The organism is Neobacillus pocheonensis (assembly GCF_050477905.1).
Classification (GTDB): domain Bacteria; phylum Bacillota; class Bacilli; order Bacillales; family Cytobacillaceae; genus Neobacillus; species Neobacillus pocheonensis_A.
On the sequence record NZ_JBCNAD010000047.1, the window covers coordinates 1 to 57,671 of the forward strand.

The 57,671-nt window shown below is 39.7% G+C and carries 61 protein-coding genes and 1 riboswitch (1 of these 62 running past the window's edge); of the genes, 18 read left to right on the forward strand and 43 right to left on the reverse strand.

Annotated elements, in window-relative coordinates; genetic code table 11:
* Both ABES02_RS23955 and ABES02_RS23960 read right to left on the reverse strand, forming a co-directional pair.
* Nucleotides 1-380 (reverse strand): hypothetical protein (locus ABES02_RS23955; RefSeq protein WP_430140251.1); only part of this gene is annotated, 380 nt, incomplete at its 3' end.
* Between the two features lie 408 nt (nt 381-788).
* The gene (locus tag ABES02_RS23960; RefSeq protein ID WP_430140404.1) at nt 789-2,699 is read right to left on the reverse strand and encodes a YhgE/Pip family protein; all 1,911 of its coding nucleotides are present in this window, start codon (nt 2,697-2,699) and stop codon (nt 789-791) included.
* 188 nt (nt 2,700-2,887) lie between these two features.
* Here ABES02_RS23960 and yyaC point away from each other — a divergent pair, with 188 nt between their 5' ends.
* The 3 genes from yyaC (at nt 2,888) to ABES02_RS23975 (ending at nt 6,038) form a co-directional block, all read left to right on the forward strand.
* Nucleotides 2,888-3,481: a spore protease YyaC gene (gene yyaC / locus ABES02_RS23965; RefSeq protein ID WP_430140253.1), complete on the forward strand. Its 594-nt coding sequence runs from the start codon at nt 2,888-2,890 to the stop codon at nt 3,479-3,481.
* A 153-nt stretch (nt 3,482-3,634) separates the two neighbouring features.
* Complete coding sequence (locus ABES02_RS23970; RefSeq protein ID WP_430140255.1) at nt 3,635-4,903, forward strand: MFS transporter; 1,269 nt, start codon at nt 3,635-3,637, stop codon at nt 4,901-4,903.
* Between the two features lie 34 nt (nt 4,904-4,937).
* On the forward strand, nt 4,938-6,038 hold the full coding sequence (locus ABES02_RS23975) for an AbrB family transcriptional regulator (protein WP_430140257.1): 1,101 nt from the start codon (nt 4,938-4,940) through the stop codon (nt 6,036-6,038).
* A gap of 41 nt (nt 6,039-6,079) precedes the next feature.
* Here the strand turns inward: ABES02_RS23975 and ABES02_RS23980 are convergent, their stop codons facing one another.
* The gene (locus ABES02_RS23980) at nt 6,080-6,586 is read right to left on the reverse strand and encodes an N-acetyltransferase family protein (protein WP_430140259.1); all 507 of its coding nucleotides are present in this window, start codon (nt 6,584-6,586) and stop codon (nt 6,080-6,082) included.
* A gap of 152 nt (nt 6,587-6,738) precedes the next feature.
* Between ABES02_RS23980 and ABES02_RS23985 the strand changes: the two genes are divergently transcribed.
* Nucleotides 6,739-7,449 (forward strand): DUF421 domain-containing protein, encoded by a 711-nt coding sequence (locus tag ABES02_RS23985; protein ID WP_430140261.1) that lies wholly within the window; start codon nt 6,739-6,741, stop codon nt 7,447-7,449.
* A gap of 44 nt (nt 7,450-7,493) precedes the next feature.
* On the opposite strand, the gene ABES02_RS23990 is transcribed toward ABES02_RS23985, so the two are convergent.
* Both ABES02_RS23990 and ABES02_RS23995 read right to left on the reverse strand, forming a co-directional pair.
* Complete coding sequence (locus ABES02_RS23990) at nt 7,494-7,715, reverse strand: hypothetical protein (RefSeq protein ID WP_430140263.1); 222 nt, start codon at nt 7,713-7,715, stop codon at nt 7,494-7,496.
* A gap of 84 nt (nt 7,716-7,799) precedes the next feature.
* Nucleotides 7,800-8,762, reverse strand: a complete 963-nt coding sequence (locus ABES02_RS23995; protein ID WP_430140265.1) for a S8 family peptidase — start codon at nt 8,760-8,762, stop codon at nt 7,800-7,802.
* Nucleotides 8,763-9,035: 273 nt separating this feature from the next.
* Here ABES02_RS23995 and ABES02_RS24000 point away from each other — a divergent pair, with 273 nt between their 5' ends.
* The 4 genes from ABES02_RS24000 (at nt 9,036) to ABES02_RS24015 (ending at nt 10,372) form a co-directional block, all read left to right on the forward strand.
* Nucleotides 9,036-9,563: a J domain-containing protein gene (locus ABES02_RS24000; protein WP_430140267.1), complete on the forward strand. Its 528-nt coding sequence runs from the start codon at nt 9,036-9,038 to the stop codon at nt 9,561-9,563.
* 208 nt (nt 9,564-9,771) lie between these two features.
* Complete coding sequence (locus tag ABES02_RS24005) at nt 9,772-9,957, forward strand: hypothetical protein (protein WP_430140269.1); 186 nt, start codon at nt 9,772-9,774, stop codon at nt 9,955-9,957.
* Between the two features lie 130 nt (nt 9,958-10,087).
* The gene (locus tag ABES02_RS24010; RefSeq protein ID WP_430140270.1) at nt 10,088-10,231 is read left to right on the forward strand and encodes a hypothetical protein; all 144 of its coding nucleotides are present in this window, start codon (nt 10,088-10,090) and stop codon (nt 10,229-10,231) included.
* A gap of 6 nt (nt 10,232-10,237) precedes the next feature.
* Nucleotides 10,238-10,372 (forward strand): hypothetical protein, encoded by a 135-nt coding sequence (locus tag ABES02_RS24015; protein ID WP_430140272.1) that lies wholly within the window; start codon nt 10,238-10,240, stop codon nt 10,370-10,372.
* Between the two features lie 68 nt (nt 10,373-10,440).
* Here ABES02_RS24015 and clpP read toward each other — a convergent pair whose 3' ends face one another.
* A complete protein-coding gene (clpP, locus tag ABES02_RS24020) occupies nt 10,441-11,022 on the reverse strand; it encodes an ATP-dependent Clp endopeptidase proteolytic subunit ClpP (protein ID WP_430140273.1) in 582 nt (193 codons plus the stop codon).
* 30 nt (nt 11,023-11,052) lie between these two features.
* Nucleotides 11,053-11,748, reverse strand: coding sequence for a sigma-70 family RNA polymerase sigma factor (locus ABES02_RS24025; protein WP_430140274.1), 696 nt, complete (start codon nt 11,746-11,748; stop codon nt 11,053-11,055).
* A gap of 258 nt (nt 11,749-12,006) precedes the next feature.
* On the opposite strand from ABES02_RS24025, the gene ABES02_RS24030 reads away from it, so the two are divergent.
* A complete protein-coding gene (locus ABES02_RS24030; RefSeq protein WP_430140276.1) occupies nt 12,007-12,750 on the forward strand; it encodes an HAD family hydrolase in 744 nt (247 codons plus the stop codon).
* A 41-nt stretch (nt 12,751-12,791) separates the two neighbouring features.
* On the opposite strand, the gene ABES02_RS24035 is transcribed toward ABES02_RS24030, so the two are convergent.
* From ABES02_RS24035 to argH, 4 genes are all read right to left on the reverse strand, one after another.
* On the reverse strand, nt 12,792-12,932 hold the full coding sequence (locus tag ABES02_RS24035; RefSeq protein WP_430140277.1) for a YrzI family small protein: 141 nt from the start codon (nt 12,930-12,932) through the stop codon (nt 12,792-12,794).
* Between the two features lie 807 nt (nt 12,933-13,739).
* Entirely contained in the window at nt 13,740-14,456 is a 717-nt protein-coding gene (locus ABES02_RS24040; protein WP_430140279.1) for a response regulator, read from the reverse strand.
* The gene (locus ABES02_RS24045; RefSeq protein WP_430140281.1) at nt 14,419-16,050 is read right to left on the reverse strand and encodes an ATP-binding protein; all 1,632 of its coding nucleotides are present in this window, start codon (nt 16,048-16,050) and stop codon (nt 14,419-14,421) included. The genes ABES02_RS24040 and ABES02_RS24045 overlap by 38 nt, the downstream gene beginning before the upstream one ends.
* Before the next feature lie 103 nt (nt 16,051-16,153).
* A complete protein-coding gene (gene argH, locus ABES02_RS24050; RefSeq protein WP_430140282.1) occupies nt 16,154-17,647 on the reverse strand; it encodes an argininosuccinate lyase in 1,494 nt (497 codons plus the stop codon).
* A 155-nt stretch (nt 17,648-17,802) separates the two neighbouring features.
* On the opposite strand from argH, the gene ABES02_RS24055 reads away from it, so the two are divergent.
* Nucleotides 17,803-18,717, forward strand: coding sequence for a DMT family transporter (locus ABES02_RS24055; RefSeq protein WP_430140283.1), 915 nt, complete (start codon nt 17,803-17,805; stop codon nt 18,715-18,717).
* 237 nt (nt 18,718-18,954) lie between these two features.
* Here the strand turns inward: ABES02_RS24055 and ABES02_RS24060 are convergent, their stop codons facing one another.
* The 5 genes from ABES02_RS24060 to ABES02_RS24080 form a co-directional block, all read right to left on the reverse strand.
* Nucleotides 18,955-20,316 (reverse strand): arsenic transporter, encoded by a 1,362-nt coding sequence (locus ABES02_RS24060; RefSeq protein ID WP_430140284.1) that lies wholly within the window; start codon nt 20,314-20,316, stop codon nt 18,955-18,957.
* A 279-nt stretch (nt 20,317-20,595) separates the two neighbouring features.
* Nucleotides 20,596-22,122, reverse strand: coding sequence for a tripartite tricarboxylate transporter permease (locus ABES02_RS24065; RefSeq protein WP_430140285.1), 1,527 nt, complete (start codon nt 22,120-22,122; stop codon nt 20,596-20,598).
* Between the two features lie 16 nt (nt 22,123-22,138).
* The gene (locus ABES02_RS24070; RefSeq protein ID WP_430140287.1) at nt 22,139-22,591 is read right to left on the reverse strand and encodes a tripartite tricarboxylate transporter TctB family protein; all 453 of its coding nucleotides are present in this window, start codon (nt 22,589-22,591) and stop codon (nt 22,139-22,141) included.
* 57 nt (nt 22,592-22,648) lie between these two features.
* The gene (locus tag ABES02_RS24075) at nt 22,649-23,683 is read right to left on the reverse strand and encodes a Bug family tripartite tricarboxylate transporter substrate binding protein (RefSeq protein ID WP_430140289.1); all 1,035 of its coding nucleotides are present in this window, start codon (nt 23,681-23,683) and stop codon (nt 22,649-22,651) included.
* A gap of 175 nt (nt 23,684-23,858) precedes the next feature.
* Nucleotides 23,859-24,119 (reverse strand): hypothetical protein, encoded by a 261-nt coding sequence (locus ABES02_RS24080; protein WP_430140290.1) that lies wholly within the window; start codon nt 24,117-24,119, stop codon nt 23,859-23,861.
* A 200-nt stretch (nt 24,120-24,319) separates the two neighbouring features.
* Here ABES02_RS24080 and ABES02_RS24085 point away from each other — a divergent pair, with 200 nt between their 5' ends.
* The gene (locus tag ABES02_RS24085) at nt 24,320-24,490 is read left to right on the forward strand and encodes a hypothetical protein (RefSeq protein WP_430140292.1); all 171 of its coding nucleotides are present in this window, start codon (nt 24,320-24,322) and stop codon (nt 24,488-24,490) included.
* Nucleotides 24,491-24,534: 44 nt separating this feature from the next.
* On the opposite strand, the gene ABES02_RS24090 is transcribed toward ABES02_RS24085, so the two are convergent.
* Nucleotides 24,535-25,905 (reverse strand): MATE family efflux transporter, encoded by a 1,371-nt coding sequence (locus ABES02_RS24090; RefSeq protein ID WP_430140294.1) that lies wholly within the window; start codon nt 25,903-25,905, stop codon nt 24,535-24,537.
* Nucleotides 25,906-26,038: 133 nt separating this feature from the next.
* Nucleotides 26,039-26,842: a hypothetical protein gene (locus ABES02_RS24095; protein ID WP_430140296.1), complete on the reverse strand. Its 804-nt coding sequence runs from the start codon at nt 26,840-26,842 to the stop codon at nt 26,039-26,041.
* Between the two features lie 183 nt (nt 26,843-27,025).
* Between ABES02_RS24095 and ABES02_RS24100 the strand changes: the two genes are divergently transcribed.
* Complete coding sequence (locus ABES02_RS24100) at nt 27,026-28,240, forward strand: MFS transporter (RefSeq protein ID WP_430140298.1); 1,215 nt, start codon at nt 27,026-27,028, stop codon at nt 28,238-28,240.
* Nucleotides 28,241-28,281: 41 nt separating this feature from the next.
* Here ABES02_RS24100 and ABES02_RS24105 read toward each other — a convergent pair whose 3' ends face one another.
* The 14 genes from ABES02_RS24105 to ABES02_RS24170 form a co-directional block, all read right to left on the reverse strand.
* Nucleotides 28,282-29,130: an alpha/beta fold hydrolase gene (locus tag ABES02_RS24105; RefSeq protein ID WP_430140300.1), complete on the reverse strand. Its 849-nt coding sequence runs from the start codon at nt 29,128-29,130 to the stop codon at nt 28,282-28,284.
* Entirely contained in the window at nt 29,114-29,986 is an 873-nt protein-coding gene (locus ABES02_RS24110) for an alpha/beta fold hydrolase (RefSeq protein ID WP_430140301.1), read from the reverse strand. Before ABES02_RS24110 ends, ABES02_RS24105 begins: the two co-directional genes overlap by 17 nt.
* Nucleotides 29,987-30,000: 14 nt before the next feature.
* Nucleotides 30,001-30,906, reverse strand: coding sequence for an ABC transporter permease (locus tag ABES02_RS24115; protein ID WP_430140303.1), 906 nt, complete (start codon nt 30,904-30,906; stop codon nt 30,001-30,003).
* A 17-nt stretch (nt 30,907-30,923) separates the two neighbouring features.
* A complete protein-coding gene (locus tag ABES02_RS24120; protein WP_430140305.1) occupies nt 30,924-31,859 on the reverse strand; it encodes an ABC transporter permease in 936 nt (311 codons plus the stop codon).
* 106 nt (nt 31,860-31,965) lie between these two features.
* Nucleotides 31,966-33,591 (reverse strand): ABC transporter substrate-binding protein, encoded by a 1,626-nt coding sequence (locus ABES02_RS24125; protein WP_430140307.1) that lies wholly within the window; start codon nt 33,589-33,591, stop codon nt 31,966-31,968.
* Nucleotides 33,592-33,624: 33 nt separating this feature from the next.
* On the reverse strand, nt 33,625-34,854 hold the full coding sequence (locus tag ABES02_RS24130) for a dipeptidase (RefSeq protein ID WP_430140309.1): 1,230 nt from the start codon (nt 34,852-34,854) through the stop codon (nt 33,625-33,627).
* An 87-nt stretch (nt 34,855-34,941) separates the two neighbouring features.
* Nucleotides 34,942-35,952, reverse strand: coding sequence for an ABC transporter ATP-binding protein (locus tag ABES02_RS24135; protein WP_430140405.1), 1,011 nt, complete (start codon nt 35,950-35,952; stop codon nt 34,942-34,944).
* A 22-nt stretch (nt 35,953-35,974) separates the two neighbouring features.
* Entirely contained in the window at nt 35,975-36,976 is a 1,002-nt protein-coding gene (locus tag ABES02_RS24140) for an ABC transporter ATP-binding protein (RefSeq protein WP_430140311.1), read from the reverse strand.
* A gap of 26 nt (nt 36,977-37,002) precedes the next feature.
* Nucleotides 37,003-37,545: a helix-turn-helix domain-containing protein gene (locus ABES02_RS24145; RefSeq protein ID WP_430140313.1), complete on the reverse strand. Its 543-nt coding sequence runs from the start codon at nt 37,543-37,545 to the stop codon at nt 37,003-37,005.
* Between the two features lie 386 nt (nt 37,546-37,931).
* Nucleotides 37,932-39,956: a sigma-54 interaction domain-containing protein gene (locus ABES02_RS24150; protein WP_430140314.1), complete on the reverse strand. Its 2,025-nt coding sequence runs from the start codon at nt 39,954-39,956 to the stop codon at nt 37,932-37,934.
* A 128-nt stretch (nt 39,957-40,084) separates the two neighbouring features.
* Entirely contained in the window at nt 40,085-41,194 is a 1,110-nt protein-coding gene (locus tag ABES02_RS24155) for a zinc-binding dehydrogenase (protein WP_430140316.1), read from the reverse strand.
* Between the two features lie 24 nt (nt 41,195-41,218).
* Complete coding sequence (locus ABES02_RS24160; protein WP_430140318.1) at nt 41,219-42,343, reverse strand: CapA family protein; 1,125 nt, start codon at nt 42,341-42,343, stop codon at nt 41,219-41,221.
* A gap of 84 nt (nt 42,344-42,427) precedes the next feature.
* Complete coding sequence (locus ABES02_RS24165) at nt 42,428-44,050, reverse strand: ABC transporter substrate-binding protein (RefSeq protein WP_430140320.1); 1,623 nt, start codon at nt 44,048-44,050, stop codon at nt 42,428-42,430.
* A gap of 22 nt (nt 44,051-44,072) precedes the next feature.
* On the reverse strand, nt 44,073-45,167 hold the full coding sequence (locus ABES02_RS24170; RefSeq protein ID WP_430140322.1) for a dipeptidase: 1,095 nt from the start codon (nt 45,165-45,167) through the stop codon (nt 44,073-44,075).
* A gap of 363 nt (nt 45,168-45,530) precedes the next feature.
* On the opposite strand from ABES02_RS24170, the gene ABES02_RS24175 reads away from it, so the two are divergent.
* Complete coding sequence (locus tag ABES02_RS24175) at nt 45,531-46,259, forward strand: protein-glutamine gamma-glutamyltransferase (RefSeq protein ID WP_430140324.1); 729 nt, start codon at nt 45,531-45,533, stop codon at nt 46,257-46,259.
* A gap of 85 nt (nt 46,260-46,344) precedes the next feature.
* Nucleotides 46,345-46,770, forward strand: coding sequence for a VOC family protein (locus tag ABES02_RS24180; protein WP_430140325.1), 426 nt, complete (start codon nt 46,345-46,347; stop codon nt 46,768-46,770).
* A 147-nt stretch (nt 46,771-46,917) separates the two neighbouring features.
* Here the strand turns inward: ABES02_RS24180 and ABES02_RS24185 are convergent, their stop codons facing one another.
* The 11 genes from ABES02_RS24185 to ABES02_RS24235 all read right to left on the reverse strand — a co-directional run bounded on the left by ABES02_RS24185 (nt 46,918) and on the right by ABES02_RS24235 (nt 55,581).
* Nucleotides 46,918-47,913 carry an ABC transporter substrate-binding protein gene (locus ABES02_RS24185; protein ID WP_430140326.1) on the reverse strand — a complete coding sequence of 332 codons (996 nt, stop codon included), beginning with the start codon at nt 47,911-47,913 and terminating at the stop codon, nt 46,918-46,920.
* A 25-nt stretch (nt 47,914-47,938) separates the two neighbouring features.
* The gene (locus ABES02_RS24190) at nt 47,939-48,706 is read right to left on the reverse strand and encodes an ABC transporter permease (protein WP_430140327.1); all 768 of its coding nucleotides are present in this window, start codon (nt 48,704-48,706) and stop codon (nt 47,939-47,941) included.
* Nucleotides 48,696-49,463, reverse strand: a complete 768-nt coding sequence (locus tag ABES02_RS24195; RefSeq protein ID WP_430140328.1) for an ABC transporter ATP-binding protein — start codon at nt 49,461-49,463, stop codon at nt 48,696-48,698. Before ABES02_RS24195 ends, ABES02_RS24190 begins: the two co-directional genes overlap by 11 nt.
* Entirely contained in the window at nt 49,438-50,109 is a 672-nt protein-coding gene (tenA, locus tag ABES02_RS24200) for a thiaminase II (RefSeq protein ID WP_430140329.1), read from the reverse strand. The genes ABES02_RS24195 and tenA overlap by 26 nt, the downstream gene beginning before the upstream one ends.
* 2 nt (nt 50,110-50,111) lie before the next feature.
* Nucleotides 50,112-51,389 carry an acetylornithine deacetylase gene (locus ABES02_RS24205; RefSeq protein WP_430140330.1) on the reverse strand — a complete coding sequence of 426 codons (1,278 nt, stop codon included), beginning with the start codon at nt 51,387-51,389 and terminating at the stop codon, nt 50,112-50,114.
* Complete coding sequence (thiW, locus tag ABES02_RS24210) at nt 51,386-51,895, reverse strand: energy coupling factor transporter S component ThiW (protein WP_430140331.1); 510 nt, start codon at nt 51,893-51,895, stop codon at nt 51,386-51,388. The genes ABES02_RS24205 and thiW overlap by 4 nt, the downstream gene beginning before the upstream one ends.
* Nucleotides 51,892-52,530 (reverse strand): thiamine phosphate synthase, encoded by a 639-nt coding sequence (thiE, locus tag ABES02_RS24215; RefSeq protein ID WP_430140332.1) that lies wholly within the window; start codon nt 52,528-52,530, stop codon nt 51,892-51,894. The genes thiW and thiE overlap by 4 nt, the downstream gene beginning before the upstream one ends.
* The gene (gene thiD, locus ABES02_RS24220; protein ID WP_430140333.1) at nt 52,527-53,336 is read right to left on the reverse strand and encodes a bifunctional hydroxymethylpyrimidine kinase/phosphomethylpyrimidine kinase; all 810 of its coding nucleotides are present in this window, start codon (nt 53,334-53,336) and stop codon (nt 52,527-52,529) included. The genes thiE and thiD overlap by 4 nt, the downstream gene beginning before the upstream one ends.
* 14 nt (nt 53,337-53,350) lie before the next feature.
* Nucleotides 53,351-54,157, reverse strand: a complete 807-nt coding sequence (gene thiM / locus ABES02_RS24225; protein WP_430140334.1) for a hydroxyethylthiazole kinase — start codon at nt 54,155-54,157, stop codon at nt 53,351-53,353.
* Nucleotides 54,158-54,427: 270 nt separating this feature from the next.
* Nucleotides 54,428-54,537: riboswitch (TPP riboswitch) on the reverse strand.
* Nucleotides 54,538-54,909: 372 nt separating this feature from the next.
* Nucleotides 54,910-55,149 carry a glutaredoxin family protein gene (locus ABES02_RS24230; protein WP_430140335.1) on the reverse strand — a complete coding sequence of 80 codons (240 nt, stop codon included), beginning with the start codon at nt 55,147-55,149 and terminating at the stop codon, nt 54,910-54,912.
* Between the two features lie 210 nt (nt 55,150-55,359).
* Nucleotides 55,360-55,581, reverse strand: a complete 222-nt coding sequence (locus ABES02_RS24235) for a hypothetical protein (protein WP_430140336.1) — start codon at nt 55,579-55,581, stop codon at nt 55,360-55,362.
* A gap of 198 nt (nt 55,582-55,779) precedes the next feature.
* Between ABES02_RS24235 and ABES02_RS24240 the strand changes: the two genes are divergently transcribed.
* From ABES02_RS24240 to ABES02_RS24255, 4 genes are all read left to right on the forward strand, one after another.
* Nucleotides 55,780-55,974, forward strand: a complete 195-nt coding sequence (locus tag ABES02_RS24240) for a hypothetical protein (RefSeq protein ID WP_430140337.1) — start codon at nt 55,780-55,782, stop codon at nt 55,972-55,974.
* Nucleotides 55,975-56,106: 132 nt separating this feature from the next.
* Entirely contained in the window at nt 56,107-56,874 is a 768-nt protein-coding gene (locus ABES02_RS24245) for a spermidine synthase (protein ID WP_430140338.1), read from the forward strand.
* A gap of 143 nt (nt 56,875-57,017) precedes the next feature.
* Nucleotides 57,018-57,173, forward strand: a complete 156-nt coding sequence (locus tag ABES02_RS24250; protein ID WP_430140339.1) for a hypothetical protein — start codon at nt 57,018-57,020, stop codon at nt 57,171-57,173.
* Between the two features lie 211 nt (nt 57,174-57,384).
* A protein-coding gene (locus tag ABES02_RS24255; RefSeq protein ID WP_430140340.1) for a hypothetical protein crosses the window boundary here: on the forward strand, nt 57,385-57,671 show its 5' portion. 118 nt of this gene lie beyond the right edge of the window; the window shows 287 of its 405 coding nt (coding positions 1-287); its start codon is at nt 57,385-57,387; its stop codon lies off the right edge, out of view.

Genomic DNA, 57,671 nt, shown 5'->3' on the forward strand with positions numbered 1-57,671 from the left:
ATTCCCATTCCTGGAAAGCCGCTCATTCCCATTCCTGGTGAACCGCTCATTCCCATGCCTGGAAAGCCGCCCATTCCCATTCCTGGTGAACCGCTCATTCCCATGCCTGGTGAACCGCTCATTCCCATGCCTGGAAAGCCGCCCATTCCCATGCCTGGCGAACCGCTCATTCCCATTCCTGGCATACCGCTCATTCCCATTCCTGGTGAACCGCTCATTCCCATTCCTGGAAAGCCGCCCATTCCCATTCCTGGTGAACCGCCCATTCCCATTCCTGGAAAGCCGCCCATTCCCATTCCTGGTGAACCGCCCATTCCCATTCCTGGAAAGCCGCCCATTCCCATTCCTGGAAAGCCACTCATACCCATTCCTAATGTCATGTTTTCACCTACTTTCACTATACATACTATGTTTTTTCTAAAATTGGGAGCTTATTTTCCTGTAAAATTAGGCGGTTTTACTATTTGCTGATATATTACTTCTTCTACGTGACCGAAATGGCCTTCCAAGAATAATTACGGTCACGTAGCACCAGTCTACGTGACCCAAATCGCTTCCCAAGAGTAAATTCGGGCACGTAAAACCAGTCTACGTGACCCAAATCGCTTCCCAAGAGTAAACTCGGGCACTTAAAACCCGTCTACGTGCCCCAAATCGCTTCCCAAGAGTAAACTCGGGCACTTAAAACCAGTCTAAGAGACCAAACAGTTTTCTAAATGTAAATTCGGGCACGTAGCGTACCCTTCTAATCTATCGGTCACTTTCGCGTGTTTGTCCGTTAAATCTCCCTATGCCTCCTCAGCCCTAGTACCTTTTTTTAAAAGAACCCTTATTACTAATAAGGTCAAGATGACTGCTGCAACCAAATAAATCACTAGCGCAGTCACATCTGAGCGGAGAATTTGATCATCCCCTGTTGAAATAATCGCCCTGAAGCCTTGGACAGTATAGGACATTGGCAAAAGCGAATGCATCGTTTGTAAAAATTTTGGTGTCAACTCAATCGGAAATGTCCCAGCACTCGAGGTTAACTGCAAGACTAACAAAACAATCGCTAAAAATCTGCCGGCATTATCCAAAGCGATAACCAGTAATAAAATAATTGACATAAACATCAAACTTGAAAGAAAGGTAAATAGATATAAATAACCCTGGTTCACTGGCTCCAAGCCAATTAAGTTTATTAAAAAGAGATTAGTAATAACGCTGTGAAAAATGGAAACAAAAGCCAGCAACACCCATTTGGATAAAAACCAGGCAAGTGCTGATGGAGGCCTGCTACTTGTTGCCCGCAAAGGAAGTATCGTAGATAGCAGCAATGCCCCAACAAACAAACTTAGCGAAAGAAAATAAGGTGCCAGCCCGGTTCCATAGTTTGGCACACTATGCACTAATTCCTCTTTTAATCTAACAGGATTGGACATCATCTCATAAATCGGTTGCCCTGAACGAATATCTTGAATTTGTTTGGCACCCGCTGCCAATTTGTCCGTTAATTCCTTGCTGCCGGAAGCCAGGTCCACTTCCCCGTTTTTTAATGTTTGCAAATGACCTATCACACTATTCCAGCCGTTATAGACATCAGTTGCGCCAGAAGAAATCTTTGCTTGTGAGGTAGCTAGTTGCTGTGCTCCATTTGAAAGGTCCTGCATTTTTGTGGTAATTGCTGCTGAGCCAGCACTTAACGTTCCTGAACTTTGACTGGCTTTATTTAACCCTTGATTAAAGGAGGAAAAATTCGAATTTAATTTTTCTTGGCCTCCGTTTAAGCTGTGGCTGATTTGTATCATTTGCTGATAGGCAGAATCATTCGCAACTCCAGGATGACTATTTTCATATCCTTCCATTACTTGTCTCAATTGCTTAGAACCATTCGTAAGCGTCGCTATAGCGGAAGCGAATTGATCAGCATTGCTATTTAGTTGTCTTAATCCACCTTCCAAGCTACTCAAACCATTATTTACCTGGGTCATTCCTGACTGTATTTTTGCGGCGCCATTTGATAATTGTGCCGCTGCCGCGCTCAATTTTTGAGCACCAGACGATAACTGCCTTAAAGGTTCCACCTGTTTTTGCATTCCAGAGATGATTTCTCCAGTCCCTGTCGTTAATTTGTTCAATCCTTCAGTAATCTTACTTGACCCCTTACTTGCTTTGGCCATTCCCTCTCCAACCAATTTAATATTGTCAAAAATAACCTCGGCATAATTTTTACTGAGTTGCTGGGATAATTTTGCTCTTATTTTATCGACAGAGGTTCTGCCAATCTGGGATGCAATAAAATTGCTGCCCACATTCACCTTATAATATAGATTTAGCGGTGTTGGTTTTTGGGCTGTTAATGTCGTAGCCCGTTTAGAAAAATCACGCGGAATATAAATTTCAAAATAAAATTGATTATTTTTCAAGCCTCTATCAGCGTCTTTTTTCCTTACAAATTGCCATTTAAAACTCTTATCCGTCTTCAATTCTTTTACAAGGTCATCCCCAATCTTATATGTAGTGCCGTTATACTCAACCTTTTCATCTTCATTCACGACAGCGACTGGAAGTCTCTCTAAATGAGCGTATGGATCCCAGTTCGCCCATAAATACGTACCGCTATATAGGATGGGGACAAATAAAATCACGATCAATGCTACCATGAGCTTTGGATTCTTAAAAATATGGACCCATTCATGTTGTATCCAGGAAAACATATTCAACGAAAATACACCCTCTAAACTCATCTATTTCTTTCATTATTTGTATGAAATGGGAGATTTATGTGATTTGATAATTTGAAAAAGTGTGGGCGTAGAGAAGGAGTTATTGTCCTAAATCCAGAATATTAAAAACATCTATATTTTTCGAGAAGCGAAATAGGAATTAACAAGGGGTGTAATGAATGGATTGGCTAAACTCTCATAAAAGCAAGGATAATAGAATGATTCCCTATAATCATAAACTAGCGCCGCTAATGATTCGCAATCAATTACATTCTCTTATTCCAGAAGGCACACAGCATATCTACGTCATTGGAATTGGTTCAAATTTGATTAGCGGTGACAGCCTCGGGCCTTTTGTCGGAACCTTACTTTCTAATTTGTTTCCAGACCACTTAACAGTAATAGGAAACTTACAATCTCCAATGGATGCAAAATCCCTCGTACCAAATTATGCACGGCTCAGTCTGCCGGACAATAGCTTTGTCGTGGCTATTGATAGTGTACTTGGTTCGACTGGGTACGTGAATTCTATTGTGATTCGGGAGAGCTCTTTATTGCCTGGAATTGGGCTTGGTAATCAACTGCCTCCAATTGGTGATTGCAGCGTGATGGGAGTCGTTCTAGAAAATGATCCAACCCTACAGACTTCTCTTTTTTACACAAACCTTCATCTTATCTATACGATGGCAACTAATATTGCAAAAGGAATATCCCTAGCCATTCGGCAATATTTTAACTATCCTTCCAATCATCCCATCCTGCTCAACGGTTAAAAGGTCATCATTATGATGACCTTTTTATATCTTCAAAATGAATTACCAAAAAAATTTTTTCTTGAAAACGCAACCAATTTCCTTTCAAAATCCATTTATGAAAAAATTAGAGTATAATTGGAAAGTAATTAAAGCAAACAGGGGTAGTGTAAATTGGAAAAACAAAATAGCAGGTATCGTTGGGTGGTTTTTGGCACCGTATTATTTACTTATTTTTTAATTGTCAGTCAGAGGACTGCGCCGGGATTAATTTCCGATCAATTGATGAAAGATTTTAATATAACTGCAGCAACCATCGGATTGCTGGCCAGTGTTCAATTTTTGGCCTATGCTGGGTTGCAAATTCCGATTGGGATTCTCTCTGATCGTTTCGGTCCAAATATCTTTCTAATCGTTGGCGCGATTCTAAATGGGTTAGGAACCATCCTTTATAGCGTGGCTTCAAATGAGTATATCCTCTTCCTTGCCAGATTAATGGCAGGGATGGGCGATGCGACGATTTGGGTCAATCTCGTTTTAATCATGAGCCAATGGTTTAAAGTAAGAGAATTTGTCGGCTTACTGGGATTCGCCGGGATGGCAGGCAGCTTTGGTTTCTTAATGGCGACTATGCCATTTTCCGCTTGGATTACGTTATCAGGCTGGAGAACTCCATTTTTTATTACTGGAATTATTTTATGCTTATGTGGGTTACTCCTTTATGTTGTCCTCGTAAATAAACCTAAGAAAATGTTTAAGAACGCTGCTGTTAAGGCGAAAAAAGAGAAAAAACGAGAAAATACATTCGTTTTATTAAGAAGGATTTTTTCTGAACGTCAAGCCTGGGCCACCTTTTTATGCCACTTTGGTCTTGTCGGAACATACGTAGGGTTTATTGGATCATGGGCGGTACCTTATGGAATGCATGTTTATGGGATGAGCCGCTCCGATGCGAGCCAGCTCATCATGTTTGGTCTGATTGGAGCTATCATTGGTGCTCCGCTGACCGGTTGGATTTCAAGTAGGTTTGATATGATTAAAAAACCTTATATCATAGTGCATACCATTGTTTTTATCTGTTGGGTTGCCTTTCTTATATTTAACGGAAAACCATCCTATTATATGCTTGTGATTCTTTTCTTTATCATTGGTTATGGAAATGGTGCGAGTTCGTTGACTTTTGCAGTAGTACGTAAATCTTTTCCGATGAAAGATGTTGGCGTGATATCGGGGTTTGCTAACACAGGCGGATTTTTAAGTGCGGTGCTTTTGCCAAGTATTTTTGGCAAAGTGTTAGACCATTTTCATGCTGCCGACAGTACTGTAGGCTACCATTATGGGTTCATCATTCCTGTCCTATTCTCCATGGTTGGTTTGATTGGTGGTTTTCTCATAAAAGAACAGCGGCAGGAAGCAAAGCAGCCGAGTGAATTAATGGCATAGCGACCGAAAAAAATTTGAGACAGAAGGGTTTATATTGACGAATTTGGCAATAAACACAGATGACAAAAGAATACGTTTTTTGGTGACGTTAGTCACGGCATTGATAGGCGGACTAATTTTCACGGCTATTCACACCCCGATTCCATGGCTGCTAGGCCCGATGGCAGCCGTCCTGATTGGTTCTAGGTTTGGAAAAGTTCAATTTTACTGGCCAAGTTACATTCGGGACACTGGATTAATTATCGTTGGATATTCGATTGGTTTATCGTTCACAAAGGCTGCACTTTTGCAAATTCTAGCAAAACTTCCATCGATGCTGATATTAACGGTTCTGCTTGTGGCTTTTTGTGCAGGGATTGCCTTTGTTGTTTCCAAGCTTACTGGTGTAGATTATCCAACAATTCTAACTGGTAGTATTCCTGGAGGGCTTTCACAAATGATTACGTTTGCCGAGGAAGTCAAAGGAATTGATATCACAACGGTTACCTTTCTTCAGGTAGCTAGATTGTTGATGATTATCTTTTTTGTTCCCTTTCTTATATTGGGACCCTTTTATAAAGATGGAACGGCAGCTTCCGCTACAAATTTAGTCGATAAGACTATGACTTTCTCAGGCCCATTTTTTCCAACAATCCTATTGTTTGCCGGGATTTGTGTTCTTTGTGCTTTTCTTGGAAAAAAGCTTAAGTTCCCTACCCCATTTTTGTTGGGTCCTATCATTGGAACAGCGGTAATTAATATTTCTGGTCTTCATGGTCCATCCTTATCCCCAACGATTTTGGACATTTCCCAATTCATGATTGGCGGATACATTGGCTTGTTATTAAAGCCCGAAAAATTAGAGCATAAAACGAAAATGATTACGCTCGCCCTTATAAGCGGAATGGTGATGATTTTCGGCTCAATTGGATTAAGCCTGCTTCTGGTCAATTTCTATCACATTACTCCGTCAACGAGTTTTTTAAGCCTAGCACCAGGCGGCATGGATCAAATGGGAATCCTCGCACATGAAGTCCACGCAGACCTATCTATGGTAACGGGATATCAATTATTTAGGCTCTTATTTATCTATTTTGCAGTGCCTCCGATATTGAGGCTGTTTTTTAAAATTAGAAGAAAAGCGAAGGCGATTTAAAGCGGTGTTCCCTCTGGACACCGCTTTATTTCTTTATAGCTTTATAATGATTTATAATACAAAACTGTGGTGTGCAATTCCCCATTTGCAGACTTCGCAAAGTAAGGGATTCTCCCCGCTTCGATAAAACCCAATGATTGATAGAGTAAGTTGGACGGGTCTCCCTCTCTTGTATCTAAAACTAACAACGACCGCCCTTCTTGTATAGCCCGTTCCTCGGCTTTTTGCATTAAAGCTCGGCCTAACCCTCGCCGCCTAAAATTTGGATCCGTAATAAGTTTGGCGATATCTGCTCTATGTAATCCATTTTCTTTGGCGCATAAATGTAACTGGACACTACCGACGATATGCTTGTTTATTTTTGCAACAAATAAAATTACGCCAGGAGCTAGGACAGAGTTCCAATATTCTCGAGCAAATGATTGTTTCATTGGCGGAAGAAAGCCTACGGCTGCACCATCATCGACTACCTTCACCAATAGCTTTGAAAGCTCTTCAATTGATGCTTCAATGTCCTCCAAGACCTCAATATTCAATTCATAATTCATCATAAACACCTCCACTAAAATAATATCCTACTGTTCTCATTCGAACTACAACTATGTTAGATTTTCTTTCATTCAACTCCTAATCATATTCATATTAATTACCAGTTTAGACCATACTGAAAAAGACTATTTAAGATGAAGGATGAAGTCGATTGCATGTTGTTTTAGAGGCGGTATTACGTACGTGTGTGGCCTATTTTGTTTTAATGGTAGTGGCATTATGGATCGGAAAACAGGTTAACTCTCATACGAATTATTATAATTTTGCTTTAGCAATCACAATAGGATCTTTTATAGCTAACATGGGCTTTGATACCAACCTCCACTTCATGCCGATGATAGCTTCCTTTATTGCGCTCGTTTTAATCTATTTTTTCCTATCGCTTATATCTGCGAACAGCCGGCCATTTAGAAAATGGCTGTCTGGACAGCCGACGGTCATCATCGATAATGGAAAAATCCTAGATGGCAATATGAAAAAAGTAAGATATACGTTAGATGATTTAAACCAGCAGCTTCGGGAGCAAGGTATTTTTGATATTTTTGAGGTTGAATATGCACTATTAGAGGTGAGTGGAAAATTATCTGTGTTAAAGAAAACACAATATCAAAATGTAAGCAAAAAGGATATCTATCCTACTAATTTAAATGAAAACGTCATATTACCAAAAGAACTCATCATGGATGGCAAAGTGGTTGAAAAGAATTTTAACCACAATTTTTCCAAACAGTGGCTTGAACATGAATTGAAATTAAGAAACCTGCAGCCAGAGGCTATTCAATATGCCGTAATCTCCTCTAACGGCAGTTTATTTCTTGATCTTTACGATGATCATCTTAAATCACCATTAGACACAGAATAAAAAATGGCCGTCAATATTTGACAGCCATTTTTTTAACCTATTTTTTAAAAAGTAAACCTGCGGCCAGTTAACAATCTGAAGAGAGCAATAATTAATGCGATGCGAATCGCCAGTCTAACGACACGGCCTCTGATTCTAGTACGCAGAATAATGGTATCGCCACCGACATACTCTAGTGTTCCTGTATATGTTCCTTGATTAGTGACAACTTCTACTTCTTCCCCAACTAGCCTTTCCGCAAAGTTTCTAAAATTTTCCGAGCTCATCCTATCATCAACTCCTTTCATTTCTATTAAATGAACTTTTCATAGAAATGATTGGGTATTTATAGGACAACCTCTGATATATTTTTAAACATTAACCACATTGGTAGCTTCTTTAGACTGTAATACCTCTACTAGGTAGTCCACAGCCGTCAAATAGACAATCCCGTTCCCCTCTTGCTTTGGCGAATAGCCTAATGGCACGGTTCTCCTAATTAATTGGGCGTATAATTCGGGTTCTGATAGATTTCTTTCAAACATTTGGTTCGACAATGCTTTTACTAGAGCCAGCGCTCCTGAAACATGTGGAGTGGCCATTGACGTGCCGCTCAGTTTAGCATATTTACCCCTCAAATATGTCGACAGTATATTTTCACCAGGTGCCACAACATCCACTTCCTTATTGGAATTGCTGAAATTTGAGATATGGCGCTCAAGGTCAATGGCGCCTACACTAATGACTTCATTGTAAGATCCGGGATAATCGAATTCGTCTGTGGTGCCTTGTCCATCGCCTTCATTACCTGCCGCACAAACGACCAAAATATTATTCGCAACCGCTTTTTGAATCGCTTCGTGTAACTCGGGGACGTCCTCTGGTCCACCTAAGCTCATGGAGATAATGTCAGCCTTTTGTTCAATCGCGTAGTAGATTCCATTGATAATCCAGTCATATTGTCCAGAGCCATTTTTATCCAGGACCTTTACGATTAATAGACTCGCTTCAGGAGCAACACCCACTACTCCCTTCTGGTTAGCCGTTGCTGCGATCGTCCCGGCAACATGTGTCCCGTGACCATTGTAATCCATATACTTGTCCTTATTGCCTTTGTCATCATTTGTAAAATTGCGTCCACCCTTAATCCGTTCCTTCAAGTCGGGATGAGTTAAATCGCACCCAGTGTCTAGAATGGCAATGGTAATGCCCTTCCCTTTTGTTTTTTCCCAAATTTTCGGGGCTTGAATCATTTCGACCCCTTTTGGCACCTCGGCTACTTCTTCAACCTCTGCCAATACTTGGTACGGAATCAAGCGTACTTCTCGCTCCATCCTTTTCCCTCCTTAGAGATTTATTGAAGCCAACCCATGATGATAGTAATAGTTTAACAATTCTGAATCTACTAAAAAAAGATTCCTTCGAACTGTTTTTTTAATTTCCTCCTTCCAACTTTTATATAGGCTCAAAAAATAAATATGGATAGGGCCGTAAAGAATACGAAAAGAATTTTTAATCTAATTTAAATAATTTAGTAATCTACTAAATTTTTTTGTATGTTACATTGAATTTAGCATTTTATTAAGTTGAGGATATGAGTTGAGGACATGTTAAATGTGAAAGAAGTAACAGAATTACTTGGGGACGAAGGTATCACGAATAGTGAGCAGATGGTTATCCGCTGGATCCTCGAGGGAAAATTGAAAGCGAAAAGAACGGCACAATTAAACATTGACTACACGGTTAAACCCAATGATCTTGCTGTCTTTATTTTAGAAAAAAAGATGGATCAAAAGCGTAAAAAATTTGGTGTGGATTATCAGGATTGGGAGAAAACTTTTCAGGAAAACCAAAAATTGAAGGATGAGATTGATCAGTTAAAAAGCAGCATTCGCATCGAGCAGGCAAAAGTGCGCTCCTTGAAAAAAATGTTACAAGCTGAATATGCCATTTCTTTTTCTGAACCTGCGCCCATCAATTTTCACACGCTATTAGGATTAGAGGGGGCGGCTGAAAAAGAATTGGTCAAGAAAGAGTTTAAAAAATTACTTAAAGCCCTTCATCCAGATCGAGGCGGTGATGATCGACTATTCAAAGTGTTTTATGAACACTATGAAAATGTGAAAAAAAATTAATTTATACATAATATTTTTCTACAAATGTTCACGATATCTTATAGAATTCCGTCGATTTATGCAAAATTAGTACTATCTTTATAAAAATCTAGGGGTATATGTAGATAAGTTTTCTAAGGTGCATGCAGGAAAAACTAGGCTCTTTCCAAAAATAATAAAGTAGACATATCAGATGTCTTACAAATAAGTTGAAAGGTGGTCATTTGTCTTGGCTATGGAATTAACCCTACAACAAATTGTCGAAGGAATACCGAAGTCCGTATTAAATGCATCTGATAGAGATTTGGAAGGATTCCAAAATATCATCGACGAGACGATTAAATTAAGAGAAGCGCATAGAAACTTGCAGAAGTTGGTGAAAAACTTCTCTACGTCTACCATTCAGCGCACTTAATAACCAATATGTACGTTCGGAAGGTGAAGATCACCTTCCGTTTATTTTTTAAAAGAAAAAATTACCTAATAAATATTTTCTCTGCATTTGTATTAATTTTTCAACCATCCTATAAATGGAGGTGAAAAATTTGCCAAAAAATAATCCTATTGAGTATTCGGGGAAAGTTCTCGATCAAAGAAATAATTTGACCGGTCCTGATGATTCCGGAAAGACTGGCTATCCAAAAGCACCAAAGCACGTCGTAATTCAGGAGTCCAATCGAAAGGAGTGAAAAATCATGGATGGAAGGTATAATACAAACGATGATGCTACCGTAGAATTGAAAAAAGCATTAAGTAAAACATCACCGAGAAAAAACCCCAATATGAGCGATGCTGAGTATAAGATGAAGTTTCAAGGGAAGAAAAGCTAAGCTGAAACTATACTGAATGTACAAAGGGCAAGAATTCTCCTGCCCTTTTTTTGTGTAAAAGTATTTAGTTATTTGGGATAAAGAATCTCATCAATAATCCCGTATTCTTTAGCCTCTTCCGCACTCATGAAGTAATCCCGGTCGGTGTCCTTTGCTACTTTTTCAATTGACTGTCCTGTCCGATCTGAAATGATTTGATTAATATGCTCCCGTAGTTTGATGATTCGGCGGGCGGAGATTTCGATTTCGGTTGCTTGCCCTCTCGCGCCGCCCAATGGCTGATGAATCATAATTTCACTATTTGGAAGTGCGTAGCGTTTCCCCTTCGTCCCCGCGAGCAGAAGCATGGCACCGAATGAGGCGGCCATGCCTGTGCAAATTGTCCTTACATCCGCCTTAATATATTGCATCGTATCAAAGATCGCAAATCCCGCAGAAGTGGATCCGCCTGGGCTGTTGATATAAAGGGAAATTTCTTTTTCCGGAGCATCAGCCGCTAAAAATAATAACTGGGCAACCACACTATTGGCCACATGATCATTTATTTCATCACCAATGATGATGATTCTGTCCTTCAATAATCGTGAATAAATATCGTAGGAACGTTCGCCGCGGTTCGACTGTTCAATTACATATGGAATGGTACTCATTATTTTTTCCTCCTAAAAGCGTTTAATAGGCTATGCAGCCATGTAGAGAGTGCTTGAAGGAGTATTTGCTTGAAATGGTATTGGTGGGACATTTCTCATTTCGAGCTTCGGTTCGACATTGATGCCTTGTAACGTTGGAATAGCTTTAATTAGGACGGACGGATCTTCATTTTGTAATGAGTCTTTAAAAAGATTTGTAAGGAGTTCCTTTTCCTCCTCATTCCAAAATGTGTCGACCGAAAAGGATTGTTCTTCTCCTTTGTCTTTTTCTAAGCGCTTCTTCGCCCGGTGAAGATTGGATTTAACCGCCATTTCTGTAGTACCTAAAATGTCCGCTATTTCCTTAAGTTGATATTGAAACGCCTCTTTTAACAAAAAGATAACTGCTTGTTTTGGAGTAAATTGCTTTAGAAGCAGTTCCACGGTCTCATCGGTTCGACTAATTGATGTTTGACCATCAATTTCGGAATCAATTGTTTCATGCTTTCTTTTTCGAAGCATATCAATCCAATGATGATAAGCGATCTTATTTAATAAAGCTGAGGACATTTTTTGTTGATATTTTAATGCCTTTAGATAGGTTTCTTGTGCGATATCATCGCCATCCCAAGTATTTTGCGTCAGGAAGTGACAATAACGCTGCAGTTTTGGATAGTGTTCTTTCCAGAAGGGGTCATCGCCTTGTCTTGTATCTTCCAAGGGATTTGTTCTAAGCTTGTGTGACATGATTTTCACTCCTTTTGCACTCTCTACCCTATAAACGTTTTAAGTTGGTGAAAAGATACGGGGGGAGTTATTTTTTTATTTTTAATATATGTTGGTGAAAATTTATTATATAGGTTATTAACCTTTTGGATTATTTTCCATATTTTGTCTCATAATACCTACGGAGTATTTTTCCAAGAGGACATTCTTTTTTTAGCATTTGAATGGTGTGAACCCATATATTTATTCTACACCACTATTAAAGGGGGAATTGATTTTATGAATCAACAAACCTTAATAATGGATTTAGATGATACCCTCATCCACTGCAGCAAGTACTTTAAAGAGTCCAAAAGTTTATTTGCTGATCTGATGTTGGAATGGTTTCAGTTTACAACAACAAAAGAAGATATCCTCCAAAAACAGTTGGAGATTGATTTAAAGAATGTCGAAGAATTCGGCTTACATTCTTCCTTATATCCAGAATCACTTGTTTTAACCTATAAATATTTTTGTGTGAGATACGGTAGAAGAATTAATGAATCGGAAATGGAACAGGTTTTGAATATCGGTCAACGTGTATTTCAAATTGATGTCCAGCCATACCCTTATTTATATGAAGTATTAGAAAAATTAAAGGTGGATGGCCATAAATTGTGTTTATTTACGGGCGGCGATGAAAAGAACCAAAGAAGGAAAATTGACCAATTAGGGCTTGAACATTACTTTGAAGAACGTGTGTTTATTTATGAACACAAAAATTCTACTGCATTGCAATTTGTCTTGGATGAGATTGAAACCGATAAGAAATCAACTTGGATGATCGGTAATTCCCTTAAAACAGATATTAAACCTGCCATCGAACTAGGGATTAACGCGATTCATATCCCTTCTGAGATAGAATGGAGCTATAACATTGTGGATATTGAAATGGATCCTAACGGGACATTGGCAGAATTACAATCTTTGCTGCAACTTCCGGAATATTTACGGGATTATGCTTTTTATCAAGTTGCTAAATAAGAACCAAAACCTTGATTCAGTGATGAATCAAGGTTTTTCTTTCACATAAATTCCCGCATTGAAATTTGCCGGTCTTTAATTTTTTCATACAGCTTTTCAACCATTTCTCGACGTATTGCATCATCAAGGGTCATTTTCCGTTTAATGATAGTAATGGTTAAGAAAAAAATATTTAACGTCATTAAAGATTCCTCCTTTATTGAGCTTTTTCCGTTATCTAATGATTTTATTATATTGCAATCTAATTTCTAACGAATCGAGAATGGGAAGTATTTCTCCTCCATTCATGGTCTTAAATTGTCTCAAACTTTGGTCGTAGATTAATATATGATGGTTTTATTTAAAATGACTAGTCAGTTTATATTAAGGTTAAAAAAATTTTTGGGCCAGGTTCAGTAGTACTTTCAAACCTTTAAGATTGAGATACATATCTTTTATGCTCATTTTGAAAAGTCTAATCCCCCCTTTTAGCAAATAGACTGAATAGTCTATTTTAATTTTACCTAATCTTGGTATTTATTTCAAATAATATTACTCTGTTAATTTATTATTTATTTATTTTTATATTGATTTTGGTCTAAATTGGGATTAATTCTGTTGAAAAGAGATAAGCGCTCAAAAAACTTAATATTTTTAATAAATGTCGCTTTTTTAACCAATTTTCTACTGACAAAATTTGTGCCTTGTGTAGATATCGGCGAATTTTTTGAGTTTATCGGCGGATCCGAGGTATTTATCGGCGATTTTTTCATTTTATCGGCGAATCCGAGGTATTTATCGGCGAATTGAAAATCTCCCCCCTAAAGATAGTCCATGATCCACTCATTAAAAGCAAAAAAAAGACATGCACCAATACATCAAATGTATCGACGCTTGTCCATTAAAAAGCACATTAAAACGTCCGCGTGGCGTGGACAAAATACTTAAAATGTCTTTTTGCGGTGCCTGTCACCACTAATGTGTCACCACTAATGTCACCCACTAAAACCCTACAAGTAAATATATACTCTTTCCGGCCTGCCCACTGTTCCGTATGCAAGGTCTGCATGGATTTTGTCTTCGGCTACGAGGTGTTCGAGGTAGCGTCTGGCGGTAGTTCGACTGACCCCGATTTCTTTGGCGACGAGCTCGGCGGTTAGCCCGTGGCCCACTTTTTCGAGGACCTCTAGAACCTTATCGAGTGTAAGCGGATCAATCCCCTTTGGTAAGTACACCTTCTCTCCTGTTCCCCCGCCTCCCACTCCTTCAATTTCCTTCCGAAGCAGCCTGTCCACCTGCTGTTGGGAAAGATGGGTGTTTTCCTGACCTAATTGGACTAGCCTTGTATGATAGTCTTGATATCTTACTAACGATTGCTTAAAGCGTTCAAACACAACCGGCTTTATGATGTAATCAAACACACCAATACTGATCGCTTCCTGGACCATTTGAATCTCTTTTGTTGCTGTAATCATAATAACGTCTATTTGTTTCGATTGTTGTTTGGTTTCCTTCAGTAAATCAAGGCCGTTCATATCTGGAAAGTAAACATCCAGCAAGAGCAAATCCGGCTGCAGAATTTCGATTAATGTTTTTGCCTCAACATAACTTGCCGCAATCCCCACCGTTTGAAAGCCATCTAACTGTTCAAGAAACCTTTTTTGGATTTCAGCAATCCTCAAATCATCTTCAACAATTAACACTTCGATCTTTTTGTTCCCCTTCATGTACATCCCCCCTACCCCTGCTCTTTGGTATTACTACCGTGAAAATCGCACCTTCGCCTACAGTTGATGAAAATGTAACATACCCACCTAAATCGGTAATCGCTTTTTGTACTAAACTTAGGCCCAGTCCGGCGTTACTGTTCGTGTTTTTTGTCGTAAAGCCTGCCGAGAATATCTCGTCTTGGTGATGAGAATCAACTCCCATTCCATTATCTTCCACCTCGATAATTAGGTCTTTTCCTAGATCCGTTAAGAACAACGATACACGTTTTTCTTCTAAACCATTTTCCCTCACCGCTTCAAATGCATTATTAACTAAGTTTCCAATGATCGTCACTAATGAATCCCGATTAATGTCTATAGGTATATCTTTAAAACTGCTCTCCCGGTCAATTGAAAGATTAATTTTCAACTCGCTCGCTAAACTAACCTTACCCAAGATAAATCCAGCAATAATTGGATCAGGAATCTCCTTCATTAAAAATTGAATGAAACCTTGAGCAACATCCACCTCTCTTGAGATAAAATCGATTGCTTCTTTATAAGAACCAAGCTGGATTAATCCAAGTAAGGTGTAAAGCCGGTTGGAATATTCATGCGTTTGAGCCCGCAGACCCTCCGCGTAAGCTTTTACATGCGATAATTCCTGAAGAAGTGCAGAAAGCTCAGACTTGTTCCTAAAGCTAGCTACTGCTCCAACCACCATCCCTTTTTTATTAAAAATAGGGATGCGATTGGCCAAAAAGACGTCTCCAAAAATTAAAATTTCCTGATCATATTCAGCCTTACCTGTTTTAACAACCTCATAAAGCTTGGTATTTTCCAATACCTCTTCGATTCTTTTTCCTCGCAGGAGTACTTCATTCGGAACATTCAGAATCTTATGTGCAGTCTCATTCACGACCGTGATTCGTCCATTGGTATCAATCGCGATGATTGCTTCATGTATAGACTCTAGTATTGCATGCTTCTCTTGATACATCCAGGCAATTTCCCTTGGTTCTAGTCCAAAAATTGCTCGTTTAATATTTAAAGAGATTAACAGTGCAGCAGTTAACCCTCCTACTAATATAATCAAGGTCGCTACAAAAATTTTCCGTTGGATTTTCGAAACTTCTTTTTGGATATCTGTCTGAAGGTATCCAACTGACACGACCCCAATAACCTGATTGTCACTAAAAATGGGAGCTTTTCCTCTTAAAGAAGGCCCCAGTGTCCCGGTCGATTCAGAAATGACCGATTTCCCTTTAAAGACTCTATCGTTATCTCCTCCAACCATTTTTTGGCCTAATCGGTTGGGATTGGGGTGAGAGTACCGGATTTCATCTCGGTTCCCAAGGACGATAAACTCAGCACCTACCTGTTGCCGAATTTTCTCAGCAATGGGCTGAATAATGGCGGATGGATTATCCGTTCGAAACGCTGCTTGAATCTCAGGCATATTGGCAATCGATTGAGCGACTGATAAGGCTTTTGACCCAATTTCATGCTTCAGATTGGTTTCCATAATATTTTTAAAAGTAAATTCAATAATCGTTCCCATCACAATAATAAGAATGGAGATTCCGAGCATTAACTTCGTATGTAACCGCATGCAAACACCTCTTACTCTATCATATTAAAAAAATCTCATATTAAAAAGAGGACAAATTAAATAAAACAGCCCGTTCATCATTTTTTTCGGGCTGTTTTCTCAATTATAAGGTAAATTCTATTAATTGTTGCCTAGTCCTAGCTATTTTTCCAACATTTTGCTGGTACTCTTTTAAGCACTTTTCTAAACTGAACTTACGATCTTCTGTCATTCTTTTTACCTCTAACGGATTGGGTCCTCCCTGGATCCGTCTTACCTCGACAAAGTGCTCAGATGAGATGATTTTTTTCCATTCTTCCTCACTAAGAGTTACATCAGCCATATCCTTGATCATTGAGTTAATATCTTCAACCTTCCAATCATATAATTCCTTTTGCGTTTGAATCGTTTTCTTAGAAATAGTACTTGCAATCGAATGAGCTTTTCTAAAGGGAATTTCGTAGTTTCTGGTCAAAGTGTCGGCGAGTTCTGTGATCGTGATACAGGATTTCTGAGACATAACCTTTAAATACTCCTCGTTTACTTTTAGTGTCTTCACTACAGCATACATGATTTTCATCACGCGGTTAGCTTTTGCAAATGCCCGATATAGATGTGGCTGTAGGTCATCCTCGGTATCCACAATATCACCGAACGGAGTATTATGAATCATTTGAATGGCTGCAAGAGCATCACCATAAGAACTGCTTGCAAGTGCACGTGAATGTTCCACCGAAACAGGATTCCGTTTCTGAGGCATAATGCTGCTAATTTGTACGTAGGCATCCGCTACGATAAATGATCCGAATTCTCTCGAGACATGGAGCAGAAAATCTTGAATCCATCTTCCAGTATTCACCATACATGTCATTAAAGTGGTTGCTGCCTCAATTAAATAATCGGCCCCTGCAATCGAGTCATACGAGTTTTCTATTATTTTATCAAATCCTAATAATTCACAGGTACGAGTGCGGCTGATTGGGAAACCTGTCGTCGATAAGGCTGCAGCCCCTAATGGCGATTGATTAACCGTTTCATATGCCGACCATACTCGTTGGATGTCCCGCATCAATACATCATATATTGCTAAAAAATAATGACCTAAAGTTGTTGGCTGTGCCGGTTGTGTATGGGTATAGGCAGTCATATAGGTTTCCTTATGCTGTTCAGCCTTCTCTAGTAAGCCCTCACCTAATTGATAGCAGTTGCCAAGCAGCTGTAAAAGATGCTCCCTCAGCACTATGCGGTACATGGCCACCCCCATATCGTTTCGACTTCGCCCCATATGAATTTTTCCGGCAAGTTCTTCACCGATTTCCACCGCTATTTTAGCTTCCATCATGAAAAATAAATCTTCAAATTGGGGGTCGTAGGTTAAGAAAGCAGTATCTGTTTTGGCCGCCTTGTTAATCCCTTCAAGCATTCTTTTAGCATCGTCTCTTTTAATGATTTTTTGTTCCTCGAGCATAATCACATGGGCGCGGTGGATATCGAACATGACGTGAAATAAATAATCCCTTTGATCATTAAAAACTGGTTTTAACAGCTCTTCCACATAAGTCTTTCCCGGAAAAATCTGTCCTTCCTTTTTGATAAATTCGTTGTCCATGCTTTCCACTCCGATTATGACTAAGATTTTTCTTTATATATTTATACGAATGAAATTTTTTAAAGTGAATGGATAAAAAATTCTTTCGACCCACGAAATAAGGTACTATAATAGTCAAATGAAATTTAACATAAATGGTATTTCAGAAGGGCGTGTCAATTTATATGTCGGGGAGTAATCAAAAAACTCTATTAAGCTTGTTTTTAGTTTCGGTTTTGTGGGGTTGTAACTATCCTGTCAGTGCTTATTTACTTCAAGGATTTTCCCCAGTCTTTTTGTCGACCGTAAGGATTTGTTCTACCTCAATTTTTCTCATTATCCTTGCCTTCGTCTTTAAAGGAATGAAGAGGCCAACCAGACAAGAATGGAAATATCTGATTGGTGTCGGAGTTTTTGGGACTCTCCCTAACCAAACTTTTTATTTTACAGGTCTGAAGCATACAACACCGGCTAATGCCTCGTTAATCCTTGCGCTCTCACCTATAGCTACCATTCTATTAGAGCGGTTTATTTTTAAAATAAAATTAACACTAAAAAAGGCCTCAGGTGCACTTATTAGTTTGTTAGGTGTGTTTTCGATTATTGGGGTTGGAAAAGGTTCTTTAGGAATTTCATGGGGCGATTTCAATATTGTCATCGCGATGCTCTGCCTTTGTATCAGTCTATTATTTATTCGCGGATTATCGAAAACGATGAATTCTTTAGTCATTACCATTTATGCAACTGTCCTAGGCAGCGTCCTAATGATTCCTGCAGCAGGCGTGGAAGGAATGGTTAGCGGCTCAGTCATAAGCCATTCTATATTTATGTGGCTCTTACTAATTTGCGCAGGGATTCTTGCACAGGGTGTGGCAGGTTTTTGGTGGAATAAAGGCGTTGCCAAGGCTGGGGCAGGAACTGCTTCTATGTTCATGAATATTCAGCCATTTGTCGCCATCATCGCTTCCCATTTTATTTTAGGGAACCCGATTTTAGTGAGCCAAATTATTGGAGGGATCCTTGTTTTATCAGGGGTGTATATTGCTAATTTACCTAGCGCTAAGCCAATTCTTAGAACTGAAACCAAATATTTGGCTTAACTTTTCATTATCTCAAATAAAAATGAAATTTTTTCTTCCCTTGAACAATCTTTATCCAAAGAGCATATCCTAACAATAGGTGATACACCAAAAAAAGACCGTGACGTGGACGGTCCGGTCTTAAAAAACGTTAGAAGTGTATGATTAATCCATCCGAGTCGCCAAACACAGGGTGGATTTTTCTTTTTGTTTCTCCAAAATCAATTAGCATCTTAACTCTCCTTTTCTCTTAAAGTATTATCGTTGAAGAACTCCTCCAAAAAGCGTTGAAACCCAATAATATAAAACGACTAATGTGAATATAACGGTAGGTGGAATCACAACTCCAGTGATTTTCACATACTCCCACCACGTAATCTTCACTTTCCCTTTTCTAACAATGTGCATCCACATCAGTGTTGCCAAAGTACCCATCGGAAGGAGTAATGATCCCATGTCGCTGCCAATGACGTTGGCCAGATAGGCAATTTTCAATTCGAGTAAACTTAGTTTCATATGGGTTAATGTGAGTGTTCCAACCATCAGGGCAGGGTGATTATTAAAAATATTGGAGAGAACGGATAGTAGGACCCCCATCATGACACTCGCATGCAGCAGACTTCCAGAAACAATCGGTTCCATAAAACCAATCAACCAGACTGTTAGTCCAATGTTATTCAGCCCGTAAATGATGACATACATACAAAAGGCGAAGACGATGATATACCACGGCGTTTTTTTCAGCATATCAATGGGCGGTATTTTTAAATAAGCCCATCTCCATCCTAATAGGACTAGTGAACCGATAACGGCCATCAAGGAAACGGGAATGTTCACAAACGATGCAACGAAGAGGCTGATACGGACGGCAAATACGAATAAAAGAACATTTCGCATAAATCTTGAACGTTCCTTTTCTGAAATATGCTGGATTCCGGATTTGAGTGGATGATAGGATTTAAACGATATCCCCGTTACCTTTGTAGGAATAGTCTTGGGTAAAACCTTGTAAAAGCGAAGGAACAGAAGACCAACCAGCAGGAGCAGACCAAGTGTTGCCGGTACAAACATCATGGCTGTATGCAAATACAGACTCATATGCACGATTTTTAGGGCAATTAAATTGACAATGTTACTAACCCCAATAGGAGCACTGGATGCAGTGGCAATCAAGCCCCCTGATAATAAATAAGGAATTTTTTGATGATTTTTTAAGCCCATGTTGTTTAATAACATGACAAGAATGGGGGTTGTGATTAAGATACTTCCATCGTTATTGAAAAAGAGAGTCATGAGAAAACAAAGTAGGTTGACATACCAGAATAATCGAATCCCTGAGCCCTTTGCCTTTGCAGCAAGTTTTTCTGCCACCCAATTAAAAAAGCCAAAGCTTTCTAACACAATCGCCATAACAATCGTCGCCATAATGGTAATTGCGGCGCCACTTATGGTGTCCGCAATGATACCCAGATCAGTTAATGAAACACTTCCACTTAGCACGACAATAATCGCACCAATTGCGGCAGGCACAGCTTCATTAACGCCTCTTGGTCTCCAAAGTATAAAGCCGAGGGTAACCAAAAAGGTGATAATGGTTATCCATACGGTTAAATGATCCATAAATTTCTCCTTTCATTTTGCTAGTAATTCAGGATGTTTACCTGAGACGACATTCCCTCCAAATGTCAAAATCTCCGCTAATGTCCCCCCCTTCCATCTGTCCCTCTGTTTTGTTGTACTGTATTTATATGTATCCCTTATAAGACAGGCTTTAGGTTTGTACCCTTTTTTTCTGTAAATCCACTAGAGTCTAAAAAATATCACTATTAATTTTAAAAAAAATAAAAAAAGCGAAGCTGCTTAGCTCCGCTAGGTTTTGATTGCACTTATTTTTTTATCTTATCCCTCAACATTAATAATGACTTCTTTCCCTCTTCTTTTCATCATAAATGGAACGATCAGCCAGAGTGCAGTGATAAGTAAAAATGCCAAAGATATTGGACGAGTGAAAAACACACTGTAATCCCCATTCGAAATGGTTAATGCTCTCCGTAGGTTATTTTCAACCATTGGCCCCAACACCAGTCCAAGAACGAGTGGTGCGATTGGGTAGTCGTTTTTGCTTAAGAAATAGCCAAACACTCCACAGCCAAGTAATAGCAATAAATCATACATTGATACTTGCACTGCGTAAACGCCAAATATGGAAATCGCAATAATCATCGGGATTAAAAATTGCTTTGGTGTTTGAATGATCTTTGCAAACACCTTTACTAGAGGCAAATTTAAGATTAATAGCATGATATTGCCGATAAACATACTAGCAATTAGTCCCCAAGCCACCTGCGGATGGTCTTCAAATAATAATGGACCCGGCTGCACATTGTACATCATTAAAGCTCCCATAAGGATTGCCGTCGTGCCTGATCCAGGGATTCCCAACGTTAATAATGGGATCATCGCCCCACCGGACGCCGCATTGTTCGCCGATTCTGGTGCCGCTACCCCAGCAATTGCGCCGGTTCCAAATTTAGATGGATTTTTTGATATCTTTTTTTCCAAAAGATAAGAGAAGAACGAGGCAAGCGTTGCTCCTGCGCCTGGTAAAATCCCCACAAAGAAACCTAAGATGGAGCCACGAGCAATAGGTCCTGCAGATTCTTTCAACTCCTCTTTTGACGGAATCAAATTATTGATCCTCGCCATTTCGCCTTCGTCTTCTTCTTTTTCCAAAATGGTTTTAAAAACTTCCCCAAGGGCAAACAATCCGACTGCAATTGTTAAAAACTCAATTCCTTGAAACAGCCATGGTACATCGAAGGTAAAGCGGGCGATTCCTGATACGGTGTCAATACCGATGGTTCCTAAAAGTAACCCGCAAACTGTCATGATCAAGGCTTTCGTAACCGATTTACCTGCTAGTCCACTTACAGCGCCTAAGCCCAACAGCATTAAAGAAAAATATTCCGCCGGGCCAAATTTTAATGCGACCTCTGATAATGGTTTGGCAAGTGCAATCAATGCAATCAGGGTGACAATTCCAGCCACGAAGGATCCGATTGCTGCAATTGACAACGCACTCCCTGCTCTCCCCTTCTTAGCCATTTGGTAGCCATCTAAGGTAGTGACCACGGAAGAAGATTCACCTGGCGTATTTAATAAAATAGAGGTGGTGGAACCTCCATACATCGCTCCATAATAAACCCCGGCGAGGAGAATAATCGCGCTTGTCGCCGCTTGTTCTGGGGGAAGTCCGCCCGTAATGGACGCAGTTACGGGTATGAGGAGCGCGACACCGCTCATTGGGCCAATCCCGGGGAGAACCCCAACGGCAGTTCCAATTAACACGCCAACAAAAGCAAAAATAAGATTATACCAAATTAGTGCGGTTCCAAATCCCTGAAATAAATAATCGAGTGTACTCATTTTTCAACCTCCAATCTTAAAACCAAATAGGCCAGCCTGGCAATGTCCCTTTTAACACATCTACAAATAAGAAATAGACGATTCCAGAAAAAGCTGCAGATATAATAATAGAAGTAATCAACTTCGAACGCTCCATTGCTTGAAAACAAACCAATAAAAATATAAAAGTGGTAATCACATAACCGATTGTTTCTAACGTTAGAATATAAAGTAAGGTAGCCACAAAGATAATTAAGAACGGTTTCCATTCTAATTTTTCTTTTGGACCAGATGAACCCGTAGACATGAACGTCTCATAAAACAAGCGAATGCTTAATAAAACCAACAGGATCCCCAAAACAAGTGGAAAGATATCAGGACCGACCACACTTCCATAAGAAGAGCTTGCTAGATGCCTGCTCCCAATAATAAATAGTACCCCAACGGCGAGAAATACAATTGATGCAACCCGATCGAATTTAATTGCCATTCGACATCCCCCTTTAGAAAAAATGGGAAGGAGAAAGTGAACTCCTTCCCGAACTCATTACTTCTGCATGCCTAATGCTTCTAATAATTGTTGGACTTGTTTATCCTGCTCACCTAAGAACTTTTTGAAATCAGAGCTATTTTTGTATTCTAGTTCCCAACCCTGAGACTCTACTTCCTGCTTCCATTCAGGAGTGTTCACAAGTTTATCAATTGTTTTTTCCCAGTAGGATTTTGCTTCCTTCGACATTTTTTCTGGGCCAAAAACTCCGCGCCAGATGGTAAACTCAGCATCAATTCCTTGTTCCTTCGCTGTTGGCACGTCTTTAAAATCGCCGCCTAGACGCTCAGTTGCCGTAATCGCCAATACTCGTACCTTACCCGCTTTTAAGAACTCTTTTACACTAGAGGCATCTGTACCAATAACGTCAGCATTACCGCCGAGCAGTGCCGTAATCGCTTCCCCGCCGCCATCGTAAGAAACATATTTAATTTTTGTTGGGTCTACCCCATATTTGAAGGCAGGAAGAATGGAAATCAAGTGATCCATGGAACCCGGTGCAGAACCGCCGGCAAATGTAAGTTTGCTAGGATCTTTTTTCACTTCTTCTAAAACTGATTTTAGGTCGGTAAATTTAGAATCTTTTTTAACCACAATCGCACCAAAATCTTTTGTCAATTGAGCAAGCGGTGTCGTATTTTTGTATCCGTAAGGACTGTTCCCCTCTTTTTTCAGGTTGTTGATAATGATAGGCGGTGAATTGACGAAAAGCATATCATTATTTGCTGCTTGCTGGGTTGCGTACTCGGCCATAAAAACCGCACCGCCGCCGCCAGGCTTATTCTCCACTGTTAAAGGCTGATTGACTAGCTTTGTTTCACTTAGTATTTTCGTGAAGGATCGAGCCGTTAAATCCCAACCGCCACCAGCACCTGATGGAGCCACAACGGATATCGCTTTTGTCGGATAGCCTGTACTTTCTTCTTTCTTGCCTGTGCTTGTGCTTGCTGTCTCCTTGCTGCTGCAGGCACCTAAACTGAGTGCGAGTGCTCCTGCACATAAAACTGTGGAAAATTTTTTTAAAGAAAACATTTAATATTCCCCCTTGTAAACGTTTTCTTAATTTTACAAAATTTTTAGAAGATTCATAGTTTTTGCCTATAAACAGCATTAAAAACTTATTCACCATTTTGTTCATTTTGTTCACAGCCATAATAAAAAGACTGCCACCATGGCAGCCTTATCAATTTACCTTATTAAATTATCATCATCTTCCAGGATGAAACCCGCCGTGACCATGATGATATCCATGTCCTGGGTAGTACCCACCGTGACCATGATGATATCCATGTCCTGGGTAGTGCCCACCGTGACCATGATGATATCCATGTCCTGGGTAGTATCCGCCATGGCCATGATGATACCCATGGCCCGGATAATAACCAACATGGCCATAATGATAGCCGTGACCTGGATAATAGACATGACTAGGATTCGCTACATAAACTCCAGTTAGTTGCCTTTGCATTATATCCCGCCTCATAAGCTTGCAAAATAGTTTATGTAACTATTTTAAAAAATGGGATAGACTCCTGCCTATTACCCGAAATTCAGGGCGAAAGCGTCCTTATTTATTTGATGTTCCTGTTGACATCTACTCTACTAATCAATAATCTAGATTAGGTACAAGCATCAAAGTGAAAGATTTGCAGAAGAGGTGGTTCACCCATGAATTGGATGATTATTTGGGCTCCTGTAGCTGAAATGATCGTTGGCTTTCTCCTTTATATGAAATTTGCAGAAAAGGTAAAAGAAGTTGGTTTTATGGTTCTCGTACAAATAGTTTTATATGTGGTCCTCATGAACAGTTTATTTTTGTATGGTTTATGGAGACATTAAAGGATTGACCATTTTCATTTGGTCAATCCTTTTTCAATCCTAAATTATCCTACTTCATTCATTGCTGGTCCGACAAATTTTCGCTTTTGAATGTAAATAAGTCTTATCGATAAAGCAATACCTGCCGCCAGTAAACCTATTGTCAAGCCAATCCAATAGCCTCTTGCTCCTAAGCTTGTATAGTGAGCCAGAAGATATCCTGCTGGTAAACAGATCAACCAGTAGGCGATTAGGGTCATTATAAAGGCAAGATTGACATCTTTATATCCTCTCAAAGCTGCCTGGGCAGTAGCTTGTATGGCATCTGCTATTTGAAAAAACAAGGCAAATATTAAAAAGTTAGCGGTTAGATTGATGACAGCCGATTCATTTGAATAAAGACCGGCAACCTGATAGCGAAATAATACGACTAGTAATCCTGTTATAATGGCGATTAAAATGGCAAGGAACACGCCAAGCCAGCTGTATTGTTTGGCATCCTTATAACGCTTCGCCCCTACTTCATAGCCGACAAGCACGGTCTGCGCTGTGGAAATGCTGATGGGAATCATGTATAGAAAGGAAACAATATTCAAGGCAGATTGGTACGCGGCAATCGTGGTTACATTAAATTTACTTAAAAGAATGGTTACCACAGCAAACATGCTGGTTTCAAAGAACGTTGACAGCCCCATCGGCACACCGATTTTTAAAATTTCCTTACATTTATCCCACGAGAATTCTTTCAAATTTTCGAATACCGGATAGGAAGAAAACGGCTCTTGTTTTTTCACTATGAATATTGTCATACCCATGAATGCCCAATCGGTAATGGCTGTTGCATAACCGGCCCCTGCTCCGCCAAGCTCAGGAAAGCCCCAATATCCAAAAATGAGCAAATAGTTCAATATGAAATTAAGTGGTAAAGAAATAATCATGATTATCATGACCACTCTTGTTTTACCCAAGGCATAAATAAAAGATCTTAATACGTTAAAAATAAACAACGGTAAGATCCCCCAGCTTAGTCCGACAAGATAATCGAATGCCGTATCTTGAACATTTGCAGGCAGCTTCATTTTTTCTAAAATTGGCTCTAGAAAGAAGAAACCAAAAACAATGACAATCAAGGTGATCAACACAGAAAGAAAAAGGCCATGCCTTACCACGGAGGAAACTTCATTGTTTTTCTTCTCACCAAACTTCTGTGCCGCAATTGGTGTAACAGCGAGTAAGATGCTGCTGATTCCTGTAAAAATCGGGCTCCAAATCGAAGAACCAATCGCCACTCCGGCCAAATCGGAAGAATTGTATTTCCCTGACATAATCGTATTAAAAAATACCATCGAAAACATGCCTAGCTGTGTAATTAAAATAGGGATTAACAAGACAAAAATCTCTTTTGTTTTTTCTTTTAAAGTAAAAGTCTGATTCATTATCACGATCTCCTTGGGGTAATTCAAAATCCGAAATTTAATTATATCCTAGATTGGTTGATAATTCCTCTCTTATTTATTTTGAGGGAAAAGCAAAAATAACAGGACCCCCATTTGGAAGTCCTGTCTGAAACTATTTCTTTTCAATTTTTGATGGATTATTGACTTTATATATTACTGGAGCATCGACGAGGAATTCTTCCTCCACGTCTTTTCCTTTCGCCAATTTCTTAGCGGCGACTTTTCCGTCAAATTCAAGCGAATCCCCGGGTGCAAGTTCAAATTTTTTGAGTGTCTTACTATGGCTGCACCACGCAAGACCTAGATCAAGTGGATTTTCATCGACAATCTGAACATTTTCTAACACAACCACTTCATCGTTTTCTTCGTTGAACGGATTATAGGTCAATGCAAACTGTTTCACCGTTGCGGTAAAATGCACCTTATCAACTGGAAGTTCCAGCTTAGGCGCTTTCTCTTTTTTTGGTTTCGGTTCCTTCGCTTTTGCTTGCTTAGGGGCCGCTGCTTTTCTCGGAGTTTCTTTGACCGTTTCTTTTTCCACAAGGGTCGAATCTGTTTCCGCTGTAATTTCTTTTTCCTCAATGGTCAGCATGCTTTCTTTTCCAAAGCTCCCCTGCTGCATTTCTTTTAAATAAGCGGGGTGTATGCAGCTGATGTTTCCATCTTGAAATTCAATGACAAGGGTATTAAATTCACCCGTATTCCCATATGATTCATATCCTTTTATGGTGACAATACGCTGAGACTGTCGATCCTTATACCAGAATTCCTTTTTGGCATCCTTTGCAGAGGATAGTCCCCATTCTTTTAGTTTTTCCTTATAATGATCGTCGTCACGGAAAGTATCATACTCCCCTTTTGGCGATAAATAGTGTGTCGAATCAGCCTGTTTTATTTGTGTTCCCTGGATTGGCAACCTAACCACTTCCTTCCATCTATCTGTGTGAGTTTATTATATCATTAACAATGACAATTCATAAAAAAAGAACATGCGGTCGCACTTTACACATTTCACTTATTTTTTAAAAAATATTTAGTGCAACGAAGATAATTCTATGTATAATAGCTTTAGATATTACTAGTGAAACTGGTGGGGCACATGCGTACTTATAACGAAAAAATCAGTATCTATCATGGAATGGTGTCGACCATTGCGGTAAATCTTGCAGGTAATTTTTTTCCGATATTCGCCATTTCAATCCTTGGAGCGAACAATTATCAGGTAGGGTTGATCAGTTCACTGCCTCCCTTAGTTGCCCTGATTATGACGATTCCGGCTGCCATTCTATTAAATAGATTAGAGCAGCAAAAGAAAACCGTCGCCTTAACCGTATTTTGGGCGAGAGCGATGTTTTTGCTTCTAGTGGGAGTATTGTTTATCCCTATTTCCTATCAGGCTTGGACTTTTTTAGTGATCATTGCTGTGATGAACATACCAGGAACGATTTCCAACATCGGCTGGCAAACACTGATTAGCGGGATGATTAGCGAAGAACGGCGCGGGATATTTTTTAGTGATCGAAATCGATTATTGACGGTTGTTGGAATGCTAACCACACTTTTGATCGGAATTATCATGAAGAATCAGACCAATAATGGGTCTGCTTATCAGCTGCTATTTTTTATTGCTTTTGTATTTGGGTTATTAGAAATGTTTTTCCTACTGAAGCATAAAGAAACCATGAAACCGAAAACAAGTAATCTACAAAAAAACTCCTATATGGAGTGGTCCATATTTCAAGATCAAGGATATAGATGGTTTTTAATTGCAGCGTTATGCTTCAACTTCACTTGGCAGATGGCATGGGGACTATTCAATATTTATTATGTTAAATATGCACATGCTACCATCCTTTGGATAAGTTTATTTTCCGTGGGGAATCAATTGGTTCAAATCTTTACCTTTCCTTTGTGGAAAAAATGGGCCGAACAAAAGTCCAATACCTTAATGCTTGTTTGGGTTTCTATTGGGATGGCAACTGCTCCATTTTTAAATGTCATGTCAATTAATCCATTCTATTTAACGATTGTCAGTATGACATCTGGATTTTTCATGTCCGGAACCACCTTACTTTTGTTCAACCTCTTGTTGGAGAAATCTCCTGAGGAAAAGAAAACATATTGCATTACCACCTATAATGTGCTCTTATCCTTTGTTGCCTTTATTGCACCCCAATTCGGGATTTGGCTGTTAGAAATGTCAAACATTCATTTTTCGTTGGAGATCAGTTCGGTTTTTAGATGTTTCAGTGCATTTGTTTTCATGCTTATGTATTCAAGATCGATTAAAAATAAAAAGCTAGGCACAGCCTAGCTTTTTAATCATCTATGAAGATATCAAAACTAACGATAAAATTAAGCAGAAACCACATCACTGCCGACTTTTATAAATTCACGGACAAGCTTTACGTATTTTTCGTTTTCTTCTAAATGAGGGGAATGTCCACTATTTTCAAAAATGACAAGTGTAGAATTTGGAACCTCTCTAGCGATGTCTTCGGAAGCAACTACTGGTGTAATCCAGTCATGCTTCCCAACTGTAACAAGCACGGGCACTGGAATGTTCTTTAACTTGTTTGTCAGGTTATAAGCCGGCTGATTAGCACTAAAGGCATAATTATGAGTTTCATAGTGAAAAAAGATTGAATTCAAACGCTGTTTTGCTTTTTCCTCGTCCCATTCCACCGTATATAGTGGTTGAATGGCACCAAACATTTCTTTAAATTCCTCATTTGAGCGAACCTGTCCGCCAAACAGACGATCAAGCATATCTACATTAATGCCAGGAAGATTGCTGTTAAGGGCTTTTTCAGTTGAAAGATCATTGTAATTACTGCTAGGGGCAGTATCTCTTAAAATAACATGGGTTAAATTTTCTGGATACCTTATGGCATATTCTAAGGTTAGAAAACCACCATAGGATCCACCTAACATTTTGATTTTATCTAATCCTAATTGTTTACGAAGTTCGTCGATATCAGCTGTCCACTGTTCATGGGTATAAGGAGGTTTATCCTCCGATCTTCCTGAACCTCTCATATCCAAGAACACTAGTTTATATTCATCAGCTAATGAAGAGAAGGCAGAAATATCGCCGCGGCAGTCCCCCATGCCTGGTCCGCCATGAATAAAAAAGATTGCCTCTCCATCCTCTTTTCCATGCACTTCATAATAGATTTCACAGCCATTAATTGTGGTAAGCATTATGTAACTCCTCCTTTTGTCCGCTATTCTCTTCGATAAATCCCTTAACTAAGCCAAGATATTGTCCACTTTCTTCCCTAACTAGCGAATGGCCATTTTTCTCAAAAATAACAAGCTTTGAACCTGGAATCCCGTTCGCAATTTCTTCGGAATAAACCGCAGGAGTTATCCAGTCCACTCTTCCTCCTGTAACCAAAACAGGAACCTTTATTTCCGCTAAACGATTTCTTATATCGTAATCTCTTAAATTGTCATGAAATGCGGCATTATGGGTCGCATTATGATAGTAAATGGACTCCAGTTTCGCTCTTGCCGCCTCTGGATCAAACTTGACCGCGGCATATAAAGGCAAAATTGCAGCGTACATTTCTTTAAATTCTTCATTTGAAGAAACTTCACCATTAAAAAGCCTTTCGAGCATATTTTTGTTAATCCCAGGCAGATTACTATTTAATGCATTTTCAATCGCTAAATAATGATGTTCATTACTTGCAGCGGTTACATTTAAAAGTACATGTGAAAGATGCTGTTCATACTTTAACGCATATTCCAATGAAATGAATCCGCCGTATGATGAGCCATGAATTGTTATTTTATCAAGTCTTAATAATTGCCTTAACTGATCAATATCATTTGCCCATTGTTCATGCGTATAAGGCGGTTTTTCCTCTGATCGTCCGGAACCTCTCATATCCATGAAAACTAGCTTAAAATCTTCGCCCAATGGAGCAAACGTATTGACATCTGCCCGGCAATCGCCAAGTCCGGGGCCACCGTGGATAAAAAAGATAGGATGCCCGTCTTCCCTTCCATGAACTTCATAATAAACCTGGCATCCATTTATTTCTGCAAACATTTTCATTCCTCCGATTATTTTGACTTCCTTACATGTTTGGGGTCAAGGGCATCGCGAAGTCCATCTCCTAAAAAATTATAGGCTAAAACTACTAGGGTAATAGCTAAACCAGGCAGGACACCTAAAACAGGAGATGTCCAAATATATTGCTGGGCATTTTGCAGCATATTTCCCCAAGTAGGTGTAGGAGGCTGGATACCTAAGCCTAAATAACTGATGGCACTTTCGGTTAAAATGGACCAGGCAATTCCAAGTGTGCTCGCTACTATGATGGTCGGAATCACCTGAGGGATTACATGTCCAAATAATGTTCTCAAAGAGGAGGCGCCTGAAGCAACCGATGCTTCTACAAATTCCTGAGCCTTCCATTTCATTGTTTCACCATAGACAACCCTTGCAATTTCCATCCAAGAAGTAAAAGCAATGACAAGAACAATCATAACTGGACTTTTACCCAAAACGGTTAGCGCGACTAATGCTAAAAAGAAATTAGGGATTGCCATCATCGCTTCCGTTAGTCGCATGAGAATCACTTCTACCCAACGTCCGAAATAACCCGCAAAAGCTCCAATCATTCCCCCTAGAAGGACAGTAACCACCATCGAGGAGAACCCGACAAGCAGTGTAATTCTTCCTCCATGGAGCATCCTGCTTAAAACATCACGTCCCAAATCGTCCGTCCCAAATGGATGCTCTGCAGACCATTTAGCTAAAGTTGTCGTAGGATTGATCTTTTCCGGGTTAATCGACCAGAAAACAGGACCGATAAATACGGCAATATGGACAATCACTAAAATGACAAGAGATACCATGGCAATTTTATTTTTTAAAAGCCTAGAAAAAACACTTCTCCGTTTTGGTTTAATGCTTGATTTACTGCCAACCACATCAACGTTTTTTTCTACTTGAATGACCGACATGATTCCACCTCCATTCCTTAAAAATTCTTTACACGAGGATCAATTCTGGAATAGATTATGTCAACCAGAAAATTAGTCGTAATGACAATGAATGTAACAATAACGGTAACACCCATTACTAAGTTATAATCACGTCCTTGGGCGGCTTCTACAATTAAACGCCCCATTCCCGGCCAGCCAAATACCGTTTCCGTTATAACGGCTCCGCCAAGAAGACGTGGAACTAAAACACCTATCACCGTAACAACAGGAATAAGAGCATTCCGGAGTGCATGATAATAAATAACGGACCATTCCTTTGCTCCTTTAGCACGTGCAGTCCGAACATAATTCTGCGAAATGACCTCTAGCATGGAGGACCTAGTAAAACGGACAATCGTTGGGAGTGTTGTTGTGGATAAAATAAGAACCGGCAAGATCATATATTTAAATTTTTCTATTCCGGTTCCGGTCCCCACCCCTGACGAAGGAAGCCAATGAAGGACAACAGAAAATAAATAAATTAACATGATTGCCAGCCAGAATGCAGGAACAGAAAGGCCTACTGCAGTAAAGAGATTAATAGAATAGTCACTGACACTATTTCTGCGGACAGCTGAAATAATTCCCAGGATTACACCTGCTCCAACAGAAAATATCAATGTATACAATGCAAGCTGGACGGTATTGGGAAATCGTTCTGCCACGCGTTTAATGACTGGTTGACCACTGCTTAGAGATTCACCTAAATCACCTGTCAGCGTGTTCCCTAGCCATTGTCCATATCTTACGATAACAGGCTTATCAAGCCCCATCCTCTCACTTAACGCTGCACGCTCTTCGGCCGTTGCATCCATCCGCATGAGTGATGCGGGTCCGCCTGGCGCAAGGTTAATTAAAAAGAATGTGATAACAGTGACGATTAATAATAAAACAATGCTTTGCCATAGGCGATTGATAAGAAAACTCAGCATTCCTTATGCCTCCTTTCATGAAAGCAACTCTATTTAAGACATACACAATCTTCTTCCATTAAAATGGTGTCGACCACCAAAAGTTGATGATCGACACATTTATGACTTATTGTTCTACGTACCACTCATTGACATAGTATAATGCTCCGCCAAAATACATATTCGGCACGCCTTTTAGTCTCTTGTTTCTTACCTGAATTTCCTGTGGATACCACAAGTACAGGTATGGAAGGTTATCGGACATATACTGCTGCATTTCTTTATAAACTTCGGCACGTGCTTTTGGATCGCTTGTTTGTTGACCTTTTACTAATAATTCATCTAGTTTTGGATCCTTGTAGTTTGGAATATTGTTTCCTTTTTCAGCATTTGAAGAGTGATATTGGGCAAATACGTCTGGATCACTTGGGTAAGCCCACCAATTCAGAATCATGTCATAATCACGTTTGATGATGTGCTTTTGAATCATCGCGTTCCACTCTAAGCTGCCAAACTTCACATCCAGCCCAACATCCTTTAAGTATTGTTGAACCATTTGTCCGATTGGTACTAAATCACCTTGAATTCCAACTTCAAATGAGAACTTAAATGGTTTTCCATCTTTATCAAGGATTCCATCTCCATCTGTATCCTTCCATCCAGCTTCGGCAAGTAACTCCTTCGCTTTTTTCGGATCATAATCATATCTGGTTACTTTATCTGTATAATACGTCTTCAAGTTAGGTGTAATGGCCGCATCCGCGATTTTTCCATAACCTTTTAAAACGGTATCAATAATCGCCTGGCGGTCAATTGCATGCATGAAGGCTTGACGAACCTTTACATCCTGGAACAATTTGTTATCCTGATTTAAGGAAATCCAGAAATACTTTGTCGCATCTGATGGCATGATTTCCAAATTTTGCGCTTGTTTAATACGATCAAGGGAGGCTTTATCCTCAAGTACAAAAATATCTAACTCGTTACTTAACGCTTGGGCCACATGGGTATTCTTTTCAGCTAGAATTTTGTAGACCAGTTTATCAAGGTTTGGCGCACCGCCATAAAAGTCATCATTTCGAACCAATTCGACGCTTTGCCCGGAAATATAGTTTCCAACCATAAAAGGTCCTGTTCCGACTGGCTTCTCTTTATTAAATGAGGTAAGTGTCCATGGATCTTTCCCTTCAAATTTATGCTTTGGAAGGATTTCTGAATTAAAGCTTAGGTAAGCAGGGAGTGCAGACCATGGATTTTTCAAATGGAATTCGACAGTTAAATCATCTTTTACCTCAACATGATCCAGTGCTTTGTAATTGGACGCACCGTTTGATCCCAATGCCTTATTTAATACGATTTCATTAAAAGTATAAGCTACATCCTCTGCTGTAAAAGGCTCACCATCATGCCATTTTACCCCTTTACGAAGCTTGAATGTCCATACAAGTCCATCATCAGAAGCCTTCCACTCCGTAGCAAGAGCCGGAGCTGGAGCCTGGTCCTTCCCAGGTTTTGTTAAACCGGAGAAGATGACACGATTTACAAGATTCGATTCCGCATAGGCATTTGGATGCCATGGGTTAAAGATTGGGTCACCAACGATTGGTGTGGTAACGGTTCCCCCTTTAACAGGTCCTTTTGAAGCTGTTTTCTCTTTATCACCTGAAGCTTGATCAGAAGAGCATGCTGACGAAAGAAGTAACATTGCGATAATAGTAAATACGCCAAAGAATTTAAGCAATTTCTGATGCATAACGGATTGCCCCCCCATTTTTTCTGTAAATTATTATTTAATCCAAGTTTCCTTTAAAACACGTAGGACATTTTCTCCCATCACTTTGCGAATGTCTTCGCGGCTGTAGCCCTTATTCACTAACCAGCGAACAACATTTGGATATGCTTCAGAAGGATTTTCTAATCCCTTTACATAATCTACCTCGTTGAATTCAACTCCGCTATGTGATTCACCAATTGACAACTGATTCGCAAACACATGGTGCAAGCCTACATGGTCACCATATAAAGTATCTAAACCAAAGGCTACATGATCAATTCCAACCAGTTTTACTACGTGTTCAAAATGTTCCATCACTGATTCAATAGAATGCTCTGGATGGTTATGTGTAAGGGTTGTATGTGGAGCTGCTTCGATTCCGATTACTCCGCCCTTCGCTGCACAAGCTTCAAAAACATAGTCTGGTTTCATGCGGTTTGTATTCCAAAGTGCTCTAGCTCCAACATGTGTAATGAAAATTGGCTTTTCACTTGCTTCAATTACATCCATAGCTGTTTTATCGCCACAATGAGAAACATCAATCGTCATGCCAAGCTTGTTCATTCTTTTAACAACCTTATGGCCAAAAGATGATAAACCGGAATCATTTTTTTCCTTTAGACCTGAACCCAGTGCATTTGCCTCTGAATAAGCGATACCCATGACACGTACGCCTAAACCGTATAGGACATCTACGCGATCAATTTCATTTTCAATTTGTGTTGCAGATTCAATTGAAGTGACAAAAGCAATTTTCCCTTCGCGCTTTGCTCGATATAAATCCTCAATTGTTTCTGCACGGATTACCAAGTCCTGATGAGCAAAGTCACTATAACGGATACCCAAATCATGGATGACATCATTCCACTTCCAGCCGGCATTAGATGTAATCATTGCCGTACCATCCATATAGTTTTCAAAGACGATATCCAACCCTGAAACGCTTAGCCCCTCATAACCTGTCCAATCGCGTCCCTGACGACGGAATTCAAAGATACCGGTTACATCTTCAGGACAAACAAAGGTGTGCTCATGTAAAGATACAATCATATCTTCCTCTAGAATCGTTTGAACTTCTTTTTCCTGCTCTTCAGTTACCGGATATGTAAAAGGCTCCACCCGGCCGATTTCTTTCGCCAGCTTATAAGGTTTATAATCAACACCCGGCTCTAGATATTCAAAGGACTTATAGCCGTTATACGCTTTCTTTTTTGAACCTTCTTTTTGAACTGTTTCAGACATGAGAATTCCTCCTAGAAATTTGTTTTATTATTTTAATATTCCGTCTATTTTGAGTAAGACAGAACCTAATGCCAATGAAATAGAAGCTTATAATGGAAAATGACAAGCTGCTTGATGCCCTGGTGCTACTTCTTTCAATGGTGGGATCTCCACCTTGCATCGTTCCGTAGCAAGCGGACATCTTGTATGAAATTTACACCCGGATGGCGGGTTAGCTGGCGAAGGTATTTCACCTTTTAATATAATTTGAGTATTCCTTTTATATGGGTTTGGAATTGGATTTGTTGAAATCAACGCTTGAGTGTATGGGTGGGCTGGATGATTGAATAACTCATCTGTTTCTGCCACCTCTACTAAACTCCCTAAATACATGACTCCAACCCGATTGGATATATAGCGCACCACATTTAAACCGTGGGCAATAAATAAATAAGTCAAATCAAGTTTCTCCTGCAGCTCCTTTAATAAATTAATAACTTGAGCCTGTACAGAAACATCAAGGGCTGAAACCGCTTCATCAGCCAAAATAAATTTTGGATTTAAGGCAATTGCTCGTGCAATTCCAACTCTCTGGCGCTGTCCACCTGAAAATTCATGGGGATAAAAGTGACGTCTGTTCGGGTCAATCCCCACCAACTCCAATAGTTGACAAACTTTTTCGTCTTTCTCTTTACCACTGGCTATGTTGTGAACTTTGAACATTTCCCCAATTACTTCGCCGATGGTGAAACGAGGATTCAGCGAACCAAACGGATCCTGGAAAATAATCTGCATTTCACGACGAATTTTTCTTAATTCTGGAGCAGACAAGGGAAGCAAATCTTGACCTTCAAAAATCACTTTTCCTGCAGTTGGTTCATGCAATCGCAGCATCGTCCTTCCGAGAGTGGACTTGCCTGAGCCCGATTCCCCTACCAATCCAAACGTTTCCCCCTTACGGATCGAAAACGTGACATCATCTACTGCTTTTACATTGCCTACTGTTTTTTTCAAAATTCCTTGTTTAATAGGGAAATATTTCTTCAGATTCTGAATCTCAATCAGAGCAGCTGACTGATTCTCAGTTTTAGTAAGAGTATTCTCTTGTATAGCACTAATACTCAACCCTCTCCCCCCTCTCTTACGTTTTATAGGTTAATGAAAATTCAGAATTCACTTTATCATGGTTCCAGCAGGCGATTTTCCGCTGGTTTTGCTCCTCTAACTGAGGCTCGGCATTACGGCATTTCTCCGTTGCGTAAAGGCATCGTGGATGGAACCTGCATCCTTCCGGCATTTCCGTTAAACTTGGAATGCTGCCGCTAATAGATTTTAGCCGCTCTCGCCGATCACCTTCAATCGATGGAATTGATGACAATAGCCCGATGGTATATGGGTGGCTCGGTTTATCGAAAATTTCATAGACTGTACCTTCCTCCATAACCTTACCAGCGTACATTACGACGATTTTGTCAGCCATTTGTGCGGCAACACCAATGTCATGAGTAATTAGGATAATGGCCATATCTAGCTTTTCTTTTAATTCCATTAATAGATTCAGAATCTGGGATTGAATTGTAACATCCAGTGCCGTTGTTGGCTCATCTGCAATGAGCAGCTTAGGTTCACAGGACAGTGCCATTGCAATCATGACCCGTTGTCTCATTCCACCTGATAATTCATGTGGATATTGTTTTAAGCGTATGGCAGGCTCTGAAATACCAACAAGTGTCAGTAATTCTAGGGCCCTCCGCATTGCTTCTTCTTTGGTGTACCTCTTATGGAGTCTAATTGCTTCGGAAATTTGTTTGCCAATTGTAAAAACAGGGTTTAGAGCTGTCATCGGTTCTTGGAAAATCATCGCGATTTCACCACCGCGAATCCTTCTCATATCTTCCCTGCTTTTCTTCAACAGATTTTCACCGTTGAAAAGAATTTCGCCATCCAGAACCTTACCATTATCGTAGTCTATTAATCTTAATGCTGAAAGAGACGTAACACTTTTACCACTGCCTGATTCACCAACAATACAAACTGTTTCTTTAGCATTCACTGTAAAGGAAATGTTCTCTACTGCTTTAACGACCCCGTTATCAGTATGGAACCCCGTTGTGATATTTTTTACTTCCAATAATGGCTGCATCTAGTTTTCCTCCCTTCTTTTCATACTTAAAAAATTACTGGGGTGATGACACATAACAGGAGAGTTTCTTCATCTAAAGGATTTTCTCCATAATGTGGTAATTCAGATGGAAAATGAATCGAATCACCTTCGCGAATAAAATAATCATCCTCACCTACCGTAAAGACAACGGCCCCTTTTAAGACATAATAAAATTCTTCGCCTGGAAAATTAAATGATTTATTCTTCTTTTGATTCGGAGCCAGTTTAATAACAAATGGTGCCAGCGACCGATTGGGAAATTCTCCATTCAGCCTTGTATAAACTGATTCCAGCCCCTTTACTTCGTATGGTCTTTGATCCTTTTTTCTTACCACATATTTCTCTTTTTTAGGGGTTTCAAAAAAGTAGGTAATATTTACATCAAAAGCATCGGCAATTTTTTTTAAAGAATTAATCGCTAGTGATGTAGTTCCTCTTTCAATCTGTGATAGAAAGCTTACCGATAGCTCTGTTTTATCGGAGAGGTCTTTTAGGGTCAGCCCCCTCCGAGTCCGGAGCTCTTTGATTTTTAAGCAGATCTCATCCATATCACATATCTTCCTTCCAAAACCTTGTAAAATCATTACAATATATTGAGTGGTTTTACTGTATTACTTTATTGATTACAATATTACCATAAAAATATCAAAAAAAAAGATTTTTTTCTGAATATTCCCTTGATTCTGAAAAGTAATTATTCCAATAAATTATTTGGATTTCCGAAATATCTCTTTAATGCTTTTACGTGTTAAAAAAAGCGTTTCAAAAAATTAGTCAACACTATGATGTAAGCGATTTCAATTTAAATGTGGCCGAAAAAGGTTAACATGAATTTTTAATATTTAAAAATAATAAAATTTTTTAAATTTTATAGGCGAAATTTCTTACATACAAAAAAGCCTACCCGTTATGGCCGGACAGGCTTTTGAGTGAATTAAATTTGTTCTCTATACGAATTTCGTTCCATTAATTTTAAGGTCATTTTTCCATACTTGGTTATCGAGCTCCCTTTTCCTTTTGTCCCTGAATAAATCAAACCTAAATCCCGTAATACCGCCATCCGGTGCCTAACCTTCTGATCGGAAAGCTGGTCCCCTTTTTCCGCAGTATAATTAACAATCGTTCCACGGCCGATTGATTTTTGGGATTCATTTAAACAGGATAATATGGCCTGGAATTCAGATAAATTTCCCTCTTTTGATAAAATGTTAATAATATCACCATTGATTTCATTACTAGGCAAGGGAGATTCCTTAAATTGTTCAGGGAGATCTTTTTCTTCTAACACCGTTCCTTCCTTTATCGTAAGTAGATATTGCACGACACTTTCCAATTCACGTATATTTCCAGGCCATCGATAGGAAATCAATTTTTCCATCACCTGGTTAGAGACAATTACTTCCGTTTCGGAATACTTAGCTATAAAATAATTTAAAAGTTCCGGGATATCTTCCCTTCTTTCACGGAGAGAAGGAATCCGCAATGGCAGTACAAACAAACGATAATAAAGGTCTTCCCTAAACTTACCTTTGGCAATTAAATCTTTTAAGTTTCGATTCGTCGCAGCAATAACACGTACATTTACAGGGATTATCCCCCGCCCGCCAATTCTCATAACCTGTTTCTCTTGCAGTACTCTTAGTAGCAATACCTGGACACTTGGTGATGCATCGCCAATTTCATCTAAAAAGATTGTTCCGTTGTGTGCCAACTCAAACAACCCTGGTTTTCCGCCTCTTTTTGCACCAGTAAATGTACCATCTTCATACCCGAATATTTCACTTTCCGCTAAAGATTCAGGGAGTCCGGCAAAGTTTATTGGTAAAAACGGCCCGTTCTTTCGTTGGCTGAGATCGTGAATGGCATGGGCAAACAATTCCTTTCCTGTTCCGTTTTCTCCTTGAATCAAGACAGTGTTTTCCGTTTTGGCAATTTTTTTGACAATTTTAAGTGTTTCTTTGATTTTTTCACTATCTCCAATTATGTCGCTGATCGTATATTGAGAGGATAAACCTTTGGCCTGAAGCCCTTTTCGAATTTCATGCTCTAGATTTTGGATTTTATTAGAATCTTGAAAGGTTGTTACCGTACCCACTTCTTTTTCATCGACAAATATAGATGCTTTATTTACTACCAAGTTATTGCCATTAATCGTAAACAGCTTGTTTTCCTCAATTTGTTTATCCATTAAATTTAGTTTCGGAAACACCTGATCCGCCTGTTTACCAATAATATTCTCTAAAGAATGTTTAACCCCTAAGATTTGTGTTGCGGCCTGGTTTGCTTTTAATATTCTTCCTTTATAATCAGTAGCTATAATCCCATCACTGGCTGTACTGATAATAGAATCCAACTGTTTATTAAGACCTTTAACATGCTGTACATTTTCAAATAGGCGGTTTGCCATATTAATCGTTTCCTTGAAAAAGTAAGAATTGTAGATTGATTGTTCTGATATGTTAATATTAAATCGAAAGGCAATTTCCAATAAACACCCGAATGCCATAGGCCGGACACCAATATTGATTACTTTCTTGATGCCTTTTGGGACCATTTCGATTGCACCAGGCACAATCGCTACTATTGAATCTTTAACGATCACTTTTTTACCAGGATACAAAGGGGTCATCTGTAAATCGAAGTTCAGTGACTGAAATAGTGAGATCATTTCTACCGATAACTCTTTGATATTATTAATAATTAAACATTCCGTCCCACTTGGCAGCGCATAAATTTTTTCTAACTTTTCAACACTAATAGTCCTTCTAGGGATATAAACTTTATCAGTGGGGAAATTCTCATTTTGGATCACTTGTTTAGAGGAGGCTACTATTAAGTCGGCGTTTTCACTATTATTTTCAATGATAACCTGGTCGCCAAAGAAGTTAAGCAATTGGTCAGAAAAAGATTGATAGGTTCTTTTATCCTTTGATACAATCATGATCTTAGGTTTCCTCAAGAAGCTCCACCCCTTATTTGTCGATTTATCTAAATATTCTAATAAAATAAGGGAATACTCGCAAGTTATTTCTTTAAGAGCAAAAAAATAGGAAAGCTTTAGACGGCTTTCCTATTTCCTATTTATACCTAACTTATCTTGATGACTATTTTACCAAAGTGTCTCCGTTCATCTATGGCTATTTGGGCCTGTGCGATTTCTTCTAATCGATATATGGCATGAATCTGTGGCTTTAGCTTTCCTTGCCACACATAATCGGTAACTTGCAGGAAGTCCTCCCAATTCCCTAATGGAGCCCCTAATACCTGGCGGTGCCATTGATAGATTTCACGGATACTGATCTCTGGGAAGTCTCCCGCAGTTGCTCCTGAAAGAACAAGCTTTCCTCCCATTTTCAAACAATTTAAGCTCTTTCGGAAGGTAGGGGCTCCTACAGAATCAAGAACAAGATCCACACCTTCATGGTTCGTCCATTCCATCACTTTCTCATGCCAGTTTCCATGGGAGTCAAAAACTGCTGTTGCCCCCATCTCAAGACATTTTTTCCGTTTTTCTTCACTGCCAGCAACCGCAATAACCGTTGCACCGGCCGCCACCGCGATATCTAATTGGGCCGAACCAAGGCCTCCTGAAGCACCAATAATGAGTACACGGTCCGATGGTCTGACCTGCCCAACTGTTACGACTCCCCTCCAAGCTGTCGTATAAACAGCTGGTACAGTTGCAGCGGTTTCTGAAGAAATATGATCGGGAATTGGAATAATATTTTTTGCAGGAGCCACTACATATTCAGCTAATCCACCCCATCGGTGTTCCCCTAAAATCTGATAGTCGGAGCACATACTAAGCTCACCATTTCGGCAGGTACGACAAGTACCGCAGCCGATTCCAGGATTAATTAGAACACGCGTTCCCTTTTTAGGTGCTTCGGGCTGTAGGGTCAATGTCGGACCATAACCGACAACGTGCCCAGCGATATCGACTCCGGAAATATGCGGAAGTGTCATCTTCGGGACACCAGGACCTTTTAACCCTTCACGCGCAAAAACATCAAGATGATTGAGTGCAGTTGCTGCCACTTTGATTAAAACCTCATCGGGACCTGGCTTTGGAACGGGAATTTCTTCAATCTTCAGTACTTCAGGTCCGCCATGTTTACGAAGTATTACGGCCCTCATTTTTTCAGGGATATCCTTTTGATCTAGTTCAAACTCATTGAATAATAATTCATTTACCACGTAACTGCCTCCTTTGGTATAAATTTATTTTTTACGTTTCCATACGACCTTTTGATTCACTAGCTCAGTGATGGTTCCTCTCTTTTGAGTAAATCGGTGCAATCTTTCAGCCACTTGTTGTCTTTGCTCGGCAGAGCCTTCGACCGGCTCGCCAATCTCATCTAACATGGCCGGATGAATGACCATTTGTTCAATCGATAACCGCCCCGTGGCCGAATCTTCTTCCAAAACAAGTTCTGCCATACAGCTTTGATGATTTTCTGGTAACATGAACATGTTGTATGGAACATGGAAGGTGGATTTGTCCATGCCGCCCGGGACAAATTCCGGATGGAAAATATAATTGCCAAGACTATATAAAACCGGAACGCTTTTTCCCTGAGAAGAAAAATATTCTTCAAAGCCAAATGGAGCGTGTGCGTGATGGCCGACAATGACATCGACACCTTTTTCCACGACTCGTTTTGAGACAATTTTTTGGTATTCTGCGATAGGATCTTGCGGGACTGAGCTCCATTGCGGCGGTACCCCCCAGTGCATGGACAGGATGACAAAATCGGCTTTATTGCGGACTTGTTCAAGTGTCTCTTCTAATTGAATAAGCTCGTCTTCGACAGGGACAGTTTGGATATAAGGTGGAGTTCCTGGCTGCTCATCGAGTATGCTTGAATCTATTTGAAAATAGCTTTTTATTCGAACACTCGCTATTCCAGGACGGTTGTTTAACGCTTGATATCCTGGTGGTACCGTGGATGACCAGGAAAGGAAAGCGATCGTATATCCATCTACTTTAAGAAAAACTGGCCGCCGTGACTCCTCGAAATTTGCTCCAGCGCCCGTAAATTTGATTCCTGCTGCTTCAAGCGTTTGACAGGTTTGTTCTAAGCCTGGTACTCCCCAGTCAAGCATGTGATTGTTGGCTAACGAAACGGCGGTAGTCTTTAAATTCCTCAACCACTCACCTGTTTTCAATGGTTGTTTCATTCTCACCAGTTTATCAGCAGGAGCACCCGGGTTCTCAATGATGGGGGCTTCGAGATTGGCCAGACGTATATCCGCTTCTTCCCAAATCCCCTTCCAAATATCTTTTTTAGGTTCGTGCAGTACAGCGATATCTCCAACAGCAGCAATTCGAATTTGTTTTGCCAAGTAATTTCCTCCCTCACTAATTTTTAAAAGAGGTGATGTCTGAATCAATATTCAGTCACCACCATTGTTCCTTTTCATAAAGGATTACTGTTTAATCCACCATTCATTTACATAGTGCATCGCATCCCGTAAGCCTAATTCCGGGACACCCTGAAGATTTTTATTCCGGATTTGAATTTCTTGAGGATACCATAAAAAGAGGTATGGTAATTGTTCCGACATATAATCTTGCAAATCAAAATAAACCTTTTGACGTTCCTTCGGATCAATGGTCTTCTGTCCTAATTCAAGAAGATTATCAAGTTTTTGATCTTTAAATCCCGGCAAATTATACCCTTTTTCCGCCGTAGAAGAATGGAAATATGGGAGTACGTCAGGATCGCTTGGATAAATCCACCAGTTTAGGATCATATCATAATCTCGTTTTACAATGTTCTTCTGAATCATGGCATTCCATTCCATCGTATTCAACTTCACATCAATTCCAACAGCTTTTAAGTACTGCTGTACCATTTGACTGACTGGTTCAAGATCACCTTTAATCCCGATATCAAAATTAAAGGAAAAAGGTTTCCCATCCTTATCAAGGATGCCATCACCATTGGTATCCTTCCAGCCAGCTTCAGCCAGTAATTTTTTGGCTTTATTAGGATCATAATCATATCCAGAAACATCTTTTTTATAATAATTTTCCAGTGAAGGGGAAATAGGCGAATTGGCAATTTGCGCATATCCTTTCTCCACGGTTTTAATAATACTTTCCCGATCAATCGCATGCATGAAAGCTCTCCGAACACGGACATCAGTAAATCTTGGATCCTTTTGATTTAAAGATATCCAGTAAAATCTGGTGACGTTAACCGGGTTAATGGTCAAATTTCCGGCTTGTTTTATACGGTCGGTTGAAGCATTGGAATCCAGGATCATAATGCTAAGCTCATTACTTAATGCTTGGGCTACCTGTGAATTACCATCCGCAATAACTTTATAAACAAGTTTATCCAGATGAGGTTTTCCCGCATAATAATCAGGATTGGCTACTAATTCTACTTGCTGCCCAGCTAAGTATTTTCCTATTTTGAATGGACCGGTTCCGATTGGTTTTTCCTTATTAAAGGACGTTAAATTCCATGGGTCTTTCCCTTCAAAAATATGCTTTGGAAGAATTCCGGAATTATAGCCTAAATAGGCGGGCAGAGCAGCCATAGGCCGATCTAATTGAAAGACCACGGTTTTGGCATCCTTTACTTCTACTTGTTTTACCCCGCTGTATATTGAGGCACCGCTGGCTGCAAGTTTTTTATCCAGGACAATATTATTAAAAGTATAGGCAACATCTTCTGCAGTAAAGGGTTTTCCATCATGCCATTTTACTCCCTCACGCAAATGGAAGGTCCAGCTTAAACCATCTTCGGAGGGTTCCCAGCTCGTTGCCAAATCTGGAGCAGGAGATAAATCTTTTCCAGGCTTCGTTAATCCCGAAAATAAAACACGATTAATAAAAACAGATTCGACAAATGCATTTGGATGAAATGGGTTAAAGATAGGGTCTGCAGCAATCGATAATGTGACTGTTCCACCATCCATTGGGGTTGAGCTATTAGACCCATTCGTTTTTGTGGACGAATTATCTGAACAACCTGCTGAAATGATAACTACTAAAGTAAAAAACAAGTAAAGGAGTTTTCTCCCAATCTTTTGTTTCATTTACCCCACCCCTATTTTGTAATCAGCGTGCCCAAGTTTCTTTTAAAACTCTGAAAATATTTCCGCCCATCACTTTACGGATGTCTTCACGGCTATACCCATGTTTGACTAACCAGCGGATTACATTCGGATAAGCTTCGGATGGATTTTCCAGGCCTTTCACATAGCTTACTTCTTTATATTCATTGACTTTACGAGAATCATGGACCGATAAATGACTGGCAAATGCATGGTGAATTCCTACGTGATCTCCAAAAAGTGTATCGAGACCAAATGCAGCATGATCAATTCCCACTAAGTTGACTACATGTTCGAAATGCTCCATAACGGATTCAATGGAATGTTCTGGATGCTTTTTTGTCAAGGTTGTATGTGGTGCCGCTTCAATTCCAATGACCCCGCCTTTTTCAGCACATGCTTGAAAAATATAGTCCGGCTTCATGCGATTGGTATCCCATAAGGCACGTGCCCCAACATGAGTGATAAAGATTGGTTTCTCACTCACTTCAATAGTGTCTAATGCTGTTTTGTCACCACTGTGAGATACATCGATGGTCATGCCTAGCTTGTTCATTCTTTTGACAACTTGACGGCCAAACTGTGTTAACCCTCCATCATTTTTTTCCTTTAGACCGCAGCCTAGTGCGTTCGCCTCCGAGTACGCAATCCCCATACAACGTACGCCTAGTCCGTAAAGGACATCTACCCGGTCAATTTCATTTTCAATTGGGGTAGCAGATTCGAGCGAAGAAACCAACGCGATTTTACCTTCGTTCTTTGCCCGGTATAAGTCTTCAATTTTTTCTGCACGAATAACCATATCCTGATGGGCAAAATCACTGTAACGGATCCCTAAATCATGGATGACGTCATTCCATTTCCAGCCCGCATTGGAGGTAATTAATGCTGTCCCATCCATGTACTTTTCAAAAATTACATCTAAGCCTGAAATACTTAACCCCTCATAGCCAGTCCAATCCCTTCCTTGACCACGGAATTCAAAGATTTTACTGACATCCTCCGGAACGATGAAGGTATGCTCATGAAGTGATACAATATAATCTTCTTCTAAAATTTGTCTGACTAATTGTTCCTGCTCTTCATTTACCGGATACAAAAATGGTTCCTCACGTCCAATTTCCTTTGCAAGTGGATAATGCTTGAAATCAGCCCCCGCTTCCAAGTACTGAAATGACTTATAACCCTAATATTTCTTTTTGTTTGCAACTGTTTCTTGCACTTTTGTCATAGCCATTCTCCTTTTCATTAGATTCACTTAAAAAAATGCAAGAACCATGCCAATTAAAACAATAGGCTTTATAAGAAGTATATGAATGTTTGAAACTTCTTTAGGGTTCTTTAGGTTGGATTATCATAACCTAAACTATGAATATAAATAGAATTCAAGTTTCTTGGGCACTTCGAATATATTAGTAGAAAATTCTACTTTTTAGGTAATATTTTGAAACTGGAGGCAGACATGATTAAAATAAATAATCAGACAATCAAGCCCGAGTCCCTTTTTAAAGAGATTACCAATCCTGAACAAAGAACCATTTTAAAACAAATGGCAGCTAATCAGGTTGATTATGTATACCAAAATTTAAGCCATTTAAAATTTGAACTCCTCTTTCGATCCAATACGATGAGGGCTGCCAGGGAGCTTAATAAAAGCGGGGTAAAATTTACGACGTTTACTTATGCTTTTCCGAATCGGAAACTGTGGGACCGCTTAAGCAATGGGGGATTCCTTTTGAAAAATGGCGTCAGCCCGTCGGTTGGCATTCAGGATATACTAAAAAATGGTTCTCTGTACGCCTTCGAATGCTCCACCGGGATTGCCATCGTCTTATATCTTGCCACTCTTTATTCGATTGGCAGTGCTCGATTTAATGTACTCTTCGACCACCTTTACTTGATGGATTGGCAATTTGATGAGGACCTGCAGATTTATCAAAAATATGGGGATGATTTTATCCCAGGTGATGTTCTGCATTTTAACAATCCCGACTTTGATCCGAAACAGCCACATTGGCGTGCTGAAAATGTCGTCTTTTTTGGAAATGACTCATTCTATGGACATGGTGTCGGCATACGTAATGCCAGTACCATCATTAAATTTCTTAATACCAAAAGAAAACCGAATCCCCAAAAATCAGCCTACCTCATGAATCTTATATCCCGACCATACTATCAAGGTTTTCTATAGGTGTTACGCAACATAATTTTTCAATTCAACATGTATTTGTTAAAATAATTGAAAAACATATTATATGTGTTAAGGAGAGAAATAAATGGCTATTGATGTTTATTTAAATTTTAATGGAAACTGCCGTGAAGCTGTAGAGTTTTACGCACAGGTATTCGGAACTGAACAGCCAAAAATTATGACCTTTGGCGAATCCCATTCTGACCCCAATTATCAAATGCCGGAGGAAGCGAAAAATTTAGTCATGCACACTCGCCTTAACATCAGTGACAGTAATGTCATGTTCTCAGATTGTTTTCCTGGGATGGAATTTATTGAAGGAAATAACGTGACTCTTGCATTCATCAGCAAGAATCTGGAGGAAATTCAACATTCATTTCATCAATTAAAAGAAGGCGGCAAAGTAGGCATGGAGCTTCAAGAAACCTTTTGGAGCAAGTGCTATGGCCAAGTGACAGATAAGTTTGGGATTCATTGGCAATTTAATTTGGATAGCGGAGAAACTTACTAAAAGTGATCCTCCCTATAACAAAGACCACAACCAGTGTTGCGGTCTTTTTAATTTTGCTTTACTTTGGCTACTCCAAAAGCAAAGCCGGCGAGTCTTGCTTTATTACGTACCAAAAACGAGATCAAAATGTGTTTTTACTTCTATTATTTAAAAATTTATAAAGGCATTGTCGGCCTCTACCTTATCATTGATCACTTTGTTTTCCTTAAGCCATTGAGCGACACTGTTCCATGTTTTTGGATCTTGGTAACCGAATGGATTATCCTTTGCATCCATCAATGGGAGAAGGATTTCTAGGCTTTTCGTTTCGACGTCCTTTTCAAGCGGGGAGGATTTATCTTCGTGTTTCATTAAGACTGACAGCCCCTCTTCCGGATGTTGAGCAACATATTTTTGTCCTTTTGTAATCGCCGCCATGAATTTTTTAAATACTTCAGGCTTTGCTTTTAACTCCTTTTCACTGCCAACCATTACTAGCTCATAATAATCTGGAACACCAAAGTCTGCAGGGTTTAATGTCCGCATTGGATGCCCCTCTTTATCCAACAATAATTTCTCATGATTGATGTATCCACCGATTAGGGCATTTGTTTTCTTGGTAGCCATCGCCGGAATCAGGTCCCAGCCAACATCAACCATTTTGATCTTCTGTGCGTCGCCGCCGTCAGCTTTCACCATTGTTTGAACAATGGCTTCGTCTAAAGGAATCGATGGATAACCAATCGTTTTTCCTGCTAAATCCTTAGGTGATTTTACAGAACTATCTGTAGGTACCATTAACTGATTCAATGGGTGGCGGACGATAGCTGCAAATGATTGAACAGGGATATCCTCTCCACGTGCCACTAACACCTGAGGTTGGTAACTAATTGCCATATCAATTTTGTCGGCCGCAACTAGTTTCAAAGGATCGTTTGTGTCAGCTGGCATTTGGATATCTACGTCTAAGCCTTGCTCTTCAAAATAGCCTTTTTCTTTTGCAGCAAAAAGAAACGAGTGCACAGCATTCGGATACCAGTCCAGCATGAGGCTGACCTTCTGAAGTTTTCCACTAGTGCTCGTTGCTTTTTCAGATTCGCTTTTCCCGCAAGCACTTAATACAAGCAGCAATAGACTTATCATGATTAAAAAAACTTTTTTCATTATATTCGCTCTTCCCTTCTGGATGTTAACGATATTGATTTTTCGAGAACTTTTTTTCTATTAAACTTATTAGCAAGAAAAGAACAATCCCAAGTACTGACAAAAGAAATATCGCAGCAAATACAGCGTCAGCCTTTAGGTTTCCAGACATTCGCCGGCTGAAATATCCCAGTCCTTCACTCGCACCGAGCCATTCCCCAATTGTCGCACCAACCACGCAATAGACGACAGACATTTTTAACCCGGAGAAAATAGAAGGCAGCGCCATCGGCATCTGAATCTTTTTAAAAATCATCCAGCGATTGGCCCCCATGGTTTGCAGTAATTCGCTGTATTCCTTCCCGCCGGCTTTCAAGCCATCATAAGTACTCACGACAATTGGAAAGAATGCCGTTAAGATAGTGACGGCAATTTTTCCCCAAATTGAATAGCCGAACCACATAATAAAAATGGGAGAGATTGCTATCAAAGGAATGGTTTGCGAGATTACAAGAAAAGGATAAAGTATTTTTTCTAAATTACGGGAAAAATGCATTCCAATACCCAACAGGAGACCGCCAGCAAGTGAAAGTCCAAATCCAATTAGGACTTCTTGTAAGGTAGCAGGCAAGTGCACTTCCAACAGAAGCTCCCGATTATCAACTAAGGATGCCCAAATCGCCGAGGGTGAGGGAAGGATAAATGCTGGAATCATCCCCTGTTTAACAATCCATTCCCAAAAACTGACCAGGAGGATGATAACCAGTAGAAACAAGCCGTAATCTCCTGTCCATTTTTTCAAATTAGCTTTCATGGTGAATCAGCCACTCCAGTTCTTTTCGCATTGCCATAAATTCAGTTTGATAGACTATCTCTGAATTTCTAGGTCTTGGCAAGCTAACTTTTATTTCTTGGATTCCTTCCTTTTTAAGCAAATAAATCCGGTCGCTTAGTAGAATTGCTTCTTCGAGATCATGAGTGATGAACAAAACTGTTTTTTGCAATTCTCCCCACAGACCTAGTAACCATCTGTGCATGTTTCTTTTGGTGAGAGAATCAAGTGCGCCAAACGGCTCGTCTAAAAGCAACAGGTCCTTGCCTGTCATCATGGTTCTTAAAAAAGCGACCCGTTGCTTCATTCCCCCAGAGAGTTCCTTTGGATACGCTTTTTCATATTCTGCTAGACCAAAACGGGCTAACCAGTCCCGAATCTCAGGAATTTTGCGTTGCTTATTTTCCTTAGTCACCTCTAGTGGGAGCAACACATTTTCCAAAACCGTTTTCCAAGGTAAAATCAGGTCTTTTTGCGGCATGTAGCCTACTGTTCCGAGCCTGCTTTTTGAATTTTGCTGGGCAATTTGAATTTCTCCCTCAGATGGCTCTAATAAACCCGTAATCAATTTAAAAAGAGTACTTTTTCCTGATCCGCTCGCACCGATCACGGATACAAACTCACCTGGCTGTACATCCAATGTTAGCTTTTGAAAAATTGGCTTTTCGCCAGTAAATGAATACGTCAGATTTTGGATAGATAACATCGACGAATTAGACAGGCCAATCGCCCCCGTCATAGACCATATCCCAGAACATGTATTCAAACCGGGATGTTGTCAAGAAGTGTTCCTCTAAAATGGCTAATTCCCGTTCAGGTTTTTCATCAGCATATTCATCCAATAAATTTATAAGCCAAGTGGCAAGCTCACCGAATTCTTTGGAAGAGTACATTTTAACCCAATCACCGTATAGATAGTGGTCGATAGAACTAGGATAGACATCTGCTAGCATCTTGCTAATCTCCCGATAGCTCCACATACACGGCAGTAAAGCAGCAATTAGCTCTTCCAATGAACCATTTTGGGCGACATTCAGCATGTATCGTGTATAGGCTAAGTTCATTGGAGTAGGCTTTGTTTCTTCCAACTGCCCTTGGGTAATTCCAAATCTTTCAGCGTAATTTCGGTGGAGTTCCATTTCTCCATGTAATGTTTCGCTTAGTAGTTTAGCGAAAGCGGCCATCGTCACAAGGTCCCTCGCCTTTACTGCGCCTAGTGCAAACAACTTGGAATAATCGATTAAGAACACATAGTCTTGTTTCATATAACGGATAAAAGATTCAACAGGTAAATCCCCTGTGCCTAATCCGACAACAAAGGGATGCTCGTGTGTTTGTTGCCAAACATCCTCCACTTTTTGAAAAAGTCTTTGTGAAAATTTCATGGCTAGCCCTCCTTCCTGGTGTTACACCACTCTGCAATAAAAATGGCCAATACTTTTGTAAAATCCAGCAATTGTTGGATTTCCACTTTTTCATTTACGGCATGCGCGTCTTCTAGTTTCCCTGGTCCGAAGATGACGGTCGGAATCCCTGCTCGACCAAGCCAGCCAGCGTCAGTAACGGTTGTGGACATTCCAACTGTTGGATTTTCCTTCAACATTTTTTCAAAAGAGTTAGTTAATAGTTTTGTTCCCGGATGCCCTGGATCGATTTCTAATGACGGAAAAATTTCACCCCTGTCAACAATCATCGATTTCCCGCCCCAAACATATTCGGGCGGATTCTCACGGAGCCATGGATCCGAAGCGGCAACGGCTTGGATATGCTCTTCGATTTCCTTAATCACGTTTTGGTAGTCTTCATTCGGATAAAAATGAACGGTAACCCATAAAGAGCAGCGATCGGCAACAAAAGCAGCATGTCGTCCTCCTTCAATCACCGCTGGATTTATAGTATTGGTTCCTGGGGGAAAGCCGTCATAGCTTTTCGTTACTGCCCAGTGGCGCTCAAGGTCTTGAAGGCCAGAAATGATTTTCGTCATTTTCTCGATGGCACTCGCCCCATTGACGCCGCCGCCTGCATGGATCATTTTTCTTCTGAGCCCATCGTGAAACGTCTTTTTGCTTTGAATGGTTATCCAGCCTGTAATTACTCCGCCTTGTCCTTGAATATGTAAGTCACTTGTATCGACAACAACTGCATAGTCAGCTTTGTATCCTCTTTCCGTACATGCTAGGGTGCCAGCTTCTCCGACTTCCTCTCCAATTACAGATTGGAATTGAAGATCCCCTTTAAGTGGGATACCTATTTCTTTTAATAGTTTAATAGCGATGAGGGATGCGGCAATTCCGCCTTTCATATCCGCAACTCCGCGGCCATATATATACTGATCTTTTTTTATAGCCTCAAAAGGAGATGAATCCCATTCTCGATCATCACCTATTTCAGCCACATCTACATGCCCATTCACGATTAAGCTATGAAACTGGTTTGCATCCTCCCCTTTTAATATACCTACGACATTAGGATCCCCCGGGTAGACATCCCATTGATCCGTTTCAAAACCCATATCCTCTAGGTATCCCTTAATAAAGTCTTGGACTTCAGTGGTATTTCGAGCGGGAGGACTAACTGTTGGAAACGCTATTAGCTTGGTCACAAGCCCAAGTAATTCTTCTTTTCTAGATTCAACTTCTTTTGATATCCGTTCCACCAAACTCATTTGTTCAATACCTTTGAGTCCACTAAATTCACAACTTTGTTCTTTCCAAAAATGGTTAGAATGACAAAACCAATTAGTGCACCAGCAAATGAGCTAAAAATAAACAATGGAATAAATCCAAATAGCGTCGCTTTTTGTCCGAGAATAAGCGTTGCAATTGGATAGGAAAGGAGCGCTCCGATTATGCCTGTGCCAATGACTTCTCCTAAAAAGGCAAGATATATCTTTCTAGTTTTCCAAAATAATAATGATGCCAATAATGCACCGACCATGCTGCCAGGAAAGGCAAAGACGGATCCCGTTCCCATTAAGTTTCTTAACAGGGACACACAAAAGGCCTGAGCGACTGCATAGTAAGGTCCTAACAATACTGCGGACAATACATTTAAAAAATGCTGAACAGGAAAGACCTTCGTAAAACCGATTGGAATGGATACTAGACTGCTAGATATCGTTCCGATCGCAATCATCATCGCTGTAAGGGTAAGTTTGTGCGTTTTTTTCATCCCATTATCGCTCCTTTTAATTTTCTGGCAGCCTCCATTGGTGACGCGGCAAGACTTATGGCTGTAATGACCGAGACACCGTCTGCACCCGCATCCACAATTGAACGTGCATTTTCTGCCGTTATCCCGCCAATCCCAACAATCGGGGTTTGATATCCGTTTTCCCTTAATGTTTCAATTAGGGTCGTACCTCGAGAAGGCTTGGCATCCTCTTTTGTTTTTGTTGGAAAAACAGGTCCAATGCCAAAATAATCTGCACCCTCTTTTATGGCAGACATCGCTTCCTCGGTCGAATGGACGGATACCCCGAGGATTTTATCGCCAATTTTTTTCCTAACTGCTCTCACCGACTCATCCTCTTGGCCGATATGGACACCGTCTGCATCTATCGTTAATGCCAGTTCGATATCATCATTCACTATAAACGGGATTTGATTTTGTCTACAAATGTTTTGGAGTTCTTTGGCAAGTGCATATTTTTCAACACCCGTTAAAGCTCCTTCACCCTTTTCCCGAAATTGAAAAAATGTAATGCCGCCGGAAATAGCCTCTTTTAAAACCTCTGTCGGGTCCATCAAGCAATTAGGACTGCCCATGATAAAATAAACCTTTAATGCTTCGCGCAGATTTTTCATGATCTTACAAACACCTGCCTTTTTTGATAGGCCCAATGGTTCGTCGGACCATGCCCCAGTCCAATTTCTAAATCTTCCTCAATGGCTGCCTGAATAAAGTCCTTCGCCTTCACAACAGCGTCGTAGATGGTTGCCCCATTTGCCAGTTCAGCAGTAATGGCCGCTGAAAACGTACAGCCCGTTCCATGGGTGTTTTTCGTCTCGATGCGTTTGCTTGTAAAAGTGTAAAATTTCTTGCCATCAAACAATAAATCGATTGATTCAGTTTCGTTGTCATCATGGCCGCCTTTAATAACGATGTTTTTTACACCTAATTCGAAAAGTCTTTGTGCCGCCTCCTGTTTGTCTTCTTCCGTTTGAATCGACATCTCTGTAAGGACCTCTGCTTCCGGTATGTTCGGTGTAATAACCTTGGCAAGTGGTAATAAATAATTTTTCATGGCCGAAATAGCTTCTATTTGTAAAAGCGATGCTCCCCCCTTGGCAATCATCACTGGGTCCACCACAAGATTGTCCCATTTGTATTTGCTAATTTGTTCACTAACCGCTCTGATGATGTCTGCATTAAAGAGCATTCCGGTTTTTACTGCGTCAGTGCCCATGTCATCACCTATAGCTTGAATCTGCTTAATAACGGCCTCGACTGTCATCGGATAGACGCCGTGGACACCTAATGTATTTTGCGCTGTTACTGCAGTTAAAGCTGACATTCCGAAGACTTCCAATTCCTGAAAGGTTTTAAGGTCAGCTTGAATTCCCGCTCCGCCGCCGCTATCAGATCCTGCAATCGTTAATGCTTTTTTCATTTTGCTAACCTCCCCTACACCTGTCTAAATGAACTATGTTGAACGATATCTTCTGAGGAAACGAGGGCCAATTGGTTTAAAAACTCGATTTGGAAACTTCCTGGACCCATTTCAGCCGTTTTTTGTGCTGCTTTTTCGGCTGCAATTCCGTAAAAGCTTAGTGCTGCAACGGAAGCCCTAATGAGATCCTTATCCACTCCAGCAAAAGCACCAATCACTGAAGTCAATAAGCATCCAGTCCCGGTGACCTTGGTTAAGATTGGATGACCACCCGCAACTAAATACGTGGTTTTTCCATTGCTGACAATGTCTTCTTTTCCGGTAATCACGACAACACAATTCATTTTTTCGGCAGCATTAATGGCGATGTCAATGACATTCCCCTCTGCATTACCAGCGTCAACGCCTTTTATTTCCCACTTTTCCCCCACTACATTCGCAATTTCGGCAGCATTACCTCTAATAACGGAGACTTTAACTTCTTTCATGATTCTTTGTGCTGTTACGGTTCGATAGCTTGTAGCCCCTGCTCCAACCGGGTCAAAAATGACTGGAACATTCGCCTCATTTGCTGCTTTCCCCGCAATGATCATCGATTCAACAGTTTGCGGGTTTAGGGTTCCAATATTTAAAACTACTGAACTAGCAATCTTCGCCATATCCGCCACCTCTTCAGCTGCATACGCCATAACCGGTGATGCGCCAAGAGCAAGAAGACCATTTGCCGTAAAGTTGGTAACAACTACATTCGTGATATTATGTACAAGCGGGTTTACCTCACGTACTTTTTGCAAAGTTTCAGCTAAACTGTTTTTTTCCATTTGAATTTCCCCTTTTCTTTTTTAAAATAAAGGCTCTGTTAAATTTGGTTGTTGATTTCCGCTCCGGGCACTCGCTTTCCGCGGGGAGGTCCTAGAGCCTCCTCGGCGCTTTGCGCCTGTGGGGTCTCTAGCGACCTCTCTATCCCGCAGGAGTCGAGTGCCCTCCGCTCCAATCAACTATGAGCAAAATTAAGATTGACCTTTAACAAAGCCAAAATAAAAAAACCAGATCCATTATTTGGACCTGGTTCATAAGCAAGAAAGTAAAAATACTTCACAAGACTACTTTCCTACGCTGGTATTATCCAGATCAGGTCCAAAGGGTCAAAAACGTTGCCGTTTTCTCTCAGCCCGCATGAAGGGCACCCCTAGTAGATACAACACATATTAAATTTCAACCCAATAATACTCCTATTAAAATAATAAGTAAAGAATAAATTACTAAATAAAAAATCCGTAACAGTTTACATAATGTTATTATGGCAAAACGATTAACCCATGAAAGACCTAACCCTACTTATATTGGTGAGAATTGTCCTTCATTTAGCCAATGAAGGACAGGACAGGCTATTTTCTGTTATGATTTGTCCTTCATCAATCTTATGAAGACCAATTTTCATCTATTCTCTGTAATTTTTGTCCTTCATCGATCTTATGAAGGACATTTTCACCCATTCTCTGTAATGTTTTGTCCATCATCGAGCCTAGTTTCACCCTTTATTAAAAATTTTCGAGATTAATAAATATTTTTCCTATTTTTTTGCCAGCTCCATCAGCTCTTTTAGTTCATTAGTAAAACCTTTAACTGCTCGATGATCTACAACTGTCACTGGAACTCCTAAAAAACCATACGCTTCTACTTCCTTTTGATACTCCGGGTTCGTCGAAACATTCCTGGTTTCAAATGAAATTCCTTCCTGTGTGAGTACTTGTTTGACCATTGTGCATTCAATACAGTCATTTGTCGTATAAACGATTACTTGCTTGCTCATTTTTTATTTTCTCCTCCAAGTCATAAAATGAGATAGTGTTTCGCCATAATCTATCAGAAACCTCTCCAAATGACAATTTTTTAATTTTTGATATTTCACGAATCGATTCATTCATTATGATTGTATGTGTCATTTTCCCTATAAATAGTCCTTCAAATGGCCATGGATCATAAGTTTCAATCATTGTTTGTTCAAGAGGATAGGCTTTCACTAATTGCTTAATTTTTCTTTATAAACAATATCAATATCAGGTGTTACAGAAATATAATATCCATTCTCTATCAGATGTATATGGGCATCAATCATTTTTATCAACCACTTCACCCCTTTAATAGCAACAATTAAAGCGCTTTCATGCGACAAAGAAACACGAGAAATGTCTGTTCCTGCGCTTTCCCGAGGAATAAAAAATATTTCCTCAGTTTTTTTCATGCATCAAAGCCTAGTATAGAGCTATTTTACCATCCCTCTGAACAAAAGCTTAGAATAAATTCATTCTTGAAATAATTCGACTTTTTTTGCATTTTTCATCTATACAATCTCAAATTGACATGATTGATAGAATTATTTTATATATTTGGAATTTTTTGTGGATAGAAATATAATATATTTATAGTATGGGGGTGTCAAATGAGAAAAGATGGTGGTCCAGACATGAAATCGAAGCCAGGTTCTAACAATAATAAGAATAGTGTTCGAGTGAATAATAATTTCAGCCTCACAATTAACTTTGGAGATTCCTTGAATCTACTTGCTTTGATTGCAGGAGTTTATGTTTTGAGGAGAATTGCTAAAAAACAAAAAATTAGGAAAGACAACATGTAATGGGAATTCATCCATTACGTTTTTTTTATGTCCATCTTATTTAATGGATCGGCGCAAATCCTATGCTATTTATTCACTCATGTGCCAGACCAAATGAATACTCTATAGTAAACATGCTATGGAGGTTTAAACATGAATTCAAAAAATAAGAATGAAAGTTTAGAAGGCTACTTTTTGCTTTTCGGGTCAACGTTAGTTTATAAGACTTCTAGCTTATATCAAAATATCTACGTTACCGAACGAAGTGAATTCCAAGGAATGAGAGGAAAGTTCCGTTTACTTCAATTTTCCTCAAATGATGTTCAAGGAATAATCAATTTGGATCAGAAACAATACCTCGTCGTTTCTTACATCCGAGTATTAGTGGATCTTATTAATCACTTTGTATCAGCTTTTAAAAATGGATTCATTATTGGCCATGGAATTGGCACCATTAGTTCCCACTACTCAGATCGAAATATTTTGACAGCTGAGATAGACCCGATTGTCGTTGAGGTATCCAAGCAATACTTTGGACATACTGGAAAGAACGTAGTAGTCGGTGATGGACAAGCGCTCCTAAAAACCCAAGATTCACACTCGGAGGATTTCATTATTTTGGATGCGTTCAGCGGCACTGAGACCCCGTATCACCTAACAACAAAAGAATTTTTTACGCTGACAAACGATAAGTTGTCCGAAAATGGGATTCTAATCATGAATTATATTGGAAAAGTAAGAAATGATGAACGATTGGAGACGCTTTACACAACTATTTCAGGAATCTTTCCTGATGTGAAGCTGTTTGCTACCAATCCCAAGAAAAGTTCGAAACAAAATATATTTATAGTTGCAAGTCGTAGTGAGTTGGGAGATTATTCTCCTCAAGAGGCAGCCCCTTTTCAGATTATGGTTAAATAATTGTGAATATATTAACAAATACGTATTATTTTATCAAAATGAGCTATTTAACTAGAACGAATCTATCTTTTCAACATAACTTGTCTAATATAAGGAGTTTAATAAACTTCCTTTTATAAAAAGATAGAGAGGGGGGATCACACATGGCAATTGTATTTCCAGCTTGTCCAACTCTTGGTGATATTGTTGTTGGACTAGTCTTAGTTGTAGCATTTTTACTGGGCAGTCTTCTCGGCGCTCGTCCAGAAACATTAGCAGCAGTATCCGATGCAATCGCAACTGCGTTTACTTGTTCTTAATTTAGGGCAGTGATCAATGCGCATTCTAGCAATAGACCCTTCTTAGCCAAGCCTAAGGGGGGTCTATTTTAATCGATATGATAGGGATGAATGTGAAATAAAAAATATTTGCTTTTATGTGGATAATAACACAATGCAACATTCGTCAAGCGACATAAGATATAAGGAATGTCTGAACGTATTACAATTTAAACAAAAAGGTGGTTAAATAATGAGTAATAAAAATAATAAAAACAATGAAAATAACGAACAGAGTACGGGGCAGCAACTAGGCATGGATCCTTTAAAGAACCTATCAAACAGTTTATTAAATAACCAAAATTCGCTTGATTTTAATTCTATTATGCGAGCTGCAACAAATCTTCTAAATAATGATGCAATATTGAGTTCTTTAACTGAACTTAGTAAAAAGAGCCAACCCCAAGCTGAGCCTGAAGTTCCTGAAAAAGAAGAAAAACAAGAAAATCCAGAACTTGTTTCTTTAGCGGAACAGCTTGA

Coding starts and splice junctions, on each gene's coding strand:
- ABES02_RS23960 (WP_430140404.1), bottom strand. CDS start 2,699: ATGTTTTCCTGGATACAACATGAATGGGTCCATATTTTTAAGAATCCA.
- yyaC (WP_430140253.1), top strand. CDS start 2,888: ATGGATTGGCTAAACTCTCATAAAAGCAAGGATAATAGAATGATTCCC.
- ABES02_RS23980 (WP_430140259.1), bottom strand. CDS start 6,586: ATGAATTATGAATTGAATATTGAGGTCTTGGAGGACATTGAAGCATCA.
- ABES02_RS23990 (WP_430140263.1), bottom strand. CDS start 7,715: ATGAGCTCGGAAAATTTTAGAAACTTTGCGGAAAGGCTAGTTGGGGAA.
- ABES02_RS23995 (WP_430140265.1), bottom strand. CDS start 8,762: ATGGAGCGAGAAGTACGCTTGATTCCGTACCAAGTATTGGCAGAGGTT.
- ABES02_RS24000 (WP_430140267.1), top strand. CDS start 9,036: ATGTTAAATGTGAAAGAAGTAACAGAATTACTTGGGGACGAAGGTATC.
- ABES02_RS24015 (WP_430140272.1), top strand. CDS start 10,238: ATGGATGGAAGGTATAATACAAACGATGATGCTACCGTAGAATTGAAA.
- clpP (WP_430140273.1), bottom strand. CDS start 11,022: ATGAGTACCATTCCATATGTAATTGAACAGTCGAACCGCGGCGAACGT.
- ABES02_RS24025 (WP_430140274.1), bottom strand. CDS start 11,748: ATGTCACACAAGCTTAGAACAAATCCCTTGGAAGATACAAGACAAGGC.
- ABES02_RS24030 (WP_430140276.1), top strand. CDS start 12,007: ATGAATCAACAAACCTTAATAATGGATTTAGATGATACCCTCATCCAC.
- ABES02_RS24035 (WP_430140277.1), bottom strand. CDS start 12,932: ATGACGTTAAATATTTTTTTCTTAACCATTACTATCATTAAACGGAAA.
- ABES02_RS24040 (WP_430140279.1), bottom strand. CDS start 14,456: ATGAAGGGGAACAAAAAGATCGAAGTGTTAATTGTTGAAGATGATTTG.
- ABES02_RS24045 (WP_430140281.1), bottom strand. CDS start 16,050: ATGCGGTTACATACGAAGTTAATGCTCGGAATCTCCATTCTTATTATT.
- ABES02_RS24055 (WP_430140283.1), top strand. CDS start 17,803: ATGTCGGGGAGTAATCAAAAAACTCTATTAAGCTTGTTTTTAGTTTCG.
- ABES02_RS24060 (WP_430140284.1), bottom strand. CDS start 20,316: ATGGATCATTTAACCGTATGGATAACCATTATCACCTTTTTGGTTACC.
- ABES02_RS24065 (WP_430140285.1), bottom strand. CDS start 22,122: ATGAGTACACTCGATTATTTATTTCAGGGATTTGGAACCGCACTAATT.
- ABES02_RS24070 (WP_430140287.1), bottom strand. CDS start 22,591: ATGGCAATTAAATTCGATCGGGTTGCATCAATTGTATTTCTCGCCGTT.
- ABES02_RS24075 (WP_430140289.1), bottom strand. CDS start 23,683: ATGTTTTCTTTAAAAAAATTTTCCACAGTTTTATGTGCAGGAGCACTC.
- ABES02_RS24080 (WP_430140290.1), bottom strand. CDS start 24,119: ATGCAAAGGCAACTAACTGGAGTTTATGTAGCGAATCCTAGTCATGTC.
- ABES02_RS24085 (WP_430140292.1), top strand. CDS start 24,320: ATGAATTGGATGATTATTTGGGCTCCTGTAGCTGAAATGATCGTTGGC.
- ABES02_RS24090 (WP_430140294.1), bottom strand. CDS start 25,905: ATGAATCAGACTTTTACTTTAAAAGAAAAAACAAAAGAGATTTTTGTC.
- ABES02_RS24100 (WP_430140298.1), top strand. CDS start 27,026: ATGCGTACTTATAACGAAAAAATCAGTATCTATCATGGAATGGTGTCG.
- ABES02_RS24105 (WP_430140300.1), bottom strand. CDS start 29,130: ATGCTTACCACAATTAATGGCTGTGAAATCTATTATGAAGTGCATGGA.
- ABES02_RS24110 (WP_430140301.1), bottom strand. CDS start 29,986: ATGTTTGCAGAAATAAATGGATGCCAGGTTTATTATGAAGTTCATGGA.
- ABES02_RS24115 (WP_430140303.1), bottom strand. CDS start 30,906: ATGTCGGTCATTCAAGTAGAAAAAAACGTTGATGTGGTTGGCAGTAAA.
- ABES02_RS24120 (WP_430140305.1), bottom strand. CDS start 31,859: ATGCTGAGTTTTCTTATCAATCGCCTATGGCAAAGCATTGTTTTATTA.
- ABES02_RS24125 (WP_430140307.1), bottom strand. CDS start 33,591: ATGCATCAGAAATTGCTTAAATTCTTTGGCGTATTTACTATTATCGCA.
- ABES02_RS24130 (WP_430140309.1), bottom strand. CDS start 34,854: ATGTCTGAAACAGTTCAAAAAGAAGGTTCAAAAAAGAAAGCGTATAAC.
- ABES02_RS24140 (WP_430140311.1), bottom strand. CDS start 36,976: ATGCAGCCATTATTGGAAGTAAAAAATATCACAACGGGGTTCCATACT.
- ABES02_RS24145 (WP_430140313.1), bottom strand. CDS start 37,545: ATGGATGAGATCTGCTTAAAAATCAAAGAGCTCCGGACTCGGAGGGGG.
- ABES02_RS24165 (WP_430140320.1), bottom strand. CDS start 44,050: ATGAAACAAAAGATTGGGAGAAAACTCCTTTACTTGTTTTTTACTTTA.
- ABES02_RS24175 (WP_430140324.1), top strand. CDS start 45,531: ATGATTAAAATAAATAATCAGACAATCAAGCCCGAGTCCCTTTTTAAA.
- ABES02_RS24180 (WP_430140325.1), top strand. CDS start 46,345: ATGGCTATTGATGTTTATTTAAATTTTAATGGAAACTGCCGTGAAGCT.
- ABES02_RS24185 (WP_430140326.1), bottom strand. CDS start 47,913: ATGAAAAAAGTTTTTTTAATCATGATAAGTCTATTGCTGCTTGTATTA.
- ABES02_RS24190 (WP_430140327.1), bottom strand. CDS start 48,706: ATGAAAGCTAATTTGAAAAAATGGACAGGAGATTACGGCTTGTTTCTA.
- ABES02_RS24195 (WP_430140328.1), bottom strand. CDS start 49,463: ATGACGGGGGCGATTGGCCTGTCTAATTCGTCGATGTTATCTATCCAA.
- tenA (WP_430140329.1), bottom strand. CDS start 50,109: ATGAAATTTTCACAAAGACTTTTTCAAAAAGTGGAGGATGTTTGGCAA.
- ABES02_RS24205 (WP_430140330.1), bottom strand. CDS start 51,389: ATGAGTTTGGTGGAACGGATATCAAAAGAAGTTGAATCTAGAAAAGAA.
- thiW (WP_430140331.1), bottom strand. CDS start 51,895: ATGAAAAAAACGCACAAACTTACCCTTACAGCGATGATGATTGCGATC.
- thiE (WP_430140332.1), bottom strand. CDS start 52,530: ATGAAAAATCTGCGCGAAGCATTAAAGGTTTATTTTATCATGGGCAGT.
- thiD (WP_430140333.1), bottom strand. CDS start 53,336: ATGAAAAAAGCATTAACGATTGCAGGATCTGATAGCGGCGGCGGAGCG.
- thiM (WP_430140334.1), bottom strand. CDS start 54,157: ATGGAAAAAAACAGTTTAGCTGAAACTTTGCAAAAAGTACGTGAGGTA.
- ABES02_RS24230 (WP_430140335.1), bottom strand. CDS start 55,149: ATGAGCAAGCAAGTAATCGTTTATACGACAAATGACTGTATTGAATGC.
- ABES02_RS24235 (WP_430140336.1), bottom strand. CDS start 55,581: ATGAAAAAAACTGAGGAAATATTTTTTATTCCTCGGGAAAGCGCAGGA.
- ABES02_RS24240 (WP_430140337.1), top strand. CDS start 55,780: ATGAGAAAAGATGGTGGTCCAGACATGAAATCGAAGCCAGGTTCTAAC.
- ABES02_RS24245 (WP_430140338.1), top strand. CDS start 56,107: ATGAATTCAAAAAATAAGAATGAAAGTTTAGAAGGCTACTTTTTGCTT.
- ABES02_RS24250 (WP_430140339.1), top strand. CDS start 57,018: ATGGCAATTGTATTTCCAGCTTGTCCAACTCTTGGTGATATTGTTGTT.